The following is a 51,018-nucleotide window of genomic DNA, read 5'->3' on the forward strand; positions in this document are numbered from 1 at the left end:
ATTTTTGGGGAATAGGATGTAATTTTAGGTTTATTTTTTCTTAAACAATGATATAATATATTTAAGAAGAAAAAAACAGGATGCGGGAACATCCTGTTTATACAATGCTAGTTGTTTAGACAACTGGTGTCACTATTATAAACTATATTATTAAAATAGTAGCATCCAATTGGGACTGGGCTACTATTTTTTTGTGATTTTTTCTATAAGCACTATTACTAATGTTATCAATGCTATCAAGAACAAACCGCCTTGAAATAGTAACATTAAAATCTCGTTACTCATATGCGTCACCTCCCTTCTACAGGGAACGTGACACCGGTAGCCCACATTCAACTATTAAATTGTACTCACAGATTATAACATGGTTTTATTACTGTTACCATGAAAAATATGGAATAATCCATGACTAAAACCACTTAGTACTATATTATTGCTAAAAGTAATTAAAACTTAGATAATACCTTTGAACCATTCTATAGTATCTCTTATAACCTGTTCTTTGTTAAGCTCATTAAGCATTTCATGTCTTCCACCAGTATATAACTTATAGGTAGTATTACTAATACTTAAAGACTTATAAATGTTATAAAGGTTTATTATACCTTCACCATAATTTCCAACAGGATCTGCATTACCAGCAAAGATGTAAATAGGTAAATCCTTAGGGATATTATTTAAGTTTTCTTGCTTATGAAGAGTTTTCATTCCCTTAAATAGGTCATAGAAAAAGGACACAGGAAATAAGGTACCGCAATAAGGATCTGCTATATATTTTTTTACTTCTTCTTCATCTCTTGTAAGCCAGTCAAAAGAGGTTTTAGTAGGAACAATCTTTTTATTGTAACTACCAAAAGCAAGCTTGTCTATGAGTTTGCTCTTATGCCTTCTTCCCTTAATCTGTAGGATAGATTTACTAAGGAATATTCCAAGATTTACAGCCACAGGAGGCTTTCCATTAGTACCAGATAAAACAACTCCAGCTATTTCTTTGCCATATAACTGAATATATCTTTGAGCTAAGAAGGACCCCATACTGTGTGAAAATAGTACTACTTTCTTATTGGGGTTTTCCTCTTTTATAATATCAGTAAGCTTTTTCATATCTTCAACCATATCTTGAAATCCGTCATTATCACTGATGTAGCCAAGTTCTTCTATGGAGTTTGAAGATTTACCATGACCTCTATGGTCATTAGCATAAACTAAAAAGCCAGCTTCATTTAACTTTTCTGCAAAGTATTCATATCTAAGAGCTCTTTCACTCATACCGTGAGCAATTTGGACAACTCCTTTTATAGAACCCGTTGGAATCCATTTGTGTACATTGATTTCTATTCCATCTTTATTTTTGAATTTAAAATCTTCTCTAGACAAAATAACACCTTCTAATCTTAATATTTATATAAATAGTCTAACAAAATACAAATTTAAGGAACTTAATTTAAATTTTTATCACTAGATTAATGCTATTTTACCACATTTAGCCAAGGGTTTAAATTTAAAATGTTGCGAAATAAGGAATTATATAAGGGACTCTTATTAAAAATTATTTTGCTTATCCCTTGTGATTACTTATAATACAGCATATAAAACTTATATTTGGATATAGTAAAGAAAAGATTATAAATGTATAATTTTTAAGCATGTTTTGGAAAAAATGTTAGCTCATTTTGTGTACATATGTAATAAGTTAACTTATAATATAAATAAAGGTATTTGATTAAGGAGGAATTTATATGGCTTATGCTATAAACGTTTTACTGTTAATATTAATGTTTTTAATTGGCTTTGGATTAGGGCATACAACCTTCAAGAAAAAAGGGTGGTATTATGAGGCAATGCTAGTGGTTTTAATAGTTATTTCTACTTTTATAGGGGTAGATGCTTATATAGTAGCTAGTGATATTTCGCCAGTTCAATTAAGAATGCCACAAGCCTTACAAATGATATTTTTAGGTGTTCTAGTTAGAAGAATATTAGGTTTACGTTTAAAACCCGCTAAAGTTAATTAATATGCTTTGTAATATTATTTAAGGGGGACTATGAATTGTGCTTATAATACTAATAATATTAAATATTCCAGTATATAAGTGGATATTTAAACAGTTCTTTAAAAGCGGTGATGAATTTGCAGAGGCTGTAAAATACAATTTTACACCTGATATAGTTTCGCTATTTAAAGGAAATTACAGAAAAGATAGAATAGCAGAAATTAAACTAGGGGCCTTTATTATGTGTTGTATTCTTTTAATAGGGTTAGAGTATAGTATAATCAATTCTATTTATAATCTTTTCTAGATAAATAGAGTTCAATAAAGATGCTGCATAAATATATGTAATTCAATTTTCCATTATCTTTAATATAAGCTGATTGAAATTCTTTTAAATGCAGAAGTTATATTACAATTTATATAAATAAATTATAAACCCCCTAAGGTATATGGTGAGGTTCACCAAGATACTTTAAGGGGACTTTTTATTTCAGCTTCTCAGCAAGGGTTAAGGCAGTTTCTGTTACTTTCATATCAATTTCAAATTGCTCTTTTAAGTTATAAGCTTGATAGTAGCCTTTTTTCAGCATATAATTTGTAATGGTTGCATGAGTTGCAATGGCATGTCTTAGCTGATTTTTAAGAACCTCTCTTACCTTGGGAGAAGTGGTTTCAGTAAGTGCCATGGAATAATTTATTACCCCATTTTTAGCTGCTATTAAAAAGTCAGTGGCAATTACTTGATCAGTAAGCTTATCCATGCCTGTAAGCATTTCAACTAGTGTATTCATAATCTCACCATCCTATATATTTTTCATTTATTCTAAGATTGGTTTATCTTTATATGTTAGGAAGCCTATCCCAGTCACTTCTGGCCTCTTCCATTAGAGCTTTTAATTCTTTTACATGCTCTTCACCTAAAGTAGCATCTTGATTTAATATGCCCTTTAACTCCTCATCAGAAACCAATTTTGACATGGTAAGAGACTTTGTTAAGCATAAGTTTTTAAAGGTTAATATCTCATGTAGTTGAATACATTCATGAGGTGCTATATATTGCTTATCCATGGGTTCATCTCCTTAATTTCTCTATAAATTACCTTCCATTTTTACTTCTTCAGTCTACATAAATTAATAAAAGTTTTATGGCTTAAGAATAACCTTAATGCATCCATCAGTTTTTGTATCAAACACATGGTAACCATGTTCTGCTTGTTCTAGTGGTAATTTGTGAGTAACTATATCGCTTGGGTCAATTTTCTTTTCAACCAGCATATTATAAAGTTCTTGCATATAAGGAATTACTGGTGCTTGACCTGTTCTTATGTTTACATTTCTTGCAAAGATATCTCCAAGAGGGAAACCATTATATCTTCCACCGTAAACTCCTGTTAGCTGAATGGTTCCACACTTTCTAACTGCTTGAGTTGCCATTACAATAGCTCCCATAGCTCCACCATGAAGCTTTGCACCCGTTGCTAAAAACTCAAGAGGTGTCATCTTTCCATCCATACCTACACAATCAATTACTACATCTGCCCCACCTTTGGTAATTTCCTTTATATATTCTCCAGTATTTTTATGCTGTTCAAAATTAATTGTTTCAACTTTATTATGATGTTTTGCATGTTCTAAGCGGTAATCTATGTAATCCACAGCAATAACTCTTTCTGCACCTTGCATCCAAGCAAACTTTTGAGCTAAAAGACCTACAGGACCACAGCCTAAAACAACTACTGTATCACCTGCTTTAACTCCCCCGTTAATTACACTCCAATAGGCTGTTGACATAGCATCAGAAATTAAAAGAAGACTTTCATCTTCCACTTCGCAATCATCTGGTATACGGAAAGGTGTAAAGTTTCCATAAGGAACTCTCATGTACTCTGCTTGACCTCCAGGATAACCACCAAAGGTTTCTGTATATCCAAAGAAACCACCATTTTCTCCGTGAGGATTGGAGTTATCACATTGACTTGTAAGTCCATGTTTACAGAAGATACATTCTCCACAGCTTACGTTAAAGGGGATAATAACCCTATCGCCTTTTTTAACCTTTGTAACCTCTGGTCCAACCTCTTCTACAATTCCCATGGGTTCGTGTCCAATAATATAGCCTTGAGGAAGATTTGGCACCATATCGTGAATTAGGTGTAAGTCTGAACCACATATGGCTGTGCTAGTTAATTTAACAATAATATCATCTTTTTTATGAATTTTAGGATCTTCTACTTGTTTAACCTTTACGTTCTTTATACCTTGAAAGGTTACAGCTCTCATAAAATTTACCTCCTGCCTTTATTTATATGGAGTTGCAAACATACCAAGTCTGCTTGTATCTCCAGGGAATAAGTCCATTTTTGCAATTTCTACTGTAGTTTGAGAGGATTTAAGATCTAACCTAAATTGTTCATTTAAGTCATAAGGATGGAACCAGCCCTTTCTTATCATTAAAGCAGTTATTTCTTCATGAAGAGTAAGTGCATTTTCCAGTTGAGTAACTAAAACTTCTCTAACCTCTGGGGTTGCTGCTTCTGTTAAAGCCATGGCACAGTTTCTTACTCCGGTTTTAGCAAGAAGTAAAAATTGAAGAGCTATGGAGTTATCAATAAGGTTTGGCATACCTTCAGCATTTCTAACCTCTAAATAATCATTTATCAAGATATTTCACCTCCTATTTTATTGTTGGTGCTTTTGAAAGTAAGTCCTGGAGTGCAGCTACAGACATAATAGAGTGTTCTACATCCTTTGCCATTAGGGCTTTAAGCTCTTGATCAAAAACTACTCCCTGCATCATTTTTGATGTAGCCATGCAAATTGTCTTAAAGTTGAGCATTTCGTGGACTTGCATAGTTTCGTGTAATGCTAAACATTGTTTATCCATAAAGGTACCTCCTAATTAGGCATCTGAAAATAAATAACAAGTCCAAGATGTAAAGGATATTTTGAGTTCACAAGCAAGCTTGTGCAGACAAGAAAACAGGTTCCGCAGATAGTGAGCTATCTAAGGGTTCTGTTGACGCAGTATATCACAAAATAGACGAGCAGATTGACTTATTTATTTTTTGAAGATGCCTTATTTCTAACAAATGTATTCTTCCACTGAGGAAGTTGGATTATGTAATGAATTTGAGTAAGTAAACATTAGTAAACTATATATGGAATTTTTTATTTCAAAGGGTTAAACTATTATTTGAAGAAAAAATTGAGATAAATGTGGGTTAGGGGAAGTAGTTTCATTAATATTTAACTCACTAGAGGAAGTTATCCATATATAAGGAATAAAATGTGTATAAATAATAGATTTTTAAAAGTTATTGTGGATAAATTTATGAAAGTACACATATTAAGATTTAACTTATACATTGAACCTATTTTGAGTTCCTTAAGAATTTTGAAGAAGAAGGAAATTCATTATAAATGACTTAAAATTTCACTAAGGAATCCTATAATAAACAAGTTAATGTATAGATTTATGGCAAGTTATCTTGGCAATATAAGTAAGAATTAAAAGAATTATAAGTATATAGTAAAAGGTGAGGATACATATGACTAAACAATGGAATGGTAAAAGATATCATAGCCTTAATTATTTTTTAAGAGAAAAGTTTGGAGAAAAAGTTTTTAAGATATCCTTAGATGCAGGATTTTCTTGTCCTAATAGAGATGGAACCATAAGTAAAGGTGGTTGTGTGTTCTGCTCTGAAAGAGGTTCAGGGGATTTTGCTGGGGATAGATGTTTTTCTATTACTAAGCAATTTGAAGATATAAAAACTATGATGAACAAGAAGTGGAAGGATGGAAAGTATATTGCATATTTTCAAGCTTACACTAACACTTATGCACCTATTGAAGTACTTAAGGCAAAATATGATGAGGCAGTAAATCAAGAAGATGTGGTAGGCCTTGCCATTGCTACACGGCCAGATTGTTTAAGTGATGAAGTTTTAGATCTTTTAGAAGAGTATTCAAAGAAAGTATATACTTGGGTAGAGCTTGGACTTCAAACTTCTAAGGATGATACTGCTAGATTAATTAATAGAGGGTATAAATTAGAAGTTTTTGAGGAAGCAGTAAGAAAGCTTAGAGAAAGAAATATAGATGTAGTGGTTCATGTAATCTTTGGCCTTCCAGGGGAAGACAGGGAAGATATGCTCGGAACTATAGAGTATTTATCAAAGAAAGATGTACAGGGTATTAAGCTTCATCTACTTCATCTTATGAAAAATACACCGCTAGAGATATTATATAATAAAGGGAGATTAAGACTTTTAGAAATGGAAGAGTACTTAGACCTAATAACCACAGCTATAACTATGCTACCAGAGGAAATGGTGATTCATAGGCTTACAGGGGATGCCCCAAGGGAGCTTTTAATAGGGCCAATGTGGAGTCTTAGAAAATGGGAAGTACTAAATGCCATAGATAAAAAGCTGGAGGATGAGGACTTATATCAAGGGAAAAGTCTCAGGTAAGAATTTTACAGTGAGGTTTGAAATGTAGTAAAAGTTCATTAGTAGTGAAAGATGGGAAAGTAATTTAATCGCTATAAATACAGTATTCTGCCAGTGATTTTATTACAGAATAAAAGTATAATTTAATATGATGGTATAGTGTTTTATAGGGAGGGATTTAAGGTGAAGATTGATATTATAATTTCAGCTTCAGATATAAAGGAAGAGAAACTTAAAGGAAAAGTAGTAGTGGTAATAGACGTACTAAGAGCAACTTCAGTGATGATTACAGCTTTAAAGAATGGTTGCAAGGAAGTGATTCCAGTAAGGGAAATAGAAGATGCTTTGAGTTTGGTGGGAGACAATAGAGAGAAATACATACTAGGCGGAGAAAGAATGGCTATGAAAATAGAGGGCTTTGACTTTTCAAATTCTCCTTTAGATTACACAAGAGAAAATGTAGAGGGAAGAAGTCTTGTGATGACTACTTCTAATGGGACAAAGGCTATTAAAAATAGTGAAGTAGCAGATCATATTTTTATTGCTTCCATGATTAATGGAAAAGCTGTAGCTAGGAAGCTTAGAGAGCTTAATAAAGATGTGATATTTGTTAATGCAGGAACTATGGGAGAGTTTTCTATAGACGACTTTTTAACTAGTGGATACATTATAAACTGTTTAAAAAAATTATCTGAAGAAGAATGTATGGATGAACTAGTTTTAACAGATATAGCAACTACTTCACATTACATTTATGAAAACAATGAAGACCTATTTAGCTTTGTAAAATATGCAACTCATTATAAGAGAATAAAAGAATTGGGTCTTGAAGAAGACTTAAAATATTGCTTAACAAAGGATAGCACAGATATTGTGCCTGAATATAAGGAAAATAAAATAGCAATATTAAAAAATTAATAGATAAGATAGAGTTTTCTAAAAAATTTACATTGAGGTAATTTTATTTTATAATTCTGTAGGCTACTAAATTAAGAGAATAGTATACTTAAAAGAAATACTTAAAGGTTAACTTAGAATAGCATGAGATAAGACGAATATGAATAGGTTTTTAGTGAAGGTTTAATTTTAACATTTCTTAAAGCCTTGAGTTAGACAAACATACTGACTTACTTATTTTTTGAAAATGCCTAAAGAAAAAAGTCCTGCAAAGAGGACTTTTCCTGTAAAGTTAGTTACGTTTTCGCTGTGTCCAAAGGATGGGAGGGCACAGCGAGGGAAAATGGGGATTTTCCCGAACTTATGTTCGATTTAATTATATGATAGAAAGTTTTACTTGTCAACATATTTTGTAAATTAATTTACCTTATATAGGTAATTGATGTTTTTTGTGTTTACATCCTTATTAAAGGATAAATTTTCTATGTCATTAGCTTTAGACAAGTCAAAGCTCCTTCAAAAGTTGTTAAATAAAATTAACTTATTAGTTATTTAAAATAATTTTTTATTAAGGAGAAAATCTATGGACGCAAAAAAAGTTTTAGAAATTGCACTATCAGCAGGACAAATGCTTATTGGAAATGGTGCTGAGGCTTATAGAGTTGAGGAAACCATAGAGAGAATATGTAACGCATATAATCTTCAATGCGAGTGCATGGCCACTGCTAAGGGGGTATTTATATCTGTTATAGATGAAAATGAAGAAAAGGTAACCTCTTTAAGGAAAGTTAGAAGTAGAAGAGTAGATTTATACAGAATTGAGTTAATTAACTCTTTTTCAAGAAATGTTCAACAAGGCAATATGTCTTTTGAAGAAGCAAAAAAAACTTTAAAGGAAATTGAAGGAGCGCCATATTTTAGTTTTCCTATGAGGCTTTTAGCAGCTAGTATGACTTCTTTTATCTATTCTTTATTTACTAATGGAACAATTTATGATTCCGTAGTTTCAGCCATAATAAGTATAGGAATTTACTATATGCTGGAGAAGGTATCTGGAGTAGGTTTCTTTCAATTCTTTGAATTCTTTTTTTCAGGATTTATTATTGGAATTGTAAGCTCTTTTATCGAGAGAATTGTACCTTTTGTTAATAAGGATAACGTAATAGCTGGAGCAATAATGATACTGCTTCCAGGGGTGGCTCTTACCAATGGTATCAAGGATATTATATATGGAGATTTTACTTCAGGTATTGCAAAGTTTGGAGAAGCGATGCTAATAGTTACTGCTATAGGAGCTGGAATTGGTACAGCACTATCTCTGAAGGTAGGTGCATAGTCATGGTTAAACAAATAATCCTAGCTTTTTTTGGAAGCATATTTCCTGTAATACTATTTAACATAGATAGAAGGAAAATAATATGGACTGGGTTTTCTGGAGCCTTTGGATGGGCTGTATATCTTTTAGTTTATAATTATAATGGTAGCCCAGTAATGGCTTCCTTCTGTGGTGCTTTTACGGTGGGAATGTATAGCGAGATTTTAGCTAGAAAGTTAAAAACTCCAACTATGCAGTTTTCAGTGCCTGGAATATTTCCCTTAGTACCTGGGCTTACAGCTTATAGTACCGTTAATTATATTGTAGAACAAAAGTATAATGAGGCCTTTTCAAAGGGAATGCAGGTTCTTGGGGTTGCAGGAGCAATAGCCTTTGGTATAATGCTTGCAACCACTACTTTTAACCTTATAATGAAAGTAACAAAAGTAAAACCTAAGCAGAAGAACTTTTAGTTCCTCTGCTTTTTTTACTTTTTCTCATTAATAATATTTCATAAACTATAGTATAAAAAGTAAACATGCCCACAAAGATACCTTGGGTCCTATTATCCATACTTGAAGTTGCTAGTACCATGATAAAAGGAAAGCATAAAAATATTTGAAGGAACCGGAAAAGAAAGAATTTATTCATAACATCACCTAATATTAATCAAGTTTTATAATAGGTATAACCACACTTATTAACCGCTACTCCTATAAATTAAATATATTCTAAAAGCTTCAGTTATCTAAGAATCTCCAATAAACCAGCCAGCCAAGGGAATAGCTTTTTCAACAGAATATTTAACTTGAAAAGTACCTTGATGACCTAAAGATTTTAGATGCAACCATATCTCTAAAGGTGACGCACCTAAGCAATTTACCAGGGCTGTAAAGGTAAAGGACTTATTATCTGATCAGAATAATAAGCCCTTTAACAATAGGAGTAAGTAAAAATATGGAAATACTTATAGTATTATTTTCACATTTCTCTATGCAAAATACAATAAAATTATTACAACAAATTCTTATAAATTGTTCGTAAATTTTGATGATTAATATATTATGATGTCTTTATTGGTCATTTTATAATCGAGATTTTAAACATTTAATTTGATTTTCCTTAGTGCAGAAGCTGCAGCCCCGGATAGCCTTATTATTTCTAATATCAATTTGCATTTCATTTAATAGTCTTATGAGCTGGCTTTTTTTATTTTCATCAATTTCAAACTCAACTCCATACTCATAAATATGGGTTTCCACAATATCCATACGCACAATGTGACCTAGAAGTAGAAGGGTATGATCTAAGATATTAGTTTGAAACTCTAACACTACTTCAGAGCTTATGGGAAGTTTTAACTCAGATAAAAATCTAAAACCACCACCACTAAGATCAAGAACACATATTTTAGTGAAGGGGGTATCCACAAACTTACCCTTTATTTGCATTATTCTCATATCAGAGCAAATTGGTACAAAGGTTTTTACACGGAAATATTTCCTTCGCTCATTCTCATCTAAAATTTTCATGTTTGCATTGTTATCATAATTATACAAAGGAATAGCTACATCTATTATTCCTTCAGCCTCTAATTCCTTGCAATAGTTATAAAACTCTTCTTTTTTCTTCTGATCCTCCATATGTCTTAGGGCTTTTTCTAAAGTATCAATAATTTCTTTTTCATTAAAAGGCTTCGTAAGATATTTATAAATAAGATTACTATTAAAGGCTTCAATTATATTTTCTATATTAGGTAAATCACCTACCAAAAACCTTATGGCTGACGGGGTTGACTTTTTATTAATTGTAAGTAAATCAATAGAGGATACCCCAGAGGTTTTATCATCTATAAAAACTATATCTGCATTAACCTTATCCACCATGCGTATAGCTTTTCTTGGGTTAGAGGTGGAGTATATTTTATAATTTAATGGTATGAAAAGCTTTTCTAAAAATTGAATAAATTTAATGTCTTCATCTATAATAAGTATCTTGTATTCCTTGATCAAAATAATACTCCCTTCTAAAGCCATACATAAGGCGCTTTCAAATGTCTAAACTAGTTTCACATATACAGTTTTATCAATTCCTATATACTTGTCCATGTTGATTTTGGGAAGTAAAGGAATAGTAGTAATTAATAACCATATTCTAACATATAAACTACAGCGGTAAAATATAAAAATGTAAATTTGTTATAAATATTTTAATATTTCTTATAAATTGGTTTGTTTCTTCAAATTTCAAACCAATATCGCTATCATAGAGCTTAAATATGAAAATTTATTGGTTTATGCTTTGGAAATATAAAAAAGTCAAGAGAAGGTTAAAAGATGAATATTGGTTATAGTCACATATAGTTATGGTAACTAAGCTTTAGTAATATAACTTATTTATATATAGAAAAATCTTATCTTCAAAAAACAAAACTATACTATAATAGGTCTATAGTGTGTAAATAAAAGGGAGGGGAGGAAATATATGAACTTGACAGGTTTTAGTAAAAGAAGTGAGAATATTAATGAGCAGCTACTACAAAAGCTCATTGATGTAGATAAGCATAGACTTTATAGAATTGCCTATATATATGTAAAAAATGAAGAAGATGCACTGGAAATAGTTCAGGAAGCTGTATATAAGGCTTTTTTAAATATAAAAAAACTAAAAGAACCAGAGTATTTTAATACTTGGATTACAAAAATAATTGTGAATTCCTCCTTAGATTATATAAAAAAGAGAAATAAGGTTATTTATTTTGGAGAAGAGGAAGGCCTCTTTGGGATTGGAACTAAGGATAATGAGTATTTAGACTTGTACGAGGCAGTAGATAAGCTACAAGGAACTTATAAAACTGTAATAATTCTTAAGTACTTTGAAGATTTAAAGATAAAGGATATTGCAAAAATATTGGAACTGTCAGAAAGTAATGTAAAGAACTATATGCACAAGGCTTTAAATATGTTAAGAGTTCAGCTAAAGGAGGGTGAGGATTTTGAGTAAAATAGATATTAACTTGAGCAAGAAAAAGTATAAAGATATAGCATCCCCCCAAGGTTTAGATAGTGTAATTGAGGGAGGAAGAGAAAAAGCTTTAAGAAAGAAGAAGCTAAGATATAAAAGACCTATGTGGGGGTTAGTGGCCAGCATTTTAGGTTTTGTTATTCTACTAAACACCTCTGTAGCTTTTGCAAAGGTAATGAGCAAGGTTCCCTTAATAAGGGACTTTGCAAATGTAGTTTTAATTAATCCAGGAATTAAATATGCCCTTGAGGAAGGTTATATTCAAGAGATAAACAAAGTCTACGAGATAGATGGGGTTAAAGTTACTTTAACAAGAATTATTGGAGATAATAAAAGGCTAATTTTTGGTTATATCATTGAAGGTGTTGAAGAAAAAGAAGGACAGTATATTTCCCCAAGAAATATCGAAATTGCAAGTGAAAATGATAAGCAATTAGAAATATTTGAAACCCATGGCCCAGGAGATTATAGTTCTGACGGGCTAAAACCTCTAATGAATGAAAAATATTTTGAGGTTGGGCTAGGGGGAGAGGATAGTATTCCTAAGAAGATAAAGGTAACCTTTGATAAAATAATAGATATGAATAATCCAGATAGGGAACAGATTTTATCTCAGGGTAAGTTTATTATGGATATTGAAATAAAGGATAAGATTTTACAAGTGAAGCCACAGGTTTACCCTTTAAATAAAGAAGTTGACCTTGATGGATTTAGGGTATTTATAAGAGAAATGAGAGTTTACCCAATGGGAACTGAAGTAGTAATTAGGAGAGATATAGGAAAGGCACAGAGATTTACTTGGTTAAAGGATGGATATTTAGAGGATGAAAAAGAAAATATTTTTAGGTTAGTTTCTGGAGGAACTAAAAATGGAGATGAATATATTCTCACCTTTGCAGGAGGAGCCTACAGTAAGTCTAAGCACTTTACACTTAAAGCAAGAGGAATGATTTATCAACCTAGGATAGATAGAGAAGTTGTAATAGATAAAAGTACAGGAAGACTTATTGAAGATGGAGGATATGGCCTAGACCTTTTAAGCATAGAGAATAAGGGAGAAGAAACTCAAATTAACTTTAAGCCTAAAGAAGGGGCAAATATTGAAAGCATAGACTTAACATTAATTGGAGGTAGTAAATTCTACAGTCAATTTTGGCATAACTATGAAGGTAATGAGGATAGATATATAAAAGAATTTGGAGTAACAGTGGATAGTGCCTCTGTAAAAGATGATATTCTAAAATTTGCTGTAACTTGGATTCACAAGTTTCAAACTAGTAGTTTTGAGATAGAGCTTAAGTAAAAAGTATGAGGAAAGATGCAAGGCTGAAGAGCCCTGCATCTTTTTATCTGCATATTTTTATAACTCTATACTATTTATACTGTAAAATAAATAGTAGGAATATTTTTATTCTACTGTAACGAATATCCACTTATTTGTACTAATAGATGTAGGCTACAAAATTATAAAAGTTATTTAAATATGAAAGGAGGGAACTATGAGGGAGTTTGATAATCTGTACAAAGAATATAGTGAAGGAATATTTAAGTATTTAATTTATTTGACTGGAAACAAGTCCAGTGCAGAGGAGCTTCTTCAGGAAACCTTCTTTCAAGCCTTTAAAAGTATAAATAGGTTTAAAGGAGAAAGTAAGATATCTACTTGGCTCTATAGCATTGCAAGAAATGTTTATCTTAAACAATATAGTAAGAATAAAAAGTATAACATTTGTGAACTTAATGAATTTAGTAGCTATATAAATCCGCAAGACCTTTTAGAAACTAATTATGAAAGAAAAGAAACTTTAAGAGAAGTGTTAAAGAAGATTAGTAATTTAGATTTTGATTCTAGGCAGGTAGTACTTTTTAGAGTAGTTAATGAATTAAGCTTTAAAGATATAGGTGATATTTTAGGGAAAAGTGAAAATTGGGCAAGGGTTACTTTTCATAGAGTAAAGGTAAGGTTAAGAAAGGAGATAGAGTTGTGATGGGAGAAGTAGGGTGCAAAGTCATTGAAGATTTGTTGACTCTATACATTGATGGGTTAACTAGTGAGGAAAGCAATGGTTTAATTCACCAGCATATTTCTAATTGTAATCAATGCAAAGAATACATGGAAGCACTTAAAAGTGACGAAATAAGTATGCCAAATGGTTTTGATGAAGAAGAGTTAGCTATTGTAAAAAAGGAAAGTAAGATTATGAAAAGTATTAGATACCGATTATTAAATATAAAAATTGCTTATGTAGTAGTTGGAGCATTATTAGCTTTATTTATACTTAGAGAAGAAAGAGCACTTCAATCAATTATAATTTATCCACTGTTAGGGGTTGCCTCTTATGGGCTAGTTAAAAAAATATGGCTACCACCTATTATTGTGACAGTTGTATTTTTTATAGGTAGTGTAGTATTTTTGGGTGAAGGAATGCCAATAGGAATAATAGCTATAATTTGTGGAGTTCTCACACTAATAGGAACTATTATGGGGTATTGTATTAAAAAGATTTGGTTTTAATGAGTAAAGGGGTGTAGTAATGAAAAAGATATTTGGGTTTATCTTAATAATTCTAGTTTTTTTAGTAGGATTTATTTATAATGAGTTTAATGGAAATCCCTTAAGTAAATATTTTGCTAAAAGAGAGATAAGTAAATATATTTCAGCTAATTATAGTGATAAGGATTTTGAGATTATTAGTATTGGGTATAATTTTAAGTTCCATAACTATGCTGCAAATATAGAGTCTAAAAAAGAGAATATTAAATTCGTAATAGATATTAAGGGTGATGGTAGGTTTTATGATGAATACTATTATTCCTACTCTGCTGAGCAAAAAATTGCAAGAAAGTTTGGAGAGCAATTAAGCAAGATTTTATATGAAGAATTAAAGGAAAAAGTTCCTGATTTAAAGGCTGTAGCTACTAGTTTTGAGATAGAACGAGGTAAGTACTTGTTTACTGATGAATATTCCAAGAATATAAAAGAGCAACCAGCAATAAGTATTGGATTTGTAGGGGATCAGGTAACAAAAGAAGAATTCGTAAATAAGGTATACTTAGTTAAGGAAGCGGTAATAAAGGGTGGCTATAAACCTAAAAGTTTTAACTTCAATTATAATGCGCAAGGTGATAAAGGTGCCTTAATTTACTCTTTAAACCTAGATGAAAGTCAGCTAAATTTAAGTAAAGAAGAAATTAACAATATTAAGTTTGGGTTTGATGAAGGAACAAAGGAAGAACTTAGAAAGAATGCAGCTAAAAATAAGTTTCTACTGAAGGTTTATATAATAGGAATCTTAGGCTTTGTAATTGGTACTGCTTTATTTATAACTGCAATAATTAATAAGGAAAAGAAGAGAAAAAATATTGAAAGCTCATAGCTAAAAAGCTTAAAATAATACTAATGAAAAACACTAACTTTTAAGGTATAAGTAGAGTAATGATAAAGGGGTAAGATTTAATAATGATAATAAACAGAATACTATGAGGAATTTAAGGATGGAAAGGTGATTAAGTAAAGTAGTAGTAAGTCTATAATCCTAAATTTTTATGAACGGAGAATAAAAATGGAGTTTTTCAAGTACGGAGAAAAAGAAATAGAATACTTAAAGAAGAAGGATAAAAAGCTAGGGGCAGCTATTGAAAAAATAGGAATGATACAGCGTGAGATTACTCCGAATCCCTTTGAAGCACTAATTTCAAGTATTGTTAGCCAACAAATTTCAAGCAAGGCTGCAGAAACTGTTTGGAATAGATTTATTAATGTTATTGGAGTGGTTGCACCAGAAAACATTGATAAGGTAAGCATTGAAGAAATTCAAGGTTGCGGTATGAGCTTAAGGAAAGTAGGATATATTAAAGGAATTGCTGAGGCTGCCATTTCTGGTGAGGTGGACTTTAGCACACTTCATACTTTAACTGATGAAGAAATAGTAAAAAAGCTTTCAGCTCTTAAAGGCGTTGGAGTTTGGACTGCTGAAATGCTTTTGATTTTCTCTCTTTGCCGTCCTGATGTAGTAAGTTTTGGCGATTTAGCTATTCGTAGAGGAATGATGAACTTATATGGACTTAAAGAACTGCCAAAGGAAAAGTTTGAAAGATACAAAAAGAGATACTCTCCTTATGGAACAGTGGCTTCTTTATACCTATGGGCACTTTCTGTAATGTAGTGATTAAAGTAAGTAGCTCTGTATAATGCATTAAATATATTGGAAAGTTTAAAGCCACTGAAATCGAAAAGAAAATCAATGGCTTCATCAAGGCAGCTAAATTAGTCTCATGACTAGGCTAAAAGTTTATTTTTATTATCCAATATCAACTTAAGTACCCATTAACTGAAAATATATATAACAAAACTTCCAGTTATGATAAATTAAATTTTATCACAGCTGGAAGTTTTTATTTTACCATGCTATCTATTTTAAAATCCTTGTTAAGTAATGGTTATAACTGTAGTTACTAAGAGTTTTTAATCAATGGAACAAAAGCTCCAAAAAACTTTATACTTAATAATTAGTTAGAGCTATCTTTTTTATTTTCATCAAGGTTTATAATGGACTTGTTTTTCCATCTTCCAGAACGGTAGTAAATTACAGTGGCTATAGCTCCAAAGGTCCAACCAGCAGGGATAGACCACCAAATTCCACTACTTCCAAGTGGAGAAGATAGTACATAAGCTATAGGAAGTCTTATAAGCCAAAGAGATAATATAGATATTATCATTGGAAAAATAGCTTCTCCAGCTCCTCTATGAACACCGTTTATAATAAACATGGCACCAACCACAAAATAGAAGGGAGCAACAATATTTATATAATTAACACCTTGAGCAACTACTTCAGCTTCGCTAGTGAAAATCTGAACTAATGGCTTTGCAAAGATAATTAATATTAAAGCTATTCCAATGGACATTACTGTAGACATTATTAAGGTTGTATTAAGCCCTTTTCGTACTCTTTCTGGCTTGTTAGCACCAATATTTTGACCAACAAAGGTAGAAATTGCAGCTCCAAAATTCATTATTGGCATGGAAGAAAAGGAATCTATTTTTGAGGCAGCAGCATAGGCAGCCATAGTATTTCCTCCAAAGCCATTGATAAGCCCCTGAAGCATCATCATTCCAAAAGAAAATACCATTTGTTGAATTCCTGAGGGAAGTCCTATCTTAATGCTCCTTTTAAGTATATCCTTATCAAACTCTAAGTGTCTTATATTAATTTTAAGAACCTTATGACGTTTATTTAAATATATTACTGCTAAAATAAAGGATATGGCTTGAGAAATGATAGTGGCCCAAGCAGCTCCACCTACCCCCATATTAAACTCTAAAATAAATAAAAGATCTAAAAATATGTTTATTATAGAAGAGATAATTAAGAAATACACTGGTGTTTTAGAATCTCCAAGTCCTCTTAAAATAGCACTGACAGAGTTATAACCAAACATTCCGATAAGACCAATAAAGGTTATATCAAGATACTCCTTAGAGGCAGCAAAAATTTCATCAGGCACATTTATAAGTCTTAAAATAGGGCCGCCAATTATAAGACCTAAAATTGTAACAAAAATAGATGCAAAAAATAAGGTGATATAGGCTGTATCTATGGTCTTTTTAACTTTCTCCATATCTTTTGCCCCAAAGTATTGAGATATTAAAATAGTTGATCCCATGGTTACCCCCATGATTAAGGAAATAAGTAAGAAAATTATAGGAAAGCTGGTGCCTACTGCAGCTAGTGCATCCTTACCTAAAAACTTTCCAACAATGATGCTATCAACAGTATTATATAACTGCTGAAATATGTTTCCCACTAACATGGGAAGAGCAAAATAAAATATAAGTTTGGCCTCACTACCCTTTGTCATATCTTTCATGTAAAAACCCCCTTCATATAAAATGAATTTGTTCTTAATTTAATAAATGTGAAGATTAGCTTGTTTTTGTAATTACAATAATACGCAGGTACAACATATTACATAAGAAAAGATGTCCTCATATCACAGGTTTATACAATAAGGTATTGGAATTATGGATTGATAAAAATGTGGAATAAATATGGTTAGCTATAAGCGATTAATTTATATAAAGAATTTCATAATGTTTACTTATTCAGCCCATTGTATTTTTGTGACTTCTTAAATCAAAAATCTTTAGGGAACCGAAATATTTTTATAACTATTATATTATACTACAGATTTAGAATTTACTCTATTTACATTTGTGAATAAAATGTAAATTGTTATTGGGGTTATGCAAAACATCACCAAACTGCATATTTAATCTTTGAGACAAGGATGTCTTAATAAAATCTGAGGATTTGGGGGTGTGATCCTTTAGCAGCATATAGAATTTGCTGAGGGATAGAATTATGGGATATACAAAGATAAGTAATGAAATTATAGAGTTAAAAGAAATTTCCGATGGAGCTTTTAGATTATATATCTTGTTACAAAAAATGTGTTATGGGGAGAAGAAATCTTGCTTTCCCTCACAAGGTTATCTTGCAAATGCTTTAAATAAATCCTCTAAAACTATTCAAAGATATTTAGAGGAACTAATAGGTCTTGGCCTAGTTAAAAGCACAAGAAGAGGAAGTTCATCTAACTTATATGTAGTTGTGGATAAAGTCAGTGAAGAGGTAGAACAGGATATCCTAGAAACTAAGGAGACCGAAGAAGTACCCCAAGGTGCCACCACTAATGAAAATTATCGGGATGAACTAGAATTTGAGACAATGGCCACTGTGGAGGATAATAAAGAGGAAAGAACTAAAAATATATACCGAGGAAAAGCCAAGGAGAATAAGCAAAGCCCTAAAAATAATGATAAAAGCCCAGATCAGCAGTGGCTGAAATGGCAAAGGGATATGAGTACCGAAATTGATGGAGACAAGCTAAGACATAGGAATGAATCAAACTCCTATAGGACAAGTAGTCACAGAAGTAAGTATAATCCTTTTAAGAGTCCTGTGCCAAGTAGTCATGGAAGCAAGTATAATCCTTTTAAAAGTCCTGCTCCAAGTGAAAATAATAGTAGAAAAACCAGTGATAAGAAGAAAACCTTTAATAGCTATGACCAAAGAAATTATGACCTTAATTACCTAGAGGCCTTACTTCTAGGTTATGAACAGTACGATGAAAATAAACTATATGTTAAAGAAGAGTAATGTATAAACAGATATATGGAGAAACCACTTAAGTATTAATTTATTACTTCCAAGAAGTAGCTTTTCTAAAAGAGATATACAGGCTCAATGTAGTGTGGATATGTAATTTAGTATGGAGATGAACAAATTTCCATACTAAATTTAAGGTTCTTAGCTATATAGTAGCAAAAGACACAAATTGCAACATAAGGATTTAAAAATATGGAAAAGAACTTAAACTGTGAATTAATAAAATGAGTGCATAAAAACTATTAACATGAAAATTAGAAGTTATCCACAGAGCTTAGCACTATAAAACTCCCATTGTGGAGGAATTTTCACAATAATCCTAATTTTAATCCACATTATCCACAAAGTTATTAACAATTACTATCCACAAAGTTGTTCACAAGGTTTCTCTAAGACAAAAATGTCCTATAAAATACGACAAGGATGTCCTTACTTATAGGACAAATTTGTCCTCTTTAATGAGACAGAAATGTCCTATAAATAATAAAAATATAATAACAAAAAAATAATAAGACTCTCTTAATAATAATTATAGGCTCACAAGACGAGGAAGTGCCTTGTTTAATTCTTAAAAGCCAAAAGGAATAAAGTTAGTCTTCAGGTATAAAGTGAGTCTTATTTTTAGTTTGCTAAAGCTAGAATTCAAATGCAAAAAAATAATTATAAATAATTTTTTTAAAATCAGGAAATTTTCCTTCATACTGCATATCTAATTATTGAAAGGAGTTGATATTATGATAAATGCAATTAAAAAATCATCAGCAGTTATTTTAACTTATAAGGTGGGGGTTGATAAGAAGGGTGAGGATGTATTTTCATCCCAAAGATTTTCTAAGGTGAATAAGGCTGCCACTGAGGAAGAAATTTATAACTTTGCAAAGGCTATGGAGAATCTTTTAGCTTATCCTCTTTATGAGGTTAAAAGAGCAGAAGACTTCAGCATTGTGAAGGCTTAACTATGAGAGGGGTAGTTTATCTAGTTAAGGAAGGTTTAAAACCCCTGTTAGATAACCTACTTGTAAAGACAATAAGTTTAATCAGGTGCTCCAGATTAATTCAGCTAAGAAACTTAAGCTTTGAGTTTATCAATGGAGAAGAGGTAAAGTTTATTTTAATTTATAAGAGGAAATAAGGAGGAGATTTTATGAGTAAGGATTTAGTAATGGGATTCACAGATGTTAAGGGTTCAAAGGTAACCTTAAGACTTAAAAATGTAAAAGATGGAGTCACTGAGCAGGAGATTAGCACTGCTATGGATGCAGTAGTTAACTCAAAGCTTTTCCAAGGTAAAAATGGAGAGCTTAAGGATAAGGATTATGCCACTATAGTAGAGACTAATAAAACTAAATATGATGCAATCTAATTATATTTAGTTCAGAAAAAGGGGTGCAGCTGCATCCCTTTTTAATGTTATATAAAAGATTTAATCTTTAAAAAAAATAGTATTAGCAAAGATTTGAAGTAACCACTTCTAAATTATGTTCAAAAAGTTATGGGTAGCAAGAACTTCTTTGAAGGGACTTATTAATAGTATGATCTACCACAAAGTTCCTCTACAAAATGAACTTATAATTCCTTCAAGAACCTAACAAAAGTTTTTTCAACAGCTTTTGTTAATACATAGAGGTTATGTTAATTGATTATACATAAAGGCCGTGATATACTAAAATTGGAGGGGATTACAATGAGAGAAGTAGATTTTGATAATAAAAATTTGGACAAGCAATCTGAAGTTAAAGAAATATCTGATACATTATTTGGTGCATTGCAACAAACAAATGCAAGTTCTGAAGAAATATCTTCTACCTCACAAGACTTGTCTTCAAGTATAGACAAAGTTATTGAACTTGTGAATCAAACTAGTGTTAAAATTGATGAATCTAACAGTTTAATTGCACTTATTCAAGGAATTTCTAAGAATTCAAATTTATTAGGACTTAATGCATCAATTGAAGCATCTAGAGCAGGGGCTGAGGGCGCAGGCTTTAATATTATTGCTAAGGAAATGAGAAAACTTGCTCAAAGCAGTAGCGAGTCAGCAGAGAAGATATCAAGGGCACTTTCAGATATAAAAGCTGCTATTGATTTAGTAGTTGCAGAGATTAACAAGGTTGGGTTAATAGCATCCTCTCAAGCTGCATCAACAGAGGAAATTACAGCAACTCTTCAAGAAATCACATCTACCGCTCAACTGCTTGTTAATAAGACTATTAACAATTAATAAGACTATTAACAATTAATAAGACTTATTCAATTAATAGAACTATTACTTGGTAATTAGGCTATTAAAGGATAAAAAGCATAAGATAATTTATCTAGGATTGTACATGAATATTCATGTGTAATCCTTTTTTTTATCCAGGTAATTAAAATCTTGTTATTCAAATGAATTGAGTAAGTATCTACAACATATGTATCAACAGAGAAAATTGTAGTAGCTTCAATAGTTTTTTTATATTAGTTTCACTATATCTTAATTGTTATTTCCTTTTCACTTAAAAGGATTAGCTTCATACTTAGAGTATAGAAAACAATAAGCTAGAGGAAATATGTATGAATAATTCGTTAATAATTCTCATAACCTTCTGCCAGTTAGGAACTAGTAGCTAATAGAAGGAACAATTAGTAAATCAAGGCCAATACTTTTATTCTATACTAAAAGAGGTTATTAAGGGATTTTTAGAGTGTGGAATGTTTGAACAATTCCGAAAACTATCATATAATGTAGTAAATAATACTATTTATATATTGGGGGTTATAAATATGTCAATTGATGCATTCAAAAGAGTAGCTGAAAAGGATTCACAATTTAAGGGACAACGAAATCCTGATGTAGAGAAGTACAGCAGAAATGATTCTTGGATTGTAAACGCTGGAGCTTGGGGAGCTATTTTGTTAGTTTGCGTTGCAGTGTATTTTATTTTCTTTTAAAAGTAGTTTAAAAACTCTGGGTACCTTTCAACTTCACTTTTAATATTTCATGGATTCATATAAGCTACAATATTACTTTTATCTTATAAGATATTTTTAAGTAATTTATATTAAGGTAGATGCAAAATGACTTACATATATTTATGAAATATCTTTATTCCATAATATATATTAAGAAATTATTATGCAGAAAAGAAATCTTAATATTAAAGACAAATAAGGGTTTAATAAAAATATGGAGATGATTTTTCATGACAGCAAATCTTAAATGGCAACAACTTTACAAGGAAGCTGAATTAAGAGAGCAAGGTACTAATATTAACAACCATAGAAAAACAAAAGGAAGTTGGAAGATTACAGCTATTGCAGGGGCTATTATTTTATTATTCTATATAATAGTAACTGCATTATAAGCAAAGATTTAAGTTCTTATTGAAGTAGAGGGTTTAGAAAAGAAATAGAGAAAACTAAGAATTTCCTTGGGTTTATATAATAAAGAGTTTCAATAATATTATAAATTAATTAAGTGTCAATATTTCTGATACAGGTTTCTAAGAGTAATCAGGTTACCTAAGAAGCTTAAAGAGTTCAGAGTAGGCTTATCTATTAAGTTTTACTTTTGAATTCCATAGGTTAGAAGTATTGGCACTTATTTTTTTGTATTTTTTACAAATCACAGTATAGATGGGGAGGGCTATACAAATAGGAGGGAGTTGATAGAAGGTTCAGAATAATTTGCAACTTGTGGAGGTATTTTTTAGTTTATGTCAAATATATGAAATTAGAGTTTTCAGGACTTATTAATTATTAATTGTTGTTAGAAGAGAGTGATGACTATGAACTTTGAAAGTTTTACGAAGAAGCAGCTAATAGAGTATATAAAGATTAAAGATAAGAAAATTCATGAACTAGAACAGGTTATTGAATCTTACGATAAAAAAATACAGGAAATAACTCTAAGTGAAAATATCATGAGAGCTGTATTTGAATCTACAACAGATGGAATGATAGTGAAGGATGAAAAGTTTAACATCATAAACATAAACAAAGGGTTTAAAGATATATGGGAACTAGAGGATAAATATAGCAACGAAACAGATAAATATAAGCTAGCAGAATACTGTAATGATAAACTAGCAGACTCAGAAAAATTTCTGGAAATCATAGATATTATTGAAGCAGAAAATAGAGAAAATTTAGATTACATTTACTTTAAGAATGGTAAAGTTATTGAAAGAATACATCAGCCTCTAAAGGTTAACGGAGAGATTCGAGGAAGGGTTTGGAGTTTTAGGGATATTACTAGAAAAAGGAATCTAGAAAAGTGCCTTGAAGCAGGAGAAGAACTGTACAAAAGATTAATAAACAGGTTGCCTTATGGTGTATTTGTTTATGAAAATGGAAAACAAATAATTGCTAATGAAGCAGCTCTAAACTTTGAAGCAGAGAAGTTAAAGGATTATAATTTGGGAGATACCTTAAAGGTTCATCCTAAGTATAGGGAATTAGTAGAGGGTAGAATAAAAAAACTACTAGAAGGAGAATGTGAAGTGGACTTTCTAGAGCAAAAAATACTTCTAGATGATGGAAGTACGTGGGACGTGGAAGTAGCAGGATTTTCCTTTAAGCAAGAGGAAAATTTATATGTAACAGCTATTGTAAGGGATATATCAGATAGAAAGAAATTACATAAATTAGAAATGGATGTATTAGAAAAATCCATACTTCTTGAACAAGCTAAAGAGTATAACGAGTTAAAGACTCAGCTGTTTTCTATAGTATCTCATGAGCTTAAAACACCATTGAATATTATTCTTGGGGGAATTCAACTTCTTCAGAAAAGTTTTGATGACCAAAGAGAGTTTGAAGAATACTATTATAGAGGAATTACCAACCTAAATTTTGAGGCTAAGAAGAAGTATTTAACCTCAATGAAGCAAAATTGCTACAGGCTATTAAGACTTATTAACAATTTTATTGATATGAACAAAATTGAAAATGGCTTCTTTAAATTGGAATTAGAAAATAAAAATATAATTAATATTGTTGAAAACATTACCCTTTCAGTAGTGGACTATGTAGAGAGCAAAGGAATTACCTTAATCTTTGATACTGAGGTAGAAGAAAGGATTCTAGCTTGTGATGAGGACAAACTAGAAAGAGTTATACTAAACTTATTGTCAAATGCAATAAAGTTTACAGAGGTTGGAGGAAGAATTCAGGTAAATATTTATGATAAGGCTGAAAGCATAGTAATATCAGTGAAGGACAGTGGCTGTGGCATAGCTAAAGACATGCATAGTAAAATATTTGAACCCTTTACTCAAGCAGACTTTCTATTAAGAAGAAGGACCGAGGGAAGTGGCATTGGATTGACTCTTGTAAAAGCACTCATTGAACTTCATGGAGGAACTATAAGCGTTAGGAGTGATTTAGGTAAAGGGAGTGAGTTTATAATTAAACTTCCTGTAAGACTAGTAGAAAATAGTGAAGTTTTCACCGGTAATATGGACTTAGGGGATGACAAGGTAGAGAAAATTACTGTAGAGTTTTCTGATATTTATTCATAGCAAAAGAAATTATCTATCATATTTATTAGAAACTTAGTAAGTGCTTTGAATATAGCAATTTAAATTCTTAGTTGCTTAGTGAAGTACCATTAATTATCAGGTTTGTTGGTTAAATATGTAAAATTGTACTGATAATTATTGACCTATATGGAATAAATTGCTATAATTTATTTATATTTGTCAAAATAGTCTGTAAAATATAGGTAATATATTTAATTTCTTCGGATTATATAGGAGTATATAATGAAGCAAAATACCATAAAGATTAAGATGATATTATTAATTTTTATAACTTTAATTCCCCTATCTGCTTTGAGAGTTATAGAAATTAGGCAAGATTTCAGAACCAGCATTGAAGCTGAGCTAAATTCCAGTGAAGAGTTTGCAGAAGCCATAAGTTCTTCCTTTACTAGTTTTATTGAAAGGTCTTGGGCAACTCAGTACGCAATTGGTGAAGCTATAGTTAGAAATCCTGACTGGAATAGTGAAGATATGAAAAAGTACTTTGCCAGCATAGCACTAGACGATAAGGTTTACGGAAAGTATTCTTGGACAGACTCTAAGGGGGTTGTTATAGCCAGTTCTGATGAAATAGTAATAAACAAGGATATGAGCAGTGTTGACTTTGTTAAGGAAGTTATAAGAGGACAAGATAAAGTTCTAGGAAATATAAAACCAAGTGTGGTAGATAGTAGTTTAATCATTCCAATTGCAAGAGGAGTTAGGGTTAATGGAGAATTAAAGGGTATTATAGTAAGTATTATTAATGTAAAGGATATAAGATCTATATTTCCAGCCAAAAGGTTAGGTAATGGCAGCACCTTTGGCCTAATAGACAGAAATGCTAACTTAGTTTATAGAAATGGAAATGATAATATTCCTTTTGAAAAAAGAAAAATTAGACAAGATTCTCCAGCAAGAAGAGCATTAAAAGGAGAAGTGGTTAAAACCTATGGAAGGAATTCAGGATTTGATGGCACGAAAAGAATTGGTATAGATTATCCTATTGGTGACCTTGGATGGAGCTGCTTTGTTACAACAGATTCAGGACACGTTTTAGGTGGGAAAAAGAAAGAGATTGCTAAGAATATAATACTGTTTATAATAATATACTTAGTTTCCTTTTCAATAGCAATTATATTTGCTAGCAGAATAATAAAACCAATAAATAGATTGAAGGCAGTAGCTAAGGAAGTTATGGAAGGAAATCTATGGGTTAAGACTAATATTAGTCCAAAAGGGGATTTAGGAGATGTAGGACAAGCTTTTGATAATATGACAGAGGGGTTAAGGGATAGGGTTAAAGAAATAGAGGAATATAACAATTTGAAGGCCCAGTTTCTATCAACCATGTCCCATGAGCTAAAAACTCCCTTAAACATTATTTTAGGATGTATACAATTATTAGAAACCTTTGAGGTTAATACTAATGAAGAGCTTCATAAAAAGTACAATAAATATATAAAAATGCAAAAGCAAAACAGCTTTAGGTTGTTAAGATTAATAAATAATATTGTTGATATAAATAAATTAGAAGAAAATAATCTGGTGATTAATCCTTCAAATAATGATATTGTAAAGGTTGTGGAAGATATAACATTGTCAGTAGTAGAATATACTAGGCTTAAGAATATTAATGTGATCTTTGATACTGAGGTAGAGGAAAAAATAATCGCTTTTGATATAGATATGATGGAAAGAATTATACTTAACTTGCTTTCAAACGCAATTAAGTTTACTGAGGGTGGAGGTACCATTGAGGTTAATATTTATGATGGAGAGGATTCAGTAGCTATATCTATTAAAGATAATGGCATAGGAATTCCTAAGGATAAGCTTCAGATGATTTTTGATAGATTTACCCAAGTAGATAATAGCTTAAGAAGAAGATCAGAAGGGTCAGGAATTGGATTGTCTTTAGTTAAATCTTTAGTAGAGCTTCATGGTGGAAGTGTTTCAGTGGAAAGTAGGATAGGCTGTGGAAGTGAATTTATAGTAAAGCTTCCAGTAAGACTTACAGATAATGAGAGCCATGTACATATCAAAGAAAACTTATCTAGTGTTGAAAAAGTAAATGTAGAGTTTTCAGATATTTATATTTAGGAATACTATAAGTGCTAATCTATAAAGGGAGGCACTTTTAATTTAATTATCCCAACAGGCATAGAACCTGTGCCTGTTGCTGAGGATGAAGTCCATGATATGTTAACTGAGTCTAAAACCGCTTTAAATACTTGAGATGTAAAAAGTGATAAGACTGTAGAAATCTTGAAACAATATAAATGTAAAAAATCTTGTTTATTTTACAATTTATGTATGATATAATAGAGTTAACATAATAGAGAAAAGGTAAGTGTCCATAAATCATGGGAAAGTCACAGGTTCAGTTGGACAGTACATATATGAATGCTTAAGATAAGTCGCTGAAGAGGTTTAATATTTCAGCGGCTTTTTTATAACTATTTTTGAGAAGATAGGTATTAATTTCTGGGAGATGATGAGGGTTAAACGGAGTAAGTAGTAAAAATAAGGTTATGTAAGATAATAAGGTAGTTTTTAAAATAAACACTTAAAAGGGGGATTGGGAATATGAGTACCGAAAGCATCATGAGACTAATAATTGGTATATTATTTGTATTTATGCCAGGCATAGGGATTCCTTTATTAGCAATAATTGTCTTGGTAACTACAATTGCCGATAATAATCAAATTCCTATTAAAGATACCTATTGTGAATTGCCTAAAGATAAGTATGAAATAGTTGATGAAAAGAAGTTTAACCTAATGATGAAGATAAGAGGATATTCATTGGCTCTATTGTTATTTTTAACATTGTATTTTAGGGTATGGACCTTAGTCATAATGGTTTTTGCTGTGCTCCATATGATGATATTTAATTATATGTTAGAAAAATACTATAAGCTTAGAGAGAGCTAAAACTTAAAAGTATGAAAATGGGATAAAGGGGAGAAAGAACATGAAGAAAAAAATCTATTATACATTAGTTATATTAGTTTTGATTTACGGAGGGTTTAGTTTATATTATAGGCCCTACACAATAGCTGATAATAAGATGCAGTTGGAAGAGAGTGTAGTGAAAATTATTAATAGACCTGTAGTAATTACAGACAAAGTAGAAATAAAGCAAGAATTAAACCTTCATAATAAAAAGTTTGTTTTATTCTCATATGGTAATAAGTTAGCAAATGTAGAATTAATAAAGGGTATTAATAAAAAGTATAAAATTGAGGGAGTTGAACTTAATGATAATTATTTCCAGGATGATATAAGAACTACTAGTGACGGCAAGTACTTAATCTTAGTAGGTAAGAATTATAACAGTAAAATTGCATATGTAAGAGTTTTATTAGATAGCAATGAATATAAAATTAATATACCACAGCAGGAGTATTTTATAACATACTGTAAAGTTCCAATGGAAACAGAAAGAACCTTTATAGGGGTCGGAAATTTGAAAATCTATAATAGCCAGGATGTAGATATTACGGAAGAAATGAACAAGATTCTATTTAAGTAATTTAGAGTAGTAAGAAATGTTTTCGGGGGGATAAACATGAAAATAAGATTATTAACAACAGAAGATTATGAAAGCGTATATGATTTATGGACAAATACAAAGGGCATGGGGATGCGTAGTTTGGATGATTCATATGAAGGTATAGAAAATTTTCTAAAAAGAAATCCTACCACCAGCTTTGTGGCAGAGGCAGACAATAAGGTTGTGGGAGTAATCCTATGTGGTCATGATGGAAGACGGGGATACATTTATCATACAGCAGTTAATCCAGCCTATCGTAGAAATAGCATAGGGGAAGCGTTGGTAAGTGCTGCACTAGAGTCTTTAAAAAAGGAAGGAATAAATAAAGCCGCACTTGTGGTGTTTAGCACCAATGATATAGGGAATAAGTTCTGGGAATCAATTGGCTTTGAAAGAAGAGAGGATTTAATTTACAGAAACATAAGTATAAATAAGGATAATATTTAGTAGTTTTGGATTTAGTAGGGTTAAGGCTTAATAATAATAAACAATTCAAATATGGAGGGAGAGAATTGAAAAATAAAGAACCTAAAAGTCTTATAGATGTGTTTAAAATTGGTGCAATTGGATTAGTATTTTTATTATTGATAGCTAAGGGCGTTGAAGGCTATAGGGTAGATAGAAAAGAGAAGGAAAGACGTATGCTAGATATATTAACCTTCACGGATATGTACTATAACTACAAAACTGAACCAATAGAGGCTTGGTTGAAAGTAGATGAAAGTTATATGCCAGATAGAGAAAAACTTAATACTTACTTTAAGGATGAAATTAAGGTAAATAAAGAAATGTATAAGGATGACAATACAACTATATATTTAGATACCATAAAAGGTGATGACAATAATTTTTTAAAATTTTACTTCAAAAAGGAAGACAAGGTTGAAAAGAACAAAGGCGAACTGGTTACTATTACCAGGGAAATGAAGGAAAATGGGCATACTATGTTTTATAATCATGAGAATTCGCCCCAAATCTATGACAAAGAGGGCAAAGTTATGGGTAATGTGAGTTTATATAGTGAATTTGGAAAAAGTGAAAACTTTACTATTTCAGTAAAAAAAGAAGACATAACAAAAATGAATTGGCCAATTAGCTTTAAAATGGATTTAACTAAGGTTGCTTATGAGAGGAAGCAGCAGTAAATATGTCTAATGGTTTTAAACGGAGGCGGATATAAATGAACTGCCCTTATTGTGACAAAGAGTTAATTGAGGGATACATTTATGGGAGTAGAGTACCTTTAGTTTGGATGCAAAAAGATAGCAAACCATTCTTAGGGTTGTTTCCTAGTGAAGCAGAAACTTTAGAGGATATGGAAAATAAATCTTTGTTTAGTGTCCCCAGAGTTAAAGCTTATAAGTGTAGTGAGTGTAAAAAGTTAATAGTAAATCTTGAATAAAATTAGAGATTTAATACTGTTAAGGGATAAAAGGAGCAAAGTAAGGCTTCAAGTTGAAAATTATATAGGGAGCCAAGGAAGAGATGTAATGTAGATTACTACTACCCAGGGTTCCTTATAATTTATAAGAATATGTATTGTAAAATTTAACTAGGAAAAATTATTAGAATTAAGGGGAGAGAGAAAGATGGAAGTAAATTATACTGTAATCCTTGTAACTATCATTAATGTTGTTCTCTGGATTGCAATTGGAGTAGCCTTGTATAAGGCAGCTAAGAGTTTCAAAAGATTTGTAGAAAGAAACAGAGAAATTGATAAAAAGGTTGATCTTATTTTGAAGAAGTTAGAAGAAGGAGACAGTAAGTAAAGGGAGTTGTAAAATGGGGGTTAAAAAAGGGGTTAATGAAATAATAAATTCAGTAAAAAATTTTGATAAGGAATTTGAAGATATATTAGAAATATCCAGAGGATGTAAGTTTTCAAATTGTAGTCATACAACTGAACCCGATTGTGCGATTAAGAAGGCGATTTGTGAAGGACTTCTCTCAGAAGAAAGGTTTAATTACTATTATAGAGTTAAGCATGAAGCAGAATATGTTTCTGAGCAAAAGAATAAAACTAAGGCTATTGACTATATGAAGCAAAAGAAACTCTTTCAAAAGCCTTAATTTAAAGGATTCTAATTTCATAATATTAATTTTGGTTTAAACTTTTTGTCAGTTGAATTATATGAGTGGAATAGGAAAGTCTATAAGAAATTGTATTGGTGGTGAGGTTTATGAGTATAAAAAAGAATATAGCTTGTAACAATTTCCATCACGTTGGAATTCTTTGAAATAACTTTTAATATTACAACTGAATAATGTTGGTCTTGGTCTAGGATTTAATAATATTATAATGGGTCAGTATATATGAAATGAATTAAGTTAATCACATAAACACTTTCGAGGGGGTATTTTATGATTTTTTCACAAATTATTTTCTATTCTCTATTAGTCTTAGGGATTGCGGAAATTGGCATAAGCTATTCAAATAGCAAACTTTTGACTAGTAATATCATGAGAAATAAGGTAGTAGAAAACAAAAGTGAATACACAAAGGAAAGCAGGAAGAGACATAAGATAAGCGGCATCATAAATTTGTTCATGGGTATATTTTATTATTTCTCAATAGGGAAATATGAGGCTGTTATATTAATTATTGGAATGTTAGCTCACGTGTTTAATGTTATGAAATTCGATAGTGAAACTCGTATTTATTTGAAAGATAAATGTTAGAAGGAATACTCTAAAAGCTAAGAGCTTCATTATAGAATCAAAGGGAGGAATAGCCTTGAAAAGACTTAGGGGTATTGTATTGTTTCTACTTTTAACCTCTTTGATTACAGGATGTTTTAGGTCAACAAAAAATAATGCTACTTCAGAAGTGCTTTTGAAGACTAACACAAATGCAGATTTTTTTATTATGGATAACACTGTATATAAAAATGCAATAGATATTGATTGGGTAAAGGGCATATCTGTTAAAGAAGGAAGTGCCTTAGGAAGAATAAATAAAACTAAGGTGAAGAGAAATTTTAAAAACTGGAATGCAACAGTGCTAGGCGTTGGCACTGAGATTTATAAACTTGAAGACAGACAAGATATAGTTTTAGCTAAGAAGGATGATAAGTATATACCTTATATTAAATACGTTGAAGGATAGGTAAAATCATTTAATATGGAGGGGAAAGTTGAAGAATACATGGTTTAAAAGGAAGAAATATATTATTAGTGGTCTTTTTATTCTTATGATGATTTTAGCTTTGGCAACAAATCCAACTAAAGAAAGTTATATGAGATTTTGGGAAAATGAATTTGGAGAGGAAATGTCCTTAGTAGGTGAAGATAAGGGATTTGTACGATATCTTGAAGTTGATGGGGATGAGAAGATACCAATAAGGGTTGAAAAGATAAACTTTTATGTATTTTCAACTTATACTCCTATTATTTATAACGAGCGCGGAGTAACACACTTGGGTATATTCGGCAAGTTTATTCGAATTTCAAAGGGGCAATTTGATTACCCTAAATGGCTAGAGCTATTTAATTAAAGATATAAGCTTAAAACTTAGGGTTTATTTGATAAGCAGACTAGGACAGAAGTAGCCTCAATAGGTTCCCAAAATTAATTTAATTGAGTTTTTGTTATAAGAAGGCTTTGCACATAATAAGATTTTAGTTTTAAAAGAGGGGATTTGTGAGTATGGAAACACGTGTAAAAATGGAAGCAGAACTTATCAAGAAACAAGCTATTATGCATATAGGGCTGTATTTTATACTTATTCCAATTGTAATTGGAATCTTAATAGGAGCTATAGTAGCTAAATTTAAACCGTATGCCCTAAAGTTAACTTTGATGATTGCAACAACTGTAAGTCTTATGTATGTCATTGTTATAACTTTAACATCCAAAAGTCTAGATAAACCTCACATAGTAATAATAGTTTCGGTGGGATGCATAGTTATTTCTAATATTTCAGCAGTGATTTCACATAAAGTTATATGTAAATTATTAAAAGAAACCGCAAGTAATTTGTAAGGGAAGTTTACTTTCAGATTCTTAAAAAGAGGAAAACCAAGGTTCAACAGCCTTAGCAGATATACTAAGGATAATTTTCAATAAATTTATAGTTGCATATTAGGGGGAAAGGCATGAAACAAATAACAAAAAAACGTCTCGCTACAGCCTTCATAATTTTCGCAGCAACCATTGGCGGGATAGTTTATTTCATTAATTGGGCATTTTATGATATTCAAAGAATTCGCGGGCAGGAGTATATTACGGAGGCAACTTCGCCAAATGGAACATATACTGTAACTGCTTCTTTAAATAATGGAGGGGCTACTACAGGGTATGCAATTTTAGGCACATTAAAGAATAATAAAAGTGGTAAGTCCAAGAATATCTATTGGAGGTATCACTGTGAAAAGGCTGATATGGAATGGCTCAATGATGAGACTATAAAGATAAATGGAGTTGAACTAAAGGTGAAAAATGAAGTTTATGACTATAGAATGGATTAGTCTAAGCTTTGTTTTTCAAGGGATAGCAATATAATAAATTAAATTTAAAGGGTTATTATATTGATTAGGCAAAAGGGGTGATGTTATGGTGTGGTTTTGGATTTTTATGATGGTTATGAATTTGTTAGTTTCCTTTACGATGATTGGCTTTGGCAAGTATTTTATTAAAGGTGGACCAAAAGATGTAAATGGGGTTTTTGGATATAGAACTTCTATGTCTATGAAAAACAAGGAAACTTGGGACTTTGCTCACCGTTATTTTGGAAGGTTGTGGCTAGTGTCAGGTACTATTATGCTAATTTTTTCTATCATAGCTATGTGCTTTGTAATTGGTAAAGAGATAGACGTTATAGGGACTTTTGGTGCCATAGTTTGCGGTGTGCAACTTGTGTTTTTGGTTGGTTCTATATTTCCTACAGAGATAGCTTTAAAGAAAGAATTTGATAAACAAGGAAATAGAAAGGAGGCATAGTTTTTGTATTATAATCATTCTTTAAATGGGAGTGTTTTGGAGGGGTTGCAAATTATAGCTATATGGTGAATAAATGTAATAGAGTAAGGGATAAAATATAGAAGTTTCTTAGGAGATTAGCTTATGATAAGTCATCATGTGAAAAACATTTAATAAGAGTAAGAGGAGAGAACTATGAAGATAAAAATTAATTTATGGTCGTTTATAATTTCTTTTGTGTGTATAGCGCTGTTTTTTATAGCAATATCAGTACAGTCAATAATTGATTTTACAACTACTTGGTTGAATATACACCCATTAAATATAGTATTGGGTATATGTATAGTTAACTGTGTGCTAGGATTTATTGGACTATCTGAAGCTACTAATTGGAAGAGGTTGTTAAGAGGATTTTCTACTATAATAATTAGCTTAGGGTTATCAGGGCTTATAATTTTCATTTTATTTATAGGATTTATGGTGGGGTAAACTTTTATATAAGTAACAGGATATAAAAGGAGGATTTTCATGGGTTTAGATAAAGATAATGATAATAAAAGTAATACTGAAGATGAAAAGCAGTCAAATAATAAGGGTACCTACCTTGCTCTTGGTATAGCGTTTGGCGCTGCTTTTGGAGTTATATTTAATAATATAGCTATAGGTGTATCTTTAGGGCTTATTATAGGAGTGGTGCTTGATGCTAATATAGGGAGTAAAAATAAGAAGTAAATTAAAGTATAATTATAAGTACAGTGAATTTAAGTAGGGTTTAAATTAAAAAGATTAAATGTGATGGGGGAATAAAAATGCATAAACAGTATATAAAGATGCTTGTATGTCCAAGTTGTCACAAGGAATTAGAGTGGCATATACAAGAGGAGAATGAAGATAGAATAATTAATGGGAAAGCCTGTTGCTTAGGGTGTAACTCAGAGTATGAGGTAAAGGATGAAATAGCAGTATTCTTAACTAATGAATTATCGAGAAATGACCTTTGGGATCAGGGGGAAAGTGCCTTAGAAAAGTTTTTTAAGGAGAATACAGAGATTTATAACAAGCTAATGAATACACCTGAAGAAGAACTCAATGGGGCTGACTACTGGTACAAGGCCACTTATTTTGAAATGAAAAGAGACTTTGCTACAAGTTCTAGAATGTTTAAAAATGCTTTTAAAAAAATATACACTGAGGATTATATTAATGGTTGGGACAGTCAAATGGAATTTGTAATTAAAAATCTTCAAGGTGAGGAACCAATTATTGATATTGCAACGGGGAAGGGCTACCTTGTTGAAAAGATCCTTACTGAGACAAAAAATTACGTTGTTGTCACAGATTTCAGTCCTACAATACTCCTAAGAAATAAAGAGTATTATAAAGCTAAGGATCTATACCAGAGGGTAAGTTTAATTGCTTTTGACGCAAGAAAAGCTCCTTTTAGAGATAACTCCGTTGTAAATATGACTAGTAATATGGGACTTCAAAACATTGAACAACCAGGAGAAGTAGTAAAGGAGCTAAATAGGATCACTAAGGATAATTTTATGTCAGTAATGTTTTTTATAAATAAAGATGATAAAAAACATATGGATTTACTTGAAAAACTCAGCACTACTGCCTATGCAACAAAAGAAAATGCAATAGAAACCTTTACAAACTCTGGATGGAATATTGAAATTTGCAATTCATTTTTAGCCAATATAAAGCCAACACCTGTGAGTGAAATTATAGAAGGATCAGGAATTGATGGCTTCCCTATAGAGGACACTGAAGTTGAGTTTTGTGTCATTAAAGCAAGAAAGCAGGAGAGCTTAGAACCTTCAATATGTAAGAAGATATCTTCCTTTGAGGAAATAATTAATCTTGAGGCATCGAAGTTAAGAGTAGTTCTTGCTGAATTTAGTAAAACAGATATAGTAAAAGCATCAATGGGGGCTTCACCACAGGTAAATCAGTTATTAAGAGATGCCTTCCAGGATATAGACTTTAATAAAGAAAGAACTGAAATTGGAAGTGTAAGAATAACTGAAGTTGAGGATATTTATGATAAAATAGTGGCTTTGATTAATTCAAGGTTGTAACATAGCAGAAATGAAAAAGTGGCTGTAAAGGAAAATATAGTCATGAAGTGTATAGCCATAAGATTTTTAAAATGAAAAGTTATTTTATTAATGTTAAAAAGCTTTGAGGGAACCAAAATAGGGCATGTATAACTTAAATCTTCACTGAGGTTTCCTATAGGGAGCTAAATAATATGGGTAGGTAAAGTTTAATGAATAAGAAATTAAAGATAGGTATTTTAGGATTAATAGTTGTGTTAGTGATTTTAATAATTAATTTTAGTACTGGGATTAAAAGTGCTGAGAAAGCAATAAAGTTATCTAGTTCTAAGCCCTTAAGTATAATACACGAGGAAAAAACTAATAGGGGAAGTATAGTATTCTATGAAACCCTAGGAGAAGATAGCCTTTCAACAGCCTTTGTTAGGAAAAGCTTAGGAAGATATAAGGTTGTTTATGATGGAGTTCAAGGGGATGTAAGTTTAGTTGCTAAAAAGTTTGGCTTAAGTAATATGTATTTTCCAACCATAGAGAAAACTTCCTTACCAATATATTTTGGACTAATTGGTAATCCTGAAATCGATCAAGTGAAAATAATGGAGAAGGGAAGAAATGTTGAGGGACAGGCAAAAATCATTGAAGCTGAAGGCAAGAAAATATGGCTAGTATATATGAATAGGTTTCAAGGGTCTGACTTTGACATTGTTGGGCTTTCATCAGATGGTAAGGAAATTGTGAAAATAGATGGGGATATATCACCCTATTATGCAGACCAAAAACCTTTTAAGAGCACTTACCAATAATTCATAAGGGCATTTGGGAGTTATGCTAGTAAAATTAGATAGAAGTTTCTAGTTGAAATTTTAGATTTACTGAGCAATATGCCTTTTTTAATTTAGGTCTATTTCAATAGTATAGTAGGATAATGAGCTTTATACATTAAGGAAAGTTTAATTTATTCAGGCTGAAAAAGCTTTAAGGGAACTAGGTTAAGACACATGTATAAGTTAAGTGTTAACTCTGGTTCTCTATAATTAAGTTTGCTTAATTATGAAATTTAGGAGGGGTAGTATGGTAGTTGAACCTTTAAATGATGTTATGTCATATTTTCATTTTGTGTTTATAGCATACATAGTGCTATTTATAATTGTGCTGGTTAATTTCTATAAAGCACTACATATAAAGAAGTTATCAGAGAATAAATATAAGAGAAGTTTTGCTGAAAAGGTTGACTTATTTATTGATGTTCTTTGTGGAATAGCAATGGCTGCAGGGATTATGTTTCAAGGGGTATTAGCAGATAATAACGCCTCAGGACATGAGGGTTGGTCAAATTGGCTTTTAGCTATAGCTATTGTAAGTTTAATTATCTTCATATTAAATGTAATTGTGGTTTTTAAAGAGAATGGAAAGTCATAGATTCCAAGCACTTTAAGTTCACTTTAAAATTTATTAAAGAAAGAATGGCGAGCCTTCAAAGTTTACTAATTAAAATTTCTTTTGGGTGCTTTAAATTCCATACAAATACTCAATATTTTACAAAAACAAAGGAATGTCATGGGAAAGTTACTGTTAATTATAGTTAACTTATCCATGACATTATACGTTTTATAGCATTTAATTTTTATTTATTAAACTTTACAGTAACATTCTTAGATGCATCATTACTTCTATAAAGTATCATAACTTCATCTTCATTTACCCAAGACATTTTATAACTCTTACTAGAGAATGTTTTATATCCGCTTAGTGGAGAACAGGGTAATTTCCTTTTAAAGATATAGTATTTTTGCTCATATAACCAGCTACTTCCATGGCGTAATGATGAGTATTCTTCTATAATTAATGCATTTTTTTCATTGGGAGAATAGAATACCATTTGGGTGCTTACTAAACTAGAACCTATATTCCATAGATTTAAACCCAAATATAGAAAAATAAGAATATGAATAAAAAAATAAAGCTTTTCTTTTTTTGCAACTATAAGTCCAATAGTAACTATGACTAAAGTAATTATAGTTGTAAGGTAATTGATTATCAAACTAAGTCCATATTCGTGGCTTATTTTTAGTAAGACAAGCTTTATAATTATTAAAGCTATAAAAACTCCGTAAAGCACATGTTTCCTCCTCATTTACAACCTCCGCAATAATTTAGATTAGTTCACTGATTTAATTCAAGTTAACCCTCGGATAGATACTGTTCTCAGAAATTATGTTAGCTGAATACTCATTTATCCATTGAAAATTGGATTAAGCAATGCTAAAACTTATAGCATTATCTATAGTTCCATGATTAAAGGGCTTTTTAAATATGATGTGCTTTTTTAAGTATAGGGGACTAATGCCAATGTTGAACCCTGAAAGCTCTGAAACTATTATGGTATTTGTTTTATCCAATCAAAAACCATTAAAAGCAGAGTAAACATAACTTGCTACCATCAAAGTACCTTAATATAAATTTTAGCAATGACATTGTATAAGTCAATAAGTATTAAGTAAAATAAAGAAGTTGTGTAAAATATTTACATAAATCTATATGTAATGGTACAATTTTACTAGGGGAACTAGTTGCTATGTTAATTAACTCTTTATTATGACATAGCTAAGGTAAAAAAGGGGGATATATATGTTTAAATTTATGAAAAAAGGGATTTCCATAGGTCTTATTATATCTGTGGCTCTATCATTATCAGCTTGTAATAAACCAAAGACTGAGGAGGTAGCTACAAATGGAGTTAGCTCAAATGAAACAAGGAAACTTACAAAGGAACAATGGAGTGAGGATATTGATTATTTAAAGGAAACCTTGGAAAAGAATCATAAAAATTTATATCATAAGATTACAAAGGAAAATCTAGAAAAACAATGTAATGATTTAAAGAAAGAGCTGAATAAACTAACAGACCTTCAAGTTAAGTTGAGACTGAAAGAAATAGTTGCATCTATTGGGGATGCTCACACCACATTGAGTATTGGGACCGATGAAAGTATAGCTGTTTATCCAATATGTGTAAGCTGGTTTGGCGAAGAATTAAAAATTGATGCTACTGATGAGGAACATAAAGATATTATAGGAAAAACTTTAATTGCAATAGACAATACTCCTATTAATGAAGTAATGGCTAAGATGAATAAAATGGTTTCTCATGAAAATCAGCAGTGGTTAAAGGTTTTAAATATTAGTTACTTGAATAGGCCACAGATATTAGAAGCACTAAAAATAATAAAGGGCAATGAAGCTAAATTTACTGTTAAGGATGCTAAAGGTATAGAAAGTACTATTACGTTAACAGCTAAAGAATTAGAAGAGAAAGACTTAATAACTGTACAAGACTCCTATACTGAAAAGCCAGTAAGCAGTCAATATGATGAAAATGATCCAAATTGGCAGCTTTACTGGTATAAGTATATTCCAGAAGATAAAATATTGTATTTTCAGTATAACCAATGCATTGATAGGCAGATTGCAAAGGAGTATGGAGAAAAAAATTACGAGCAGCTACCAAACTTTCATGAATTTACTGATGGTTTAATTAAGGAGCTTAAAGAAAAAGAGGTAGATAAGTTTGTCATAGATTTAAGAAATAATGCTGGTGGTAATTCAAGATTAATGGATGACTTTATAACGCAGCTCAATGATGTAAAAAAGCTTAGGGATAAGGGGAAAGTTTTCGTAATAACAGGTAGGCAAACCTTTTCTTCAGGGGTAATAGCTTGTAATAGTCTTAATAAGTCTACTAATGCAATTTTCTTTGGGGAGCCTACCGGGGGAAATGTGAATGGCTATGGATATATGCACATGTTTACCCTTCCAAATTCTAAATTAGAAGCTTACTATTCAACTGACTACTTTGATTTAGATCCAAGTTATAAGGACAGCTTTGTACCAGATGTAATTGTAGAGCAATCTTTTGATAATTACTTAAAAGGAATAGATGATGTTTATGAGGCTGTAAAGGCCTACGGGAAGGAATAATGGAGAATGAAGAAAAAGTTTAGGATCTTAACTTGTATTGCTCTAATAATGGCTACTACATTAAGTGTTAGCTGCAGTACCAAAGCAACAAAAAGTACTAATACAAGTAAAATGCAGTTAGATACAGGAGATAATATTGTATTTTGTGACAAGTACTTAGAGGACTATATTAAAAAAAGTGATAATGGGATTTCAGAGAACTTATTTAATAAAACTGTTTTTCAACCTATAAAAAAGGAATACGCTGTGGATGCTAGAGCATTGTTTGATAAAACCATCGAGGATACAAAGGGGTTAGAGAACGATTTAGAGTGTTTAAGAAAAGAAAAAGGTGAAATAGAAGGTATAATTGAAAAAAGTTTATCTAAATGCAAGGAAATGCTACCTGAAAGTGAGAAGTTTTCAATATATGTTCTAGTTGAAGATCCAAAAATATATAAGATGTTTAAAGAGTCTGTAAGAGCTATGACTCCAAAGTCAGGAATAATGATTTTAGTAGTAAGTCCATCACAGAAGGATTATAAAGAAAAATTACAACATGTAATTGCTCATGAGTATTGTCATAGTATGGATAAAAGCTGCTTGGGAGAATCAAATATGCTAGATAGCATTATCAGTGAAGGAAAAGCTGAAAGCTTCGCAAATATTGCATTTCCAGAGGTCAAGTTAAGATTGTCTGCTGATTTGGGTAGAGATGAAGAACTAAAAGTATGGACAGAAATTAAAGATAAGCTTTCAAGTAAAGATGGTAGTTTTATAGGTCCTATATTAAATGGAACTAAGGAAGGGGTGCCTGAATTTGCTGGATATAGATTAGGTAACAAAATAGTTAAACAGTTTATAGAGAAAAACCCTAATACAAGTATTCAACAGTGGATTGATATAAAGCCAGAAGAGTTGTTTGAAAAAAGTCAGTATGCAGATAATTGGAACTAGATATAAGTAAGTAAAAATATTAGCAAGTTACAAATAAGAAAGTGCTATCCACTTATAGCTGCGGATGGCACTTTTTTTCTTATAAATCTAGCTTCATATCTCCATATTTAATCCAACCTTTTTTACGCATAAATTCTGAAATTAGAAGACTTAAAAGTGCTGGAGCTATAATATGAAGGATTAATATTAACAAAAGAGAGCTTGTTCCCATGGCTTCAACTGTAGCAAACTGTCCAACAAGGCCACTAGTGCCCATTCCTGCACCTACAGGGGTGTTTCTCATCTTAAATATAGCAGAACCAATAGGACCTAGGATGGCACTTGCAAGGGTTGGCGGAATCCATATCATAGGATTTCTGATGATATTGGGAACTTGAAGCATAGAAGTTCCAAGACCTTGAGCGATTAATCCGCCAAAACGGTTTTCTCTATAACTACAAATTGCAAAGCCTACCATTTGAGCGCAGCAGCCGATTGTTGCTGCACCAGCTGCAAGACCATTTAACTTCAAGGAGATTGCTAGAGCTGCACTGCTAATAGGAAGGGTTAAAACCATCCCCATAATGGTAGAAACCAAAATTCCCATAGGAATAGGCTGAAGCTCTGTGGCATAGTTAATCATTCCACCTAAGGTGGTCATTAAGGAAGACATAAAAGGACTTATAAAAGAAGCTGTAATTCCCCCGGCAATAATGGTAGTGGCAGGAACTACTATTATGTTTAGTTTTGTTTTTCCATGAACAAGTCGCCCAAGCTCCGCTCCAATTAGTGCTGCAACAAGAGCACCCACAGGCTCACCTACTCTAATCCCATAAGCGCCGTTAGCCCCTGCAAGGAGAGTTTGAGCTCCAAGAGTTCCAGTAATAATAGAGGAAAAAATAGCCAGAACAGGAGCTTTGATACCATAGGCTACAGCGGCTCCAATAGCTGGCCCCATCATTAACTGAGCCACTTTGCCAAACTCCACTAGCATTGGGATTCCAGCCTTTTCCCCAATTTGTTTTAAAATTAATCCAATTATAAGAGAGGCAAAAAGCCCTTGAGCCATATAGTTTAACACATTGATTATATAATCTTGTATAGGATGTTTTTTCTTTTCCATAATAACTCCTTATTTTAGTAATTTATTTTTGAAATATACCAAGGTTATTTATACTAGTAGGGGTGAGTATTAAGACTCATAAACTAAAAAATAATTAACTACAATCAATAAGTGAGCTAACGCCAATTGGTCTTAGGTGAGTTAAATTATAAATAACAGTCATTGCATAATCAATGGAAGGTTACTCATTTATTAATATAAGCATAAATTTAAGCTTTATAATTTAACAATGATTTAAATTTTATTAGAGTCAACCAATAATGAAATTTCTAAGTGAAAACTTTAGAACATAACCTTAGTATTCTCTAAATTTTAAATTTTAGCAGGTAATTTCTAGCTATTTTGTTAGAGATTTTTGTGAGATAATAATAAGTATAATAGAACTTATTAGTATAACAATTATATATATTGACTTAAAAAGATTTCTTATATATAAACATCTTAATTAATAAAAAATATAATTACAATTATTAATATAACCTGCAGGGAGTGATATAGATTATGTTTGAAAGTATAGATGAAAAGAAAACGCTACTGGATAGTAAAAGACCTTTACCAGAGTACACAGTTAAAAGTATAAGAGAAAACTTATTTTTAGAATGGACATATAACTCTAATGCAATTGAAGGGAATACATTAACACTATTAGAAACAAAAGTTGTTTTAGAGGGAATAACAATTGGTGGAAAAACCATCAGAGAACATTTAGAGATAATAAACCATAAAGAAGCCATACTTTATATAGAAGATATAGTAAAAAACATGGAAGCTTTTTCAGAGTGGCAAATAAAAAATATTCATAGACTAGTACTTAAAGGAATTGATGATAATTATGCCGGAAACTATAGAGATCAACAGGTAATTATTGCAGGAGCCAAGCACATTCCACCAGAGCCATTTTTAGTTAGAGAGAAGATGGAGGAGTTTATTAAGTGGTACAATAATGAAGCTGTAAAACTTCATCCATTGGAAAGAGCCGCTTTAGTTCATATCATATTTGTTGGAATTCACCCTTTTATTGATGGAAATGGTAGAACTTCAAGATTACTTTTGAACTTAGAGTTAATGAAGAATGGATATCCACCAATTGTAATAAGGGTTGAAAATAGACTTAAATATTATGCTGCTTTAGATAAAGCTCATACAACTGGCGATAACAACGACTTTATTGAACTTATAAAAGGAGAGGTAAACAAGGCTTTAGATTTATACTTAAAGTTTATTTAGAACTTTTCTAAGATTGAGTTATATTTGTATAGTTATATAAGAAAAGACCTCATTGGGTTCCCAATAGGGTCTTTTCTTATATACTTTGCATTACAAATAGCAAAGTATAATGATTTATGACCTGCTCAATGAGAATTTATTATTAATTGGAGATATAAATCGCTTAGATAAAACAGACAGAAATGAAGTTTAAAATAAAAAAAGTTATTTTCCTGCAACTTTTGGATATCCACGGAAGTCTAATCTACGTAAATACAATCTAGATTGAATTTGATTATGGGAGGTGGAGTAGTGGAAAGTATTTTTACTTACTCCTTGAAGAAAATTATAAAAGCTGGCTTTAAAGATAGAAATAAAGATTCCCAAATAGGTTTAGTTAAAGAAGCAATAAGTGGATGCAAAGAAGCCTTTACTACCTTAATAGATATGAATAAAGAATACCTTTATAAGACAGCCTTTCTTTACATGAAAAATGAAGAAGAGGCAATAGAAGTTTACCAAGAAACTGTGTATAAGGCTTATATAAACCTTAATAAGCTTAAAAAACCAGAGTTTTTCAAAACCTGGCTCACTAGAATACTAATTAATAATGCAAACGATAGGCTAAAAGCAAAAGACAGATATTCATCAGTGGAGGGTATTGAAGAAAATGGTATAGATGAGAATTATGAAATGGTTTCTTTAGAAGAAAAAATAGACCTATATAGTGCTATAGATTCTTTATCTTCACAGTATAAGACGGTTATTATATTGAAATATTTTCAAGACTTACCTTTAAAGGACATAGCCTTAGCTATGGAGTGTCCAGAAAATACAGTAAAGTCTTATTTGCATAGAGCTAAAGCTCAATTACTAACTAAGCTCGAAGGGAGAGAAAGTTAATGAGTGGATTTGAAGATATAAAATTACCAGATAATATAGATGAAATAACCAATAGGGCTATTTCAGAAGGAGAAAAATATATGAAAGTAAAATCAAAGAGAAATAGAAATATAGCCATGGCAGCATCTTTGGCTTTGGTGGCACTTATGGGAATTGCAACTCCAGTATTAGCAGAAAAGGTTAATATTCCAAACAATATTTTTGAACAACTTAAAAGAGATGATAGCATAAGTGAGAAGGATTTTATACTTAAAGGCAATCATTATAAGTATGCTGAGGCAGTAAATCAAGAGGTAAAGAATAATGGAATTGCTATGAAAATAACTGAAATAGCTTGTGATGGAGCTAATATATTTATATCCTATGCAATTACCATGGATAAACCTTTTTCTCACGGAGGATATTCGGGGATTTTAACAGAGGATGAAAAAATAGCAGTGGACTTTTGGAGTGGGAGGTTGCAAAGCGGTTCAGGTATTGAAGGAAAGTTTATTGATGAATTTAATTTTATGGGAGTAGAGACAATTGATTTAGCTCCAATAACTTCAAAGGGGGTAGAAATACCAGATAAGTTCAACTTAGAAATAAAAATTGGGAAGTTAATAGAAGAACTTTGGAATAACAAAGACAAGGTGCAGTATGGTAAAAATAAAATAGCAGGACCTTGGAATTTTAAGATAGAAGTAACTAAAAACACTTCAGAAGTTAAGGAAGTGAAGAAAGAGCAAGTTGATGGTGAAGTGAAATTTAATAAGATAATTGTAACTCCTACTACTACAGATATAGAGCTCACAATTCCAAAGAGCTACCCAGATGGAGTAGTTGTAGTTGCTCGTGATGATAATGGTCATGGTTTGCAACCAACCCATGCTGAAAAAATAAGTAGTAATGATAAGGAATACATTGAGATGACAAAGTTTTCAGCTGTAAGTGAGGGAGCAAAGTTTGTAACTATTAAACTTGTAGATAAAAATGACCCAGAACTAAAGGTTCTCAATGAGTTTACAGTCCCAATTGAGTAGATGTTAGTGGGGCAAAGGGATTATGTTAGGAACATACTTGTGCATGATTATATGCAAGTAAATGGAAGAAATAATACTTGATATTTTGCTTAATTATTTAGAGGATTTTGGGAAGTTTTTAAATTATATAAATGGATGGATAATAAAACAGCAGGGATAGCTAAGCCCCTGCTGTTTTGCATTATTCTTTATTTAGGCATCTTCAAAAAATAAATAAGTCAATCTGATCGTCTATTTTGTGATATACTGCGTCAACAGAACCCTTAGATAGCCCCACTATCTGCGGAACCTGTTTCCTTGTCTATTACAAAATATCCTTCACATTTTGGACTTGTTATTTATTTTCAGATGCCTTATCTTCTTTTATATGTTCATGATTTAATAAGTGTTCTGAACAGTAAGCATGGTGACCATCACACTTTGAGCAGTACCTAAATTCCATATTAGGGTGAGATTTTTCCGTAGCACCGCATATAGAGCATCTGTAGATGTATATAACTTTAGGTCTATTATCCTTGAAGTTTTTCCTGTTATTAACAACCTTTTTTCTTGTGTTAACATGAGATAACATGTCTTTTCCAAAGAATAAGAAGAAATTTATAAAAGCGGCTATAATTACTAGCTTTATAGTAAATGGTCCTCCAATGAAGTCTTTCAAAAGTAAAAGCACATCAATTAAGGCTAAATACTTAACCTTTAAAGGTAGTACAAAGAAAAGCATTAGTTCATAGTTAGGATAGATGTAAGCAAAAGCTAAAAATAAAGACATATTTAAATATTCAGCATAGCCTATTCCCCCACCTAAGAAGGCTGCGATTATTGTACCTATAATTCCAGTAAGGTAGTAAATGTTGAACTTAAAGCTTCCCCATTCCTGCTCTAGAGCAGAACCTAACATATAGTAAAAATAGAGAGTAAACAGTATCCAAAAGGTGCTTCTATATGGAGGGAGAAAAATAAAGGTGAAAAGTCTCCACACCTGTCCTTTAAGCACAAGGCTAGGAACAAGTGCCAACCAGCTTGCTAGATATCCTTTAGGGAACACCACATAGGCAATTAAGTATACTGCAAAGTTTAAAATTACAATATATTTCATTAAATCTCTGATTGCATATCTTCCGTATTTTCTTTCTAATTTGTCCAAGAAGTTCATAACTATATCTCCTTTCGTAGTTCAAAGTAGTTAGAGGTAAAAATGAAAAAGTAATGGTTATAGTTAAAACTCAAGAAGTTACTTATGATTTTTAATCACATTTTTTACTATTCACTTTTAGTTTTTACTTATTCACAACTTAATTGATTTGTATTACTGAAAAGTAAATTGGTACTTTCCTTTAAAGCCTTAATTATCTAAAGATTTTATAGCCTCAAAATAATAATTCTACTAGGAAGCTAATAGTAAGACTATTTTACCATTAATTAGAAGTTTTGATAAGAGGAATTTATCTTATTATATGAAAGTATACTCTAATATGAGGAAATTTTATAGCTATATATTAAGTTTCTAAAAGTTGCTATGGGACAACTGTAAAAACTAAGAAAGTAGGGAAGGAAATGAACTGGAAAGCATTTTTGGGAAAGAAAGATTTTAAAATTGTAGTAGGCTTGGAAATAGTAGTATTAGTAGCAATTGTAGGGTTTACTATGTACAGTCACAACAAGAATTCTGAAAAGATGGTAATGGGAGGCGTTTTTAAGAACCAAGTAATTCATAAGGAAGGGGAGAAGGTGGAAAATAAGGAGCCAGTAATGGATATGGAAAAGTTTTTTCGTCCTTCAAAATCTCCTGCCATTAATGATAGGGTAAAGGATTATAAATTTTTTGATGAGTTTTATGGGAAAAGTCCAGATAAGATTACAGTACCAAGTGATATGTTAAAAACTCCTGAAGATACAATCATAAATTATTTTAGTATATTAAAAGAGGGAGCTGGAAACATTGAAGAAGGCAAGTATGCAGGGTGCGGCTCTCTAGGTACAGGCTCAGCACCTTATCCCATAGCCTATAATTTTTTAAGTACAGATTATAAGAAAAAATTGAGTTATAAGGATTATCTAGAGTCCTTTAAAAATATACTCCATATAAGTTTATTAAAGGTGAAGGAAGTTCCTAAGAGGGAGGATCATCCTAATAGCATACCTTACTTTTTTGAAATTGAAACCATTGAAGGTACTGATAAGGGAATGGGGCAATTTGCTTATTATTATGGTTTTATTTACTTAATAAAAGAAGGCAAGGATTATAAAATTTCTGATATAGACATTCGTGGAGAAAACTATCTTTGTGCTCCTTACCATGGTTGGTCTTATGACGGAGAAGCTGTGGTAGGTATTAAATATGGAGACTGGTGTTCTTTAGTTAAAGAAAGATTACCTGTGGAAACTGAGGGATATGTGAAAAGTGTTCCCTTTAAAGGAACAGATGGTAGTGATTATCTTATAAAGTTTTTCACACTAACCAATGGTACAGATGTGGAAGTTGGTCAGTATAAGAAAAACTCTAAGGGTGAATGGGAAGCGATAACTCTTAATCCAGAGAAATGCTTAGATAAGGCATCTTCAAAAAATAAATAAGTCAATCTTCTCGTCTATTTTGTGCTATACTTCGTCAACAGAACCCTTTGATAGCCCCACTATCTGCGGAACCTGTTTCCTTGTCGGCACAAGCTTGCTTGTGAACTCAGAATATCCTTCACATCTTTGACTTGTTATTTATTTTCAGATGCCTAATAAAAAGCAGTAGAAGTTTACAGAATACTGAGCTCGAATATACTCTTTCACAAACTTATTTTTCAAAGGAATAATTTAACGGTAAAGTAGTTAACCATAATATTAATAAACCATGCATAAAGGAAAATTAATTCTTCTATTATGCATGGTTTTAATGTTATTTAAGTCTTTTGTGTATTACAAAACAATCATAATTATTTTATAATTATAGTGTTTGGGTTATGGCTGAGGGTCTTATTTCAAGAACAGCTCTTGCCCAAGGAAAACTTTCTTTAGTTTTATTAAATCTAGGACCTTCATAAATTATTGATCCGGTACCTTCAATTAAAAAGCCAGTTCCCTTTGAGTGGAATCCTTCAACTTCACGACTTCCTATAGTTACGAGAACTTTATTATTTTCCTGAAGATTAGCTTCAGTAACCTTCATTCCACCTACGGGAATAAGCAAAGTCTCATCTGTAGTTATTTTTACGTAGCTATTCCAAGAGTTAACTAAATGAGCGCCTGCTTTTCCTTCTGTGGCAATTGCAACAACACTTTCATGGCTTAATACTTCCAATAACTTTTTAGGTATCAATTTGTATCCCTCATTTCATAAATAATGTTAAAGTTTAACACAAGGACCATGGCCAGTAGCAATAAACTTAGGAGTCAGCTTACCTAAGGTCTCTTGAAGTTCCAATCTTCTATTAGGATCAGGAACTTGAAGAGGTGTAATATTAGCTACTTCTTCCTGCCAACTGCCTTCTATTATGGCATTATCGGCTTTTCCAAGACGAAACATTAAATCGCTGCTAAAGAGTATTCCACGTTTATTTTCTATCATAAGCAAACCTTCCCATAAATGCATTTCAGAAAAGTAGCTTATAAATTCTAACTCATAATCTTTTGTAACAAGCTTTTCACCAGGCTTTTTAACTAGTACTTTGCTAGTAATTCCAAAGCCACTAAGCTGTCTTGCTGTAATTTCTGAGCAAACTGCCTTGGCTTCTGGAAAGTGCTTTAATATTAAGGAAAGTGCACCACATTCATCAGACTCAAAATGGGAAATGAAAATATAGCTTAATTTCTTATCATTAAGAGCTGTTTTTAGTTGGGGTAATAATGCCTCACCTTGTTGCATAGCACCTGTATGAACTAAAACAGATTCTTCAGCTTGTAATAAATACTGATGAAAGGTAAGATCTATAGGTGGTACGTAGGTACTGAATTGGTATAAATCATTATAAATAATTGACATAGTGAATCTCCTTTTAATGCTGTAATTGTTCTTATATAGTATTTTAGCATATTAACTTTAATATAGCGTAGTCATTTAATGTTAAAACTAATAGGTGAAACACGTAGTAAAGCATAAATTTCTACATTATATATCTTAGAAAAATATCCTATGTAAATAGTTTTATGGCAGAATTAAGTTAGATAGAGGGCTATAGTTTATATTCTACATAATTCAACAACAATTATACCTAAAGAAATTTTGCTAGAAAAAAACACTTCAGTTATGAAGTGCTTTTTAAAAGGATAATATATTTAGTTTAAGCATTTTAAGTTAACGATCAAATCTAGTTAAAGAACCATTATAGAAAAACTCTGTGTGCCTACAATTAGGACAAACATAAATATCAAACACTAAATGCTCTTCAACATCAAAAAGTGCACTAAGAAGACCTCTGTTATTATCCTGAGAATCAAATCTATACTCCTTTAAATATTCCATTTTACCGTTACATCTTAAGCATTGCATGTTGTTTTCCATTTTTACATATCCTCCTTTTAATAAGTGATAGAATTTTATTTTATTAACCTTTAAAATTAAAAGTTTTTAGCCAAAACATATAGTAGCTATAAAGAATCAACATAAAAAGGGTCACAGGTCTTTTCCCCTAAGTATTTATAATATAAGATTATAGAGAAGGATCTTTATAAAGATTTTTAACTACAATCCCTCTTTGGGTAAGTTCCCCAAGTAGAATTTCAAAATCTTGCCTATATAGGAGGTTAGCACGAATTTCTAATTCCTTTTTATAAAAACCGGCAACTGGTATAATAAAAAGCTTATCAGCAGTAATTTCAGCATAGGAGATACTAGAAAAACTAATTTCATAGAAAGGAATAGCTAAGCCTCTATAAATAAGCAAATAATCTGAAATAATTTTCACATAAGACTTCTTTGGTAAAGAGAGAGAATGGATAGCAAGCATAGTACTTAAAACTATTATTATAAAGAATAGTATAGGCAGTGGGAAAAAATCGAAAAGAACAATAGCTGAAAGGAATAGATTATAGCTACTACAAGCCATATGATACCAGCTGCTAAGTGTGTTCCTGAGTTTTTGAATTTTAACTCAATATTCTGCATTTAAACCCTCCATGTTATTAGTTTTACAACAACTTATATATATATTATAACATTTATTTACATAAAATTAGTAAGAAAATTGAAAAAATGTTTCTTAGATTCCATAAAGGAGATATCTTCCATAAGAAAAGCTTCAGTGGTTAAAAGTTCACTGTAATAGGGATTTCTTCAAAAGACGTAGAGGAGTTAAATACAATTAAAATAGAAGAACACTGAGTTATTAAGAGTTTCTATATATATGTCCTAATAAACAAACTACACAATAATACTTAGAGTGGTCTATGTTTCATAACAGTTTGAATATAGAAAGTTAATTAGAACTAATATATTTATAAATATATTAAATTAGGAGAGATAAGTATGTAATTAATAAATGAACATTGATTATATTTTACAATACTTAATATTAGCTCTTGATATTTTGTGAAAGTGAATTTATATTTTATATGTATACATAGGTGTCTAGGGTGAAAATTTATCTTATTTATAGTCAAGTTCATCCATCTTTAAAGGCCTTAAGAGAACAAGGTAACAGTAGTACGGAGTTAAGTTTTAACTTTGGTTACCTATATTTAGAAGTGGGGGAGTATTATAATGGAATACACTTATAAGACAAGCGGTTGCTGTGCAACTGAAATAAACTTTCAAGTAGAAAATGATATTTTAAAAAAGGTTTCCTTTGTTAAAGGATGTCCAGGAAACACTAAAGGACTAGCAAGCCTTCTTGAAGGCATGGATGTAAAGGAAGTAGTAAAAAAACTAAAGGGAACTCCTTGTAGAACGGAAACTTCTTGCCCAGACCAATTAGCTTGTGCTTTAGAAGAATTAGTTTTAAAAAATATCTAATAAACAAAGCTATATGAAATTAAACCCCTATGCCTAAAAGGTATAGGGGTTAATTTCATACAGTGGCAATAGAAGACTATCTTGTGCATTGCTTCATGGTATTATAATTAGAGGGATTTAGTTTAAAGAATGTGACCAGATACGGCTAAATTACTCCATTCCACTCATTATAAAATTGATCTAAAAACTCTTCCATGTAACTATGTCTTTTCTCAGCCACTTTTTTAGCAGTTTCAGTATTCATTAAGTCCTTTAAAAGAAGGAGCTTTTCATAAAAATGATTTATAGTTGTTCCTTTAGAGTTTGCATAAGCTTCAAAGCTTTCATGAAGCTGAGGCTTTATATCAGGGTTATACATTTCATGTCCCTTGTGGCCGCCATAAGCAAAGGTTCTTGCAATTCCAATAGCACCTATGGCATCAAGTCTATCTGCATCTTGAACTATCATACCTTCAATAGTACTCATCTTTGATTCAACTTTAGCACCCTTAAAAGAAATAGTTGCAATTATTTCACATACAGCACTTATAACCTCTTCCTCAACCGTTAACTTTTCCAGAAACTCTCTTGCAACCCTAGGGCCAACGGTTAAATCACCACCATGGAATTTATGGTCTGCAATATCATGAAGTAGTGCTCCAAGCTCTACTATATAGGAATTACAAGTTTCACTTTTAGCTAAGGCTTTTGCGTTATTCCAGACTCTATAAACATGCCAGTAGTCATGACCAGAACCTTCTCCGTATAGAGTTTCTTTAACGAAAGCTAAGGTTTTATCAATAACTTTTTCTTGAATTTCTGTATATGTACTATTCATAAATCTCACTCCTTATTTTAAAATTTTTTAGGTAGACAAAGTTAAGCCTTCAGTTATATATAAAGGTTTATGTTGCTTCATAAGGCTTTTGGAGATAAATAATATTTATGGTTATCTTAAAATACACCACTTTACAAGTAATTTAAAATTACCAAAAAATACAACGTACCAAACGCCTTCTAGATATCAATACTAATCTTGTGAACACCAATATTGATA

63 protein-coding genes are annotated in these 51,018 nt (G+C 31.3%); 45 read left to right on the forward strand and 18 right to left on the reverse strand.

All coding sequences use genetic code 11. From position 1 onward, the window contains the following. Positions 1-183: 183 nt before the first annotated feature. Positions 184-285, reverse strand: coding sequence for a putative holin-like toxin (locus tag J2Z44_RS11055; RefSeq protein ID WP_021281968.1), 102 nt, complete (start codon positions 283-285; stop codon positions 184-186). Between the two features lie 168 nt (positions 286-453). Then, positions 454-1,377, reverse strand: a complete 924-nt coding sequence (locus J2Z44_RS11060; RefSeq protein ID WP_021281967.1) for an alpha/beta hydrolase — start codon at positions 1,375-1,377, stop codon at positions 454-456. Between the two features lie 362 nt (positions 1,378-1,739). Between J2Z44_RS11060 and J2Z44_RS11065 the strand changes: the two genes are divergently transcribed. Next, positions 1,740-2,015: a hypothetical protein gene (locus J2Z44_RS11065; RefSeq protein WP_021281966.1), complete on the forward strand. Its 276-nt coding sequence runs from the start codon at positions 1,740-1,742 to the stop codon at positions 2,013-2,015. Positions 2,016-2,052: 37 nt separating this feature from the next. Next, a complete protein-coding gene (locus J2Z44_RS11070; RefSeq protein ID WP_021281965.1) occupies positions 2,053-2,301 on the forward strand; it encodes a hypothetical protein in 249 nt (82 codons plus the stop codon). 178 nt (positions 2,302-2,479) lie between these two features. Here J2Z44_RS11070 and J2Z44_RS11075 read toward each other — a convergent pair whose 3' ends face one another. From J2Z44_RS11075 to J2Z44_RS11095, 5 genes are all read right to left on the reverse strand, one after another. Then, positions 2,480-2,785 (reverse strand): spore coat protein, encoded by a 306-nt coding sequence (locus J2Z44_RS11075; protein WP_021281964.1) that lies wholly within the window; start codon positions 2,783-2,785, stop codon positions 2,480-2,482. Between the two features lie 49 nt (positions 2,786-2,834). After that, a complete protein-coding gene (locus J2Z44_RS11080) occupies positions 2,835-3,062 on the reverse strand; it encodes a hypothetical protein (protein WP_021281963.1) in 228 nt (75 codons plus the stop codon). Positions 3,063-3,137: 75 nt separating this feature from the next. Continuing rightward, complete coding sequence (locus J2Z44_RS11085; protein ID WP_021281962.1) at positions 3,138-4,274, reverse strand: zinc-dependent alcohol dehydrogenase; 1,137 nt, start codon at positions 4,272-4,274, stop codon at positions 3,138-3,140. A gap of 18 nt (positions 4,275-4,292) precedes the next feature. Beyond that, positions 4,293-4,655 carry a spore coat protein gene (locus tag J2Z44_RS11090; protein WP_021281961.1) on the reverse strand — a complete coding sequence of 121 codons (363 nt, stop codon included), beginning with the start codon at positions 4,653-4,655 and terminating at the stop codon, positions 4,293-4,295. Positions 4,656-4,668: 13 nt separating this feature from the next. Continuing rightward, positions 4,669-4,878 carry a hypothetical protein gene (locus J2Z44_RS11095; protein WP_021281960.1) on the reverse strand — a complete coding sequence of 70 codons (210 nt, stop codon included), beginning with the start codon at positions 4,876-4,878 and terminating at the stop codon, positions 4,669-4,671. Between the two features lie 664 nt (positions 4,879-5,542). Between J2Z44_RS11095 and mnmL the strand changes: the two genes are divergently transcribed. The 4 genes from mnmL (at position 5,543) to J2Z44_RS11115 (ending at position 9,133) form a co-directional block, all read left to right on the forward strand. After that, complete coding sequence (mnmL, locus tag J2Z44_RS11100) at positions 5,543-6,469, forward strand: tRNA modification radical SAM protein MnmL/YtqA (RefSeq protein WP_021281959.1); 927 nt, start codon at positions 5,543-5,545, stop codon at positions 6,467-6,469. A 162-nt stretch (positions 6,470-6,631) separates the two neighbouring features. After that, a complete protein-coding gene (locus J2Z44_RS11105) occupies positions 6,632-7,366 on the forward strand; it encodes a 2-phosphosulfolactate phosphatase family protein (RefSeq protein ID WP_021281958.1) in 735 nt (244 codons plus the stop codon). Positions 7,367-7,928: 562 nt separating this feature from the next. Further along, positions 7,929-8,681 (forward strand): threonine/serine exporter family protein, encoded by a 753-nt coding sequence (locus J2Z44_RS11110; RefSeq protein WP_021281957.1) that lies wholly within the window; start codon positions 7,929-7,931, stop codon positions 8,679-8,681. 2 nt (positions 8,682-8,683) lie between these two features. Beyond that, positions 8,684-9,133 (forward strand): threonine/serine exporter family protein, encoded by a 450-nt coding sequence (locus tag J2Z44_RS11115; RefSeq protein ID WP_021281956.1) that lies wholly within the window; start codon positions 8,684-8,686, stop codon positions 9,131-9,133. A gap of 612 nt (positions 9,134-9,745) precedes the next feature. Here the strand turns inward: J2Z44_RS11115 and J2Z44_RS11120 are convergent. Continuing rightward, positions 9,746-10,672, reverse strand: coding sequence for a PilZ domain-containing protein (locus J2Z44_RS11120; protein ID WP_021281953.1), 927 nt, complete (start codon positions 10,670-10,672; stop codon positions 9,746-9,748). 472 nt (positions 10,673-11,144) lie between these two features. Between J2Z44_RS11120 and J2Z44_RS11125 the strand changes: the two genes are divergently transcribed. From J2Z44_RS11125 to J2Z44_RS11150, 6 genes are all read left to right on the forward strand, one after another. Next, complete coding sequence (locus J2Z44_RS11125; protein ID WP_021281952.1) at positions 11,145-11,663, forward strand: sigma-70 family RNA polymerase sigma factor; 519 nt, start codon at positions 11,145-11,147, stop codon at positions 11,661-11,663. Continuing rightward, the gene (locus tag J2Z44_RS11130) at positions 11,656-12,987 is read left to right on the forward strand and encodes a DUF4179 domain-containing protein (RefSeq protein WP_021281951.1); all 1,332 of its coding nucleotides are present in this window, start codon (positions 11,656-11,658) and stop codon (positions 12,985-12,987) included. The genes J2Z44_RS11125 and J2Z44_RS11130 overlap by 8 nt, the downstream gene beginning before the upstream one ends. A gap of 196 nt (positions 12,988-13,183) precedes the next feature. After that, the gene (locus tag J2Z44_RS11135; RefSeq protein WP_021281950.1) at positions 13,184-13,672 is read left to right on the forward strand and encodes an RNA polymerase sigma factor; all 489 of its coding nucleotides are present in this window, start codon (positions 13,184-13,186) and stop codon (positions 13,670-13,672) included. Beyond that, positions 13,672-14,199 carry an anti-sigma factor family protein gene (locus tag J2Z44_RS11140; protein WP_021281949.1) on the forward strand — a complete coding sequence of 176 codons (528 nt, stop codon included), beginning with the start codon at positions 13,672-13,674 and terminating at the stop codon, positions 14,197-14,199. Before J2Z44_RS11135 ends, J2Z44_RS11140 begins: the two co-directional genes overlap by 1 nt. Before the next feature lie 19 nt (positions 14,200-14,218). Further along, positions 14,219-15,061 (forward strand): YfjL-like protein, encoded by an 843-nt coding sequence (locus tag J2Z44_RS11145; protein WP_021281948.1) that lies wholly within the window; start codon positions 14,219-14,221, stop codon positions 15,059-15,061. A 186-nt stretch (positions 15,062-15,247) separates the two neighbouring features. Next, positions 15,248-15,850, forward strand: a complete 603-nt coding sequence (locus J2Z44_RS11150; protein WP_209649576.1) for a DNA-3-methyladenine glycosylase family protein — start codon at positions 15,248-15,250, stop codon at positions 15,848-15,850. Between the two features lie 343 nt (positions 15,851-16,193). Here the strand turns inward: J2Z44_RS11150 and J2Z44_RS11155 are convergent, their stop codons facing one another. Further along, positions 16,194-17,555, reverse strand: coding sequence for an MATE family efflux transporter (locus J2Z44_RS11155; RefSeq protein WP_021281313.1), 1,362 nt, complete (start codon positions 17,553-17,555; stop codon positions 16,194-16,196). A 494-nt stretch (positions 17,556-18,049) separates the two neighbouring features. On the opposite strand from J2Z44_RS11155, the gene J2Z44_RS11160 reads away from it, so the two are divergent. From J2Z44_RS11160 to J2Z44_RS11285, 26 genes are all read left to right on the forward strand, one after another. After that, on the forward strand, positions 18,050-18,847 hold the full coding sequence (locus J2Z44_RS11160) for a helix-turn-helix domain-containing protein (protein ID WP_021281314.1): 798 nt from the start codon (positions 18,050-18,052) through the stop codon (positions 18,845-18,847). 743 nt (positions 18,848-19,590) lie between these two features. Continuing rightward, positions 19,591-19,812, forward strand: a complete 222-nt coding sequence (locus J2Z44_RS11165; protein WP_021281315.1) for a DUF1659 domain-containing protein — start codon at positions 19,591-19,593, stop codon at positions 19,810-19,812. 188 nt (positions 19,813-20,000) lie between these two features. Then, positions 20,001-20,219, forward strand: coding sequence for a DUF2922 domain-containing protein (locus J2Z44_RS11170; RefSeq protein ID WP_021281317.1), 219 nt, complete (start codon positions 20,001-20,003; stop codon positions 20,217-20,219). 321 nt (positions 20,220-20,540) lie between these two features. Continuing rightward, positions 20,541-21,077 (forward strand): methyl-accepting chemotaxis protein, encoded by a 537-nt coding sequence (locus J2Z44_RS11175; protein WP_021281318.1) that lies wholly within the window; start codon positions 20,541-20,543, stop codon positions 21,075-21,077. Positions 21,078-21,619: 542 nt separating this feature from the next. Beyond that, a complete protein-coding gene (locus tag J2Z44_RS11180) occupies positions 21,620-21,787 on the forward strand; it encodes a hypothetical protein (protein ID WP_021281319.1) in 168 nt (55 codons plus the stop codon). A 251-nt stretch (positions 21,788-22,038) separates the two neighbouring features. Continuing rightward, positions 22,039-22,200, forward strand: coding sequence for a hypothetical protein (locus tag J2Z44_RS11185; protein ID WP_021281320.1), 162 nt, complete (start codon positions 22,039-22,041; stop codon positions 22,198-22,200). Positions 22,201-22,623: 423 nt separating this feature from the next. Next, the gene (locus J2Z44_RS11190; protein WP_021281321.1) at positions 22,624-24,357 is read left to right on the forward strand and encodes a sensor histidine kinase; all 1,734 of its coding nucleotides are present in this window, start codon (positions 22,624-22,626) and stop codon (positions 24,355-24,357) included. Between the two features lie 243 nt (positions 24,358-24,600). Beyond that, on the forward strand, positions 24,601-26,460 hold the full coding sequence (locus tag J2Z44_RS11195; protein WP_021281322.1) for a sensor histidine kinase: 1,860 nt from the start codon (positions 24,601-24,603) through the stop codon (positions 26,458-26,460). 486 nt (positions 26,461-26,946) lie between these two features. Then, on the forward strand, positions 26,947-27,294 hold the full coding sequence (locus tag J2Z44_RS11200; protein ID WP_021285657.1) for a hypothetical protein: 348 nt from the start codon (positions 26,947-26,949) through the stop codon (positions 27,292-27,294). A 40-nt stretch (positions 27,295-27,334) separates the two neighbouring features. Further along, positions 27,335-27,895, forward strand: coding sequence for a hypothetical protein (locus J2Z44_RS11205; protein ID WP_021285658.1), 561 nt, complete (start codon positions 27,335-27,337; stop codon positions 27,893-27,895). Positions 27,896-27,931: 36 nt separating this feature from the next. Next, the gene (locus tag J2Z44_RS11210) at positions 27,932-28,363 is read left to right on the forward strand and encodes a GNAT family N-acetyltransferase (protein WP_021285659.1); all 432 of its coding nucleotides are present in this window, start codon (positions 27,932-27,934) and stop codon (positions 28,361-28,363) included. 65 nt (positions 28,364-28,428) lie between these two features. Further along, positions 28,429-29,061 (forward strand): hypothetical protein, encoded by a 633-nt coding sequence (locus J2Z44_RS11215; protein WP_021285660.1) that lies wholly within the window; start codon positions 28,429-28,431, stop codon positions 29,059-29,061. 35 nt (positions 29,062-29,096) lie between these two features. Beyond that, positions 29,097-29,318, forward strand: a complete 222-nt coding sequence (locus J2Z44_RS11220; RefSeq protein WP_021285661.1) for a PF20097 family protein — start codon at positions 29,097-29,099, stop codon at positions 29,316-29,318. A gap of 187 nt (positions 29,319-29,505) precedes the next feature. Next, positions 29,506-29,685 carry a hypothetical protein gene (locus tag J2Z44_RS11225; RefSeq protein WP_021285662.1) on the forward strand — a complete coding sequence of 60 codons (180 nt, stop codon included), beginning with the start codon at positions 29,506-29,508 and terminating at the stop codon, positions 29,683-29,685. 13 nt (positions 29,686-29,698) lie between these two features. Then, on the forward strand, positions 29,699-29,986 hold the full coding sequence (locus J2Z44_RS11230; protein WP_021285663.1) for a hypothetical protein: 288 nt from the start codon (positions 29,699-29,701) through the stop codon (positions 29,984-29,986). A gap of 291 nt (positions 29,987-30,277) precedes the next feature. Beyond that, the gene (locus tag J2Z44_RS11235; RefSeq protein WP_021285664.1) at positions 30,278-30,595 is read left to right on the forward strand and encodes a hypothetical protein; all 318 of its coding nucleotides are present in this window, start codon (positions 30,278-30,280) and stop codon (positions 30,593-30,595) included. Between the two features lie 55 nt (positions 30,596-30,650). Next, positions 30,651-31,022 carry a hypothetical protein gene (locus tag J2Z44_RS11240; protein ID WP_021285665.1) on the forward strand — a complete coding sequence of 124 codons (372 nt, stop codon included), beginning with the start codon at positions 30,651-30,653 and terminating at the stop codon, positions 31,020-31,022. Positions 31,023-31,050: 28 nt separating this feature from the next. Beyond that, positions 31,051-31,410 carry a hypothetical protein gene (locus tag J2Z44_RS11245; RefSeq protein WP_021285666.1) on the forward strand — a complete coding sequence of 120 codons (360 nt, stop codon included), beginning with the start codon at positions 31,051-31,053 and terminating at the stop codon, positions 31,408-31,410. A gap of 152 nt (positions 31,411-31,562) precedes the next feature. Next, positions 31,563-31,898 (forward strand): hypothetical protein, encoded by a 336-nt coding sequence (locus J2Z44_RS11250; RefSeq protein ID WP_021285667.1) that lies wholly within the window; start codon positions 31,563-31,565, stop codon positions 31,896-31,898. Between the two features lie 113 nt (positions 31,899-32,011). Further along, positions 32,012-32,383 carry a DUF5412 domain-containing protein gene (locus J2Z44_RS11255; RefSeq protein WP_209649577.1) on the forward strand — a complete coding sequence of 124 codons (372 nt, stop codon included), beginning with the start codon at positions 32,012-32,014 and terminating at the stop codon, positions 32,381-32,383. An 88-nt stretch (positions 32,384-32,471) separates the two neighbouring features. Continuing rightward, a complete protein-coding gene (locus tag J2Z44_RS11260; protein ID WP_031272079.1) occupies positions 32,472-32,855 on the forward strand; it encodes an SdpI family protein in 384 nt (127 codons plus the stop codon). Between the two features lie 174 nt (positions 32,856-33,029). After that, positions 33,030-33,323: a hypothetical protein gene (locus tag J2Z44_RS11265; protein WP_021285669.1), complete on the forward strand. Its 294-nt coding sequence runs from the start codon at positions 33,030-33,032 to the stop codon at positions 33,321-33,323. Positions 33,324-33,362: 39 nt separating this feature from the next. After that, positions 33,363-33,566, forward strand: a complete 204-nt coding sequence (locus J2Z44_RS11270; RefSeq protein ID WP_021285670.1) for a glycine zipper domain-containing protein — start codon at positions 33,363-33,365, stop codon at positions 33,564-33,566. Positions 33,567-33,643: 77 nt separating this feature from the next. Next, a complete protein-coding gene (locus J2Z44_RS11275; RefSeq protein ID WP_021285671.1) occupies positions 33,644-34,918 on the forward strand; it encodes a methyltransferase domain-containing protein in 1,275 nt (424 codons plus the stop codon). 191 nt (positions 34,919-35,109) lie between these two features. Further along, entirely contained in the window at positions 35,110-35,700 is a 591-nt protein-coding gene (locus J2Z44_RS11280; RefSeq protein WP_021285672.1) for a hypothetical protein, read from the forward strand. Between the two features lie 268 nt (positions 35,701-35,968). After that, positions 35,969-36,316: a hypothetical protein gene (locus J2Z44_RS11285; RefSeq protein WP_021285673.1), complete on the forward strand. Its 348-nt coding sequence runs from the start codon at positions 35,969-35,971 to the stop codon at positions 36,314-36,316. 205 nt (positions 36,317-36,521) lie between these two features. Here the strand turns inward: J2Z44_RS11285 and J2Z44_RS11290 are convergent, their stop codons facing one another. Next, positions 36,522-37,031 carry a hypothetical protein gene (locus J2Z44_RS11290; RefSeq protein WP_152513313.1) on the reverse strand — a complete coding sequence of 170 codons (510 nt, stop codon included), beginning with the start codon at positions 37,029-37,031 and terminating at the stop codon, positions 36,522-36,524. A gap of 494 nt (positions 37,032-37,525) precedes the next feature. On the opposite strand from J2Z44_RS11290, the gene J2Z44_RS11295 reads away from it, so the two are divergent. Both J2Z44_RS11295 and J2Z44_RS11300 read left to right on the forward strand, forming a co-directional pair. Beyond that, positions 37,526-38,875 carry a S41 family peptidase gene (locus tag J2Z44_RS11295; RefSeq protein WP_021285676.1) on the forward strand — a complete coding sequence of 450 codons (1,350 nt, stop codon included), beginning with the start codon at positions 37,526-37,528 and terminating at the stop codon, positions 38,873-38,875. Between the two features lie 6 nt (positions 38,876-38,881). Beyond that, complete coding sequence (locus J2Z44_RS11300) at positions 38,882-39,811, forward strand: DUF2268 domain-containing putative Zn-dependent protease (protein WP_209649578.1); 930 nt, start codon at positions 38,882-38,884, stop codon at positions 39,809-39,811. Between the two features lie 79 nt (positions 39,812-39,890). Here J2Z44_RS11300 and J2Z44_RS11305 read toward each other — a convergent pair whose 3' ends face one another. Continuing rightward, positions 39,891-40,913 (reverse strand): PTS sugar transporter subunit IIC, encoded by a 1,023-nt coding sequence (locus J2Z44_RS11305; protein WP_021285679.1) that lies wholly within the window; start codon positions 40,911-40,913, stop codon positions 39,891-39,893. A gap of 501 nt (positions 40,914-41,414) precedes the next feature. On the opposite strand from J2Z44_RS11305, the gene J2Z44_RS11310 reads away from it, so the two are divergent. From J2Z44_RS11310 to J2Z44_RS11320, 3 genes are all read left to right on the forward strand, one after another. Then, a complete protein-coding gene (locus J2Z44_RS11310) occupies positions 41,415-42,140 on the forward strand; it encodes a Fic family protein (RefSeq protein ID WP_021285680.1) in 726 nt (241 codons plus the stop codon). A 291-nt stretch (positions 42,141-42,431) separates the two neighbouring features. Beyond that, a complete protein-coding gene (locus tag J2Z44_RS11315; protein WP_021285681.1) occupies positions 42,432-43,022 on the forward strand; it encodes a sigma-70 family RNA polymerase sigma factor in 591 nt (196 codons plus the stop codon). Then, complete coding sequence (locus J2Z44_RS11320) at positions 43,022-44,044, forward strand: DUF4179 domain-containing protein (RefSeq protein WP_021285682.1); 1,023 nt, start codon at positions 43,022-43,024, stop codon at positions 44,042-44,044. Before J2Z44_RS11315 ends, J2Z44_RS11320 begins: the two co-directional genes overlap by 1 nt. Positions 44,045-44,378: 334 nt before the next feature. Here the strand turns inward: J2Z44_RS11320 and J2Z44_RS11325 are convergent, their stop codons facing one another. Further along, the gene (locus J2Z44_RS11325) at positions 44,379-45,197 is read right to left on the reverse strand and encodes a rhomboid family intramembrane serine protease (protein ID WP_209649579.1); all 819 of its coding nucleotides are present in this window, start codon (positions 45,195-45,197) and stop codon (positions 44,379-44,381) included. Between the two features lie 401 nt (positions 45,198-45,598). Between J2Z44_RS11325 and J2Z44_RS11330 the strand changes: the two genes are divergently transcribed. Then, positions 45,599-46,618 carry a hypothetical protein gene (locus J2Z44_RS11330; protein WP_021282381.1) on the forward strand — a complete coding sequence of 340 codons (1,020 nt, stop codon included), beginning with the start codon at positions 45,599-45,601 and terminating at the stop codon, positions 46,616-46,618. A 361-nt stretch (positions 46,619-46,979) separates the two neighbouring features. Here J2Z44_RS11330 and J2Z44_RS11335 read toward each other — a convergent pair whose 3' ends face one another. The 5 genes from J2Z44_RS11335 to J2Z44_RS11355 form a co-directional block, all read right to left on the reverse strand. After that, entirely contained in the window at positions 46,980-47,351 is a 372-nt protein-coding gene (locus tag J2Z44_RS11335) for a pyridoxamine 5'-phosphate oxidase family protein (RefSeq protein WP_209649580.1), read from the reverse strand. A gap of 27 nt (positions 47,352-47,378) precedes the next feature. Continuing rightward, positions 47,379-48,014, reverse strand: a complete 636-nt coding sequence (locus J2Z44_RS11340; RefSeq protein ID WP_021282379.1) for an oxygen-binding di-iron domain-containing protein — start codon at positions 48,012-48,014, stop codon at positions 47,379-47,381. A gap of 312 nt (positions 48,015-48,326) precedes the next feature. After that, positions 48,327-48,533 (reverse strand): zinc ribbon domain-containing protein, encoded by a 207-nt coding sequence (locus J2Z44_RS11345; RefSeq protein ID WP_021282378.1) that lies wholly within the window; start codon positions 48,531-48,533, stop codon positions 48,327-48,329. 148 nt (positions 48,534-48,681) lie between these two features. Beyond that, positions 48,682-48,936, reverse strand: coding sequence for a hypothetical protein (locus J2Z44_RS11350; RefSeq protein WP_152513228.1), 255 nt, complete (start codon positions 48,934-48,936; stop codon positions 48,682-48,684). Between the two features lie 59 nt (positions 48,937-48,995). Further along, positions 48,996-49,136 (reverse strand): hypothetical protein, encoded by a 141-nt coding sequence (locus tag J2Z44_RS11355; protein WP_209649581.1) that lies wholly within the window; start codon positions 49,134-49,136, stop codon positions 48,996-48,998. Positions 49,137-49,730: 594 nt separating this feature from the next. Between J2Z44_RS11355 and J2Z44_RS11360 the strand changes: the two genes are divergently transcribed. Continuing rightward, entirely contained in the window at positions 49,731-49,982 is a 252-nt protein-coding gene (locus tag J2Z44_RS11360) for a TIGR03905 family TSCPD domain-containing protein (protein ID WP_021282375.1), read from the forward strand. A 145-nt stretch (positions 49,983-50,127) separates the two neighbouring features. On the opposite strand, the gene J2Z44_RS11365 is transcribed toward J2Z44_RS11360, so the two are convergent. Continuing rightward, positions 50,128-50,799: an HD domain-containing protein gene (locus tag J2Z44_RS11365; RefSeq protein WP_021282374.1), complete on the reverse strand. Its 672-nt coding sequence runs from the start codon at positions 50,797-50,799 to the stop codon at positions 50,128-50,130. Between the last annotated feature and the right edge of the window lie 219 nt (positions 50,800-51,018).

Origin of the sequence: Clostridium punense, from assembly GCF_017874425.1 — a bacterium.
GTDB lineage: Bacteria > Bacillota > Clostridia > Clostridiales > Clostridiaceae > Clostridium_J > Clostridium_J punense.

Excerpts from the sequence above, each read along its gene's own strand:
- J2Z44_RS11195 (WP_021281322.1), top strand. The coding sequence starts at position 24,601 with ATGAAGCAAAATACCATAAAGATTAAGATGATATTATTAATTTTTATA.
- J2Z44_RS11185 (WP_021281320.1), top strand. The coding sequence starts at position 22,039 with ATGACAGCAAATCTTAAATGGCAACAACTTTACAAGGAAGCTGAATTA.
- J2Z44_RS11345 (WP_021282378.1), bottom strand. The coding sequence starts at position 48,533 with ATGGAAAACAACATGCAATGCTTAAGATGTAACGGTAAAATGGAATAT.
- J2Z44_RS11180 (WP_021281319.1), top strand. The coding sequence starts at position 21,620 with ATGTCAATTGATGCATTCAAAAGAGTAGCTGAAAAGGATTCACAATTT.
- J2Z44_RS11230 (WP_021285663.1), top strand. The coding sequence starts at position 29,699 with ATGGGGGTTAAAAAAGGGGTTAATGAAATAATAAATTCAGTAAAAAAT.
- J2Z44_RS11095 (WP_021281960.1), bottom strand. The coding sequence starts at position 4,878 with ATGGATAAACAATGTTTAGCATTACACGAAACTATGCAAGTCCACGAA.
- J2Z44_RS11225 (WP_021285662.1), top strand. The coding sequence starts at position 29,506 with ATGGAAGTAAATTATACTGTAATCCTTGTAACTATCATTAATGTTGTT.
- J2Z44_RS11250 (WP_021285667.1), top strand. The coding sequence starts at position 31,563 with ATGGAAACACGTGTAAAAATGGAAGCAGAACTTATCAAGAAACAAGCT.
- J2Z44_RS11055 (WP_021281968.1), bottom strand. The coding sequence starts at position 285 with ATGAGTAACGAGATTTTAATGTTACTATTTCAAGGCGGTTTGTTCTTG.
- J2Z44_RS11150 (WP_209649576.1), top strand. The coding sequence starts at position 15,248 with ATGGAGTTTTTCAAGTACGGAGAAAAAGAAATAGAATACTTAAAGAAG.
- J2Z44_RS11330 (WP_021282381.1), top strand. The coding sequence starts at position 45,599 with ATGAACTGGAAAGCATTTTTGGGAAAGAAAGATTTTAAAATTGTAGTA.
- mnmL (WP_021281959.1), top strand. The coding sequence starts at position 5,543 with ATGACTAAACAATGGAATGGTAAAAGATATCATAGCCTTAATTATTTT.
- J2Z44_RS11145 (WP_021281948.1), top strand. The coding sequence starts at position 14,219 with ATGAAAAAGATATTTGGGTTTATCTTAATAATTCTAGTTTTTTTAGTA.
- J2Z44_RS11320 (WP_021285682.1), top strand. The coding sequence starts at position 43,022 with ATGAGTGGATTTGAAGATATAAAATTACCAGATAATATAGATGAAATA.
- J2Z44_RS11340 (WP_021282379.1), bottom strand. The coding sequence starts at position 48,014 with ATGTCAATTATTTATAATGATTTATACCAATTCAGTACCTACGTACCA.
- J2Z44_RS11275 (WP_021285671.1), top strand. The coding sequence starts at position 33,644 with ATGCATAAACAGTATATAAAGATGCTTGTATGTCCAAGTTGTCACAAG.
- J2Z44_RS11365 (WP_021282374.1), bottom strand. The coding sequence starts at position 50,799 with ATGAATAGTACATATACAGAAATTCAAGAAAAAGTTATTGATAAAACC.
- J2Z44_RS11235 (WP_021285664.1), top strand. The coding sequence starts at position 30,278 with ATGATTTTTTCACAAATTATTTTCTATTCTCTATTAGTCTTAGGGATT.
- J2Z44_RS11355 (WP_209649581.1), bottom strand. The coding sequence starts at position 49,136 with ATGCAGAATATTGAGTTAAAATTCAAAAACTCAGGAACACACTTAGCA.
- J2Z44_RS11310 (WP_021285680.1), top strand. The coding sequence starts at position 41,415 with ATGTTTGAAAGTATAGATGAAAAGAAAACGCTACTGGATAGTAAAAGA.
- J2Z44_RS11210 (WP_021285659.1), top strand. The coding sequence starts at position 27,932 with ATGAAAATAAGATTATTAACAACAGAAGATTATGAAAGCGTATATGAT.
- J2Z44_RS11165 (WP_021281315.1), top strand. The coding sequence starts at position 19,591 with ATGATAAATGCAATTAAAAAATCATCAGCAGTTATTTTAACTTATAAG.
- J2Z44_RS11190 (WP_021281321.1), top strand. The coding sequence starts at position 22,624 with ATGAACTTTGAAAGTTTTACGAAGAAGCAGCTAATAGAGTATATAAAG.
- J2Z44_RS11135 (WP_021281950.1), top strand. The coding sequence starts at position 13,184 with ATGAGGGAGTTTGATAATCTGTACAAAGAATATAGTGAAGGAATATTT.
- J2Z44_RS11270 (WP_021285670.1), top strand. The coding sequence starts at position 33,363 with ATGGGTTTAGATAAAGATAATGATAATAAAAGTAATACTGAAGATGAA.
- J2Z44_RS11175 (WP_021281318.1), top strand. The coding sequence starts at position 20,541 with ATGAGAGAAGTAGATTTTGATAATAAAAATTTGGACAAGCAATCTGAA.
- J2Z44_RS11155 (WP_021281313.1), bottom strand. The coding sequence starts at position 17,555 with ATGAAAGATATGACAAAGGGTAGTGAGGCCAAACTTATATTTTATTTT.
- J2Z44_RS11300 (WP_209649578.1), top strand. The coding sequence starts at position 38,882 with ATGAAGAAAAAGTTTAGGATCTTAACTTGTATTGCTCTAATAATGGCT.
- J2Z44_RS11125 (WP_021281952.1), top strand. The coding sequence starts at position 11,145 with ATGAACTTGACAGGTTTTAGTAAAAGAAGTGAGAATATTAATGAGCAG.
- J2Z44_RS11170 (WP_021281317.1), top strand. The coding sequence starts at position 20,001 with ATGAGTAAGGATTTAGTAATGGGATTCACAGATGTTAAGGGTTCAAAG.
- J2Z44_RS11160 (WP_021281314.1), top strand. The coding sequence starts at position 18,050 with ATGGGATATACAAAGATAAGTAATGAAATTATAGAGTTAAAAGAAATT.
- J2Z44_RS11285 (WP_021285673.1), top strand. The coding sequence starts at position 35,969 with ATGGTAGTTGAACCTTTAAATGATGTTATGTCATATTTTCATTTTGTG.
- J2Z44_RS11140 (WP_021281949.1), top strand. The coding sequence starts at position 13,672 with ATGGGAGAAGTAGGGTGCAAAGTCATTGAAGATTTGTTGACTCTATAC.
- J2Z44_RS11265 (WP_021285669.1), top strand. The coding sequence starts at position 33,030 with ATGAAGATAAAAATTAATTTATGGTCGTTTATAATTTCTTTTGTGTGT.
- J2Z44_RS11255 (WP_209649577.1), top strand. The coding sequence starts at position 32,012 with ATGAAACAAATAACAAAAAAACGTCTCGCTACAGCCTTCATAATTTTC.
- J2Z44_RS11295 (WP_021285676.1), top strand. The coding sequence starts at position 37,526 with ATGTTTAAATTTATGAAAAAAGGGATTTCCATAGGTCTTATTATATCT.
- J2Z44_RS11325 (WP_209649579.1), bottom strand. The coding sequence starts at position 45,197 with ATGAACTTCTTGGACAAATTAGAAAGAAAATACGGAAGATATGCAATC.
- J2Z44_RS11220 (WP_021285661.1), top strand. The coding sequence starts at position 29,097 with ATGAACTGCCCTTATTGTGACAAAGAGTTAATTGAGGGATACATTTAT.
- J2Z44_RS11115 (WP_021281956.1), top strand. The coding sequence starts at position 8,684 with ATGGTTAAACAAATAATCCTAGCTTTTTTTGGAAGCATATTTCCTGTA.
- J2Z44_RS11305 (WP_021285679.1), bottom strand. The coding sequence starts at position 40,913 with ATGGAAAAGAAAAAACATCCTATACAAGATTATATAATCAATGTGTTA.
- J2Z44_RS11200 (WP_021285657.1), top strand. The coding sequence starts at position 26,947 with ATGAGTACCGAAAGCATCATGAGACTAATAATTGGTATATTATTTGTA.
- J2Z44_RS11205 (WP_021285658.1), top strand. The coding sequence starts at position 27,335 with ATGAAGAAAAAAATCTATTATACATTAGTTATATTAGTTTTGATTTAC.
- J2Z44_RS11280 (WP_021285672.1), top strand. The coding sequence starts at position 35,110 with ATGAATAAGAAATTAAAGATAGGTATTTTAGGATTAATAGTTGTGTTA.
- J2Z44_RS11110 (WP_021281957.1), top strand. The coding sequence starts at position 7,929 with ATGGACGCAAAAAAAGTTTTAGAAATTGCACTATCAGCAGGACAAATG.
- J2Z44_RS11080 (WP_021281963.1), bottom strand. The coding sequence starts at position 3,062 with ATGGATAAGCAATATATAGCACCTCATGAATGTATTCAACTACATGAG.
- J2Z44_RS11360 (WP_021282375.1), top strand. The coding sequence starts at position 49,731 with ATGGAATACACTTATAAGACAAGCGGTTGCTGTGCAACTGAAATAAAC.
- J2Z44_RS11085 (WP_021281962.1), bottom strand. The coding sequence starts at position 4,274 with ATGAGAGCTGTAACCTTTCAAGGTATAAAGAACGTAAAGGTTAAACAA.
- J2Z44_RS11065 (WP_021281966.1), top strand. The coding sequence starts at position 1,740 with ATGGCTTATGCTATAAACGTTTTACTGTTAATATTAATGTTTTTAATT.
- J2Z44_RS11290 (WP_152513313.1), bottom strand. The coding sequence starts at position 37,031 with ATGAGGAGGAAACATGTGCTTTACGGAGTTTTTATAGCTTTAATAATT.
- J2Z44_RS11075 (WP_021281964.1), bottom strand. The coding sequence starts at position 2,785 with ATGAATACACTAGTTGAAATGCTTACAGGCATGGATAAGCTTACTGAT.